51 protein-coding genes (1 of these 51 cut by a window edge) are annotated in these 57100 nt (G+C 60.6%); 23 read left to right on the plus strand and 28 right to left on the minus strand.

What is annotated here, in order from left to right; translation table 11 throughout:
* A protein-coding gene (locus tag MOP44_RS25850) for a phytanoyl-CoA dioxygenase family protein (RefSeq protein WP_260793460.1) crosses the window boundary here: on the minus strand, positions 1-864 show its 5' portion. 39 nt of this gene lie to the left of the window's left edge; the window shows 864 of its 903 coding nt (coding positions 1-864); it begins with the start codon at positions 862-864; its stop codon lies off the left edge, out of view.
* 173 nt (positions 865-1037) lie between these two features.
* Between MOP44_RS25850 and MOP44_RS25855 the strand changes: the two genes are divergently transcribed.
* A complete protein-coding gene (locus MOP44_RS25855) occupies positions 1038-1622 on the plus strand; it encodes a TetR/AcrR family transcriptional regulator (RefSeq protein WP_260793461.1) in 585 nt (194 codons plus the stop codon).
* Positions 1606-3087, plus strand: a complete 1482-nt coding sequence (locus MOP44_RS25860) for a nitrilase-related carbon-nitrogen hydrolase (RefSeq protein ID WP_260793462.1) — start codon at positions 1606-1608, stop codon at positions 3085-3087. The genes MOP44_RS25855 and MOP44_RS25860 overlap by 17 nt, the downstream gene beginning before the upstream one ends.
* 38 nt (positions 3088-3125) lie before the next feature.
* Here MOP44_RS25860 and MOP44_RS25865 read toward each other — a convergent pair whose 3' ends face one another.
* The 3 genes from MOP44_RS25865 to MOP44_RS25875 form a co-directional block, all read right to left on the minus strand.
* Positions 3126-4610 carry a serine hydrolase gene (locus MOP44_RS25865; RefSeq protein ID WP_260793463.1) on the minus strand — a complete coding sequence of 495 codons (1485 nt, stop codon included), beginning with the start codon at positions 4608-4610 and terminating at the stop codon, positions 3126-3128.
* A gap of 429 nt (positions 4611-5039) precedes the next feature.
* The gene (locus tag MOP44_RS25870; RefSeq protein ID WP_260793464.1) at positions 5040-6059 is read right to left on the minus strand and encodes a hypothetical protein; all 1020 of its coding nucleotides are present in this window, start codon (positions 6057-6059) and stop codon (positions 5040-5042) included.
* Between the two features lie 183 nt (positions 6060-6242).
* A complete protein-coding gene (locus MOP44_RS25875; protein ID WP_260793465.1) occupies positions 6243-6680 on the minus strand; it encodes a transposase in 438 nt (145 codons plus the stop codon).
* A 219-nt stretch (positions 6681-6899) separates the two neighbouring features.
* On the opposite strand from MOP44_RS25875, the gene MOP44_RS25880 reads away from it, so the two are divergent.
* From MOP44_RS25880 to MOP44_RS25915, 8 genes are all read left to right on the plus strand, one after another.
* Positions 6900-7412, plus strand: a complete 513-nt coding sequence (locus MOP44_RS25880; protein ID WP_260793466.1) for a hypothetical protein — start codon at positions 6900-6902, stop codon at positions 7410-7412.
* A gap of 249 nt (positions 7413-7661) precedes the next feature.
* Positions 7662-8642 carry an undecaprenyl-diphosphate phosphatase gene (locus MOP44_RS25885; RefSeq protein ID WP_260793467.1) on the plus strand — a complete coding sequence of 327 codons (981 nt, stop codon included), beginning with the start codon at positions 7662-7664 and terminating at the stop codon, positions 8640-8642.
* Between the two features lie 256 nt (positions 8643-8898).
* Positions 8899-11562: a DNA translocase FtsK gene (locus MOP44_RS25890; protein WP_260793468.1), complete on the plus strand. Its 2664-nt coding sequence runs from the start codon at positions 8899-8901 to the stop codon at positions 11560-11562.
* A 259-nt stretch (positions 11563-11821) separates the two neighbouring features.
* Entirely contained in the window at positions 11822-13156 is a 1335-nt protein-coding gene (locus tag MOP44_RS25895; protein WP_260793469.1) for a beta-propeller fold lactonase family protein, read from the plus strand.
* Between the two features lie 46 nt (positions 13157-13202).
* A complete protein-coding gene (locus tag MOP44_RS25900) occupies positions 13203-13997 on the plus strand; it encodes a response regulator (RefSeq protein WP_260793470.1) in 795 nt (264 codons plus the stop codon).
* 71 nt (positions 13998-14068) lie between these two features.
* Positions 14069-14731 carry a response regulator gene (locus MOP44_RS25905; protein WP_260793471.1) on the plus strand — a complete coding sequence of 221 codons (663 nt, stop codon included), beginning with the start codon at positions 14069-14071 and terminating at the stop codon, positions 14729-14731.
* 150 nt (positions 14732-14881) lie between these two features.
* Positions 14882-15415, plus strand: coding sequence for a sigma-70 family RNA polymerase sigma factor (locus MOP44_RS25910; RefSeq protein WP_260793472.1), 534 nt, complete (start codon positions 14882-14884; stop codon positions 15413-15415).
* Positions 15412-16146: an anti-sigma factor family protein gene (locus tag MOP44_RS25915; RefSeq protein ID WP_260793473.1), complete on the plus strand. Its 735-nt coding sequence runs from the start codon at positions 15412-15414 to the stop codon at positions 16144-16146. The genes MOP44_RS25910 and MOP44_RS25915 overlap by 4 nt, the downstream gene beginning before the upstream one ends.
* A gap of 15 nt (positions 16147-16161) precedes the next feature.
* Here the strand turns inward: MOP44_RS25915 and MOP44_RS25920 are convergent, their stop codons facing one another.
* From MOP44_RS25920 to soxR, 4 genes are all read right to left on the minus strand, one after another.
* Complete coding sequence (locus MOP44_RS25920) at positions 16162-16548, minus strand: DUF3037 domain-containing protein (RefSeq protein WP_260793474.1); 387 nt, start codon at positions 16546-16548, stop codon at positions 16162-16164.
* Complete coding sequence (locus tag MOP44_RS25925) at positions 16526-17308, minus strand: HipA family kinase (protein ID WP_260793475.1); 783 nt, start codon at positions 17306-17308, stop codon at positions 16526-16528. Before MOP44_RS25925 ends, MOP44_RS25920 begins: the two co-directional genes overlap by 23 nt.
* A 54-nt stretch (positions 17309-17362) precedes the next feature.
* Entirely contained in the window at positions 17363-17839 is a 477-nt protein-coding gene (locus MOP44_RS25930; protein WP_260793476.1) for a DNA topoisomerase subunit B, read from the minus strand.
* A gap of 206 nt (positions 17840-18045) precedes the next feature.
* A complete protein-coding gene (gene soxR / locus MOP44_RS25935) occupies positions 18046-18564 on the minus strand; it encodes a redox-sensitive transcriptional activator SoxR (RefSeq protein ID WP_313901035.1) in 519 nt (172 codons plus the stop codon).
* A gap of 79 nt (positions 18565-18643) precedes the next feature.
* On the opposite strand from soxR, the gene MOP44_RS25940 reads away from it, so the two are divergent.
* From MOP44_RS25940 to MOP44_RS25950, 3 genes are all read left to right on the plus strand, one after another.
* Complete coding sequence (locus MOP44_RS25940) at positions 18644-19204, plus strand: NADPH-dependent FMN reductase (protein WP_260793477.1); 561 nt, start codon at positions 18644-18646, stop codon at positions 19202-19204.
* Positions 19205-19281: 77 nt separating this feature from the next.
* Positions 19282-20172 (plus strand): NAD(P)-dependent oxidoreductase, encoded by an 891-nt coding sequence (locus MOP44_RS25945; RefSeq protein ID WP_260793478.1) that lies wholly within the window; start codon positions 19282-19284, stop codon positions 20170-20172.
* 60 nt (positions 20173-20232) lie between these two features.
* Positions 20233-21003, plus strand: a complete 771-nt coding sequence (locus MOP44_RS25950; RefSeq protein ID WP_260793479.1) for an SDR family NAD(P)-dependent oxidoreductase — start codon at positions 20233-20235, stop codon at positions 21001-21003.
* A gap of 36 nt (positions 21004-21039) precedes the next feature.
* Here the strand turns inward: MOP44_RS25950 and mqnE are convergent, their stop codons facing one another.
* From mqnE to MOP44_RS25975, 5 genes are all read right to left on the minus strand, one after another.
* Positions 21040-22188: an aminofutalosine synthase MqnE gene (gene mqnE / locus MOP44_RS25955; protein ID WP_260793480.1), complete on the minus strand. Its 1149-nt coding sequence runs from the start codon at positions 22186-22188 to the stop codon at positions 21040-21042.
* 448 nt (positions 22189-22636) lie between these two features.
* Entirely contained in the window at positions 22637-24643 is a 2007-nt protein-coding gene (locus MOP44_RS25960) for a VPS10 domain-containing protein (RefSeq protein WP_260793481.1), read from the minus strand.
* Positions 24644-24864: 221 nt separating this feature from the next.
* The gene (locus MOP44_RS25965; RefSeq protein WP_260793482.1) at positions 24865-26592 is read right to left on the minus strand and encodes a hypothetical protein; all 1728 of its coding nucleotides are present in this window, start codon (positions 26590-26592) and stop codon (positions 24865-24867) included.
* Positions 26593-26880: 288 nt separating this feature from the next.
* Positions 26881-27456 (minus strand): NADH-quinone oxidoreductase subunit B, encoded by a 576-nt coding sequence (locus tag MOP44_RS25970; protein WP_260793483.1) that lies wholly within the window; start codon positions 27454-27456, stop codon positions 26881-26883.
* A 60-nt stretch (positions 27457-27516) separates the two neighbouring features.
* Positions 27517-28248 (minus strand): hypothetical protein, encoded by a 732-nt coding sequence (locus MOP44_RS25975; protein ID WP_260793484.1) that lies wholly within the window; start codon positions 28246-28248, stop codon positions 27517-27519.
* Between the two features lie 430 nt (positions 28249-28678).
* Between MOP44_RS25975 and MOP44_RS25980 the strand changes: the two genes are divergently transcribed.
* From MOP44_RS25980 to MOP44_RS25990, 3 genes are all read left to right on the plus strand, one after another.
* Positions 28679-30028 carry an ammonium transporter gene (locus tag MOP44_RS25980; RefSeq protein WP_390905510.1) on the plus strand — a complete coding sequence of 450 codons (1350 nt, stop codon included), beginning with the start codon at positions 28679-28681 and terminating at the stop codon, positions 30026-30028.
* An 83-nt stretch (positions 30029-30111) separates the two neighbouring features.
* The gene (locus tag MOP44_RS25985; RefSeq protein WP_260793485.1) at positions 30112-30450 is read left to right on the plus strand and encodes a P-II family nitrogen regulator; all 339 of its coding nucleotides are present in this window, start codon (positions 30112-30114) and stop codon (positions 30448-30450) included.
* Positions 30451-30648: 198 nt separating this feature from the next.
* Positions 30649-33258, plus strand: a complete 2610-nt coding sequence (locus MOP44_RS25990) for a [protein-PII] uridylyltransferase family protein (RefSeq protein WP_260793486.1) — start codon at positions 30649-30651, stop codon at positions 33256-33258.
* A gap of 2 nt (positions 33259-33260) precedes the next feature.
* Here the strand turns inward: MOP44_RS25990 and MOP44_RS25995 are convergent, their stop codons facing one another.
* On the minus strand, positions 33261-34064 hold the full coding sequence (locus MOP44_RS25995) for a phytanoyl-CoA dioxygenase family protein (protein WP_260793487.1): 804 nt from the start codon (positions 34062-34064) through the stop codon (positions 33261-33263).
* Between the two features lie 231 nt (positions 34065-34295).
* Between MOP44_RS25995 and MOP44_RS26000 the strand changes: the two genes are divergently transcribed.
* On the plus strand, positions 34296-34808 hold the full coding sequence (locus tag MOP44_RS26000; RefSeq protein ID WP_260793488.1) for a YciE/YciF ferroxidase family protein: 513 nt from the start codon (positions 34296-34298) through the stop codon (positions 34806-34808).
* 48 nt (positions 34809-34856) lie between these two features.
* Here MOP44_RS26000 and MOP44_RS26005 read toward each other — a convergent pair whose 3' ends face one another.
* Together MOP44_RS26005 and MOP44_RS26010 are read right to left on the minus strand one after the other, a co-directional pair.
* Positions 34857-35147 (minus strand): hypothetical protein, encoded by a 291-nt coding sequence (locus MOP44_RS26005; RefSeq protein ID WP_260793489.1) that lies wholly within the window; start codon positions 35145-35147, stop codon positions 34857-34859.
* Positions 35148-35261: 114 nt separating this feature from the next.
* On the minus strand, positions 35262-35390 hold the full coding sequence (locus tag MOP44_RS26010; protein ID WP_260793490.1) for a hypothetical protein: 129 nt from the start codon (positions 35388-35390) through the stop codon (positions 35262-35264).
* Here MOP44_RS26010 and MOP44_RS26015 point away from each other — a divergent pair.
* The gene (locus MOP44_RS26015; protein WP_260793491.1) at positions 35377-36873 is read left to right on the plus strand and encodes a carbohydrate porin; all 1497 of its coding nucleotides are present in this window, start codon (positions 35377-35379) and stop codon (positions 36871-36873) included. The two genes, MOP44_RS26010 and MOP44_RS26015, sit on opposite strands and share 14 nt — an antisense overlap.
* 95 nt (positions 36874-36968) lie before the next feature.
* On the opposite strand, the gene MOP44_RS26020 is transcribed toward MOP44_RS26015, so the two are convergent.
* The 3 genes from MOP44_RS26020 to MOP44_RS26030 form a co-directional block, all read right to left on the minus strand.
* Complete coding sequence (locus tag MOP44_RS26020) at positions 36969-38942, minus strand: LTA synthase family protein (protein WP_260793492.1); 1974 nt, start codon at positions 38940-38942, stop codon at positions 36969-36971.
* Positions 38943-39026: 84 nt separating this feature from the next.
* Positions 39027-39440, minus strand: coding sequence for an FtsB family cell division protein (locus tag MOP44_RS26025; protein WP_260793493.1), 414 nt, complete (start codon positions 39438-39440; stop codon positions 39027-39029).
* 23 nt (positions 39441-39463) lie between these two features.
* The gene (locus MOP44_RS26030; RefSeq protein WP_260793494.1) at positions 39464-40873 is read right to left on the minus strand and encodes a phosphoglucomutase/phosphomannomutase family protein; all 1410 of its coding nucleotides are present in this window, start codon (positions 40871-40873) and stop codon (positions 39464-39466) included.
* A gap of 201 nt (positions 40874-41074) precedes the next feature.
* Here MOP44_RS26030 and cutA point away from each other — a divergent pair, with 201 nt between their 5' ends.
* From cutA to MOP44_RS26045, 3 genes are all read left to right on the plus strand, one after another.
* Complete coding sequence (gene cutA / locus MOP44_RS26035) at positions 41075-41425, plus strand: divalent-cation tolerance protein CutA (protein ID WP_260793495.1); 351 nt, start codon at positions 41075-41077, stop codon at positions 41423-41425.
* A 316-nt stretch (positions 41426-41741) separates the two neighbouring features.
* Complete coding sequence (locus MOP44_RS26040; protein ID WP_260793496.1) at positions 41742-42341, plus strand: biotin transporter BioY; 600 nt, start codon at positions 41742-41744, stop codon at positions 42339-42341.
* A 36-nt stretch (positions 42342-42377) separates the two neighbouring features.
* Positions 42378-43250, plus strand: coding sequence for a menaquinone biosynthesis family protein (locus MOP44_RS26045; RefSeq protein WP_260793497.1), 873 nt, complete (start codon positions 42378-42380; stop codon positions 43248-43250).
* Between the two features lie 45 nt (positions 43251-43295).
* On the opposite strand, the gene MOP44_RS26050 is transcribed toward MOP44_RS26045, so the two are convergent.
* From MOP44_RS26050 to MOP44_RS26075, 6 genes are all read right to left on the minus strand, one after another.
* Positions 43296-44045 (minus strand): tetratricopeptide repeat protein, encoded by a 750-nt coding sequence (locus tag MOP44_RS26050; protein ID WP_260793498.1) that lies wholly within the window; start codon positions 44043-44045, stop codon positions 43296-43298.
* A 23-nt stretch (positions 44046-44068) separates the two neighbouring features.
* On the minus strand, positions 44069-45082 hold the full coding sequence (locus tag MOP44_RS26055) for a TolB family protein (protein WP_260793499.1): 1014 nt from the start codon (positions 45080-45082) through the stop codon (positions 44069-44071).
* 89 nt (positions 45083-45171) lie between these two features.
* Entirely contained in the window at positions 45172-46272 is a 1101-nt protein-coding gene (locus MOP44_RS26060) for a 2-hydroxyacid dehydrogenase (protein ID WP_260793500.1), read from the minus strand.
* 146 nt (positions 46273-46418) lie between these two features.
* Positions 46419-48467 (minus strand): transketolase, encoded by a 2049-nt coding sequence (locus MOP44_RS26065; RefSeq protein ID WP_260793501.1) that lies wholly within the window; start codon positions 48465-48467, stop codon positions 46419-46421.
* A gap of 215 nt (positions 48468-48682) precedes the next feature.
* A complete protein-coding gene (locus tag MOP44_RS26070) occupies positions 48683-49906 on the minus strand; it encodes a pyridoxal phosphate-dependent aminotransferase (protein WP_260793502.1) in 1224 nt (407 codons plus the stop codon).
* A 192-nt stretch (positions 49907-50098) separates the two neighbouring features.
* Entirely contained in the window at positions 50099-52282 is a 2184-nt protein-coding gene (locus MOP44_RS26075) for a penicillin acylase family protein (RefSeq protein ID WP_260793503.1), read from the minus strand.
* A gap of 162 nt (positions 52283-52444) precedes the next feature.
* Between MOP44_RS26075 and MOP44_RS26080 the strand changes: the two genes are divergently transcribed.
* On the plus strand, positions 52445-52828 hold the full coding sequence (locus tag MOP44_RS26080; protein ID WP_260793504.1) for an EVE domain-containing protein: 384 nt from the start codon (positions 52445-52447) through the stop codon (positions 52826-52828).
* Between the two features lie 95 nt (positions 52829-52923).
* On the opposite strand, the gene MOP44_RS26085 is transcribed toward MOP44_RS26080, so the two are convergent.
* Both MOP44_RS26085 and MOP44_RS26090 read right to left on the minus strand, forming a co-directional pair.
* Positions 52924-53382: a DUF1569 domain-containing protein gene (locus tag MOP44_RS26085; protein WP_260793505.1), complete on the minus strand. Its 459-nt coding sequence runs from the start codon at positions 53380-53382 to the stop codon at positions 52924-52926.
* A gap of 43 nt (positions 53383-53425) precedes the next feature.
* On the minus strand, positions 53426-54478 hold the full coding sequence (locus MOP44_RS26090) for a 3'-5' exoribonuclease YhaM family protein (protein ID WP_260793506.1): 1053 nt from the start codon (positions 54476-54478) through the stop codon (positions 53426-53428).
* A 113-nt stretch (positions 54479-54591) separates the two neighbouring features.
* Here MOP44_RS26090 and MOP44_RS26095 point away from each other — a divergent pair, with 113 nt between their 5' ends.
* On the plus strand, positions 54592-55074 hold the full coding sequence (locus tag MOP44_RS26095; protein WP_260793507.1) for a GNAT family N-acetyltransferase: 483 nt from the start codon (positions 54592-54594) through the stop codon (positions 55072-55074).
* A 38-nt stretch (positions 55075-55112) separates the two neighbouring features.
* Here the strand turns inward: MOP44_RS26095 and MOP44_RS26100 are convergent, their stop codons facing one another.
* Entirely contained in the window at positions 55113-56921 is a 1809-nt protein-coding gene (locus tag MOP44_RS26100; RefSeq protein ID WP_260793508.1) for a peptidylprolyl isomerase, read from the minus strand.
* Positions 56922-57100: the final 179 nt, after the last annotated feature.

Consider the following 57100-nt stretch of genomic DNA (forward strand, 5'->3'; position numbering starts at 1 on the left):
CCGCCCGCCCAACTTCTCCCCCTTCGGAATCACCGGCACACCCTTCAGCAGCGGCTCATCCGCCGCTGATCGCACGCCATCCCGAAACGCATTCACCAGCGTCGCGCGCCGCGGCTTGTCGGAGCGGTTCTCATACGACCCATGCACCATCAGAGGATGATGGAATGTACACTGCCCGCGCTTCACCTCCGCCGCCACCGGCTTGAACCCCTCCAACTGCTCCGGCAATAACACGGTTCTGATCTCGTCCATGTTCCCGGCCAGCCCCGTAACCGGCAGCAGATTCCACCTGTGGCTTCCCGGCACATAATACAAACACCCGTTGTCGCGCGTGCTGTCGTCCAGCGCAATCCAGCACGTCAGGTGCTCCATCGGCTCCGTGCGCGTCCAGTACGAGTAGTCCTGATGCCAGGCCACCACACCGCCGTGATGCGCCGGCTTGCAGAACAACTGGTCGTGCCAGAACCGCACTGAACCCTGCAGCAGCTGCGACGCCGCCATCAAAAACGCCGGACTCCACAGCACATCGTGAAACGCCGGCCCCGTCCGCCACGCGCCCAGCGCATGAAACAGAACCGTATCCGGATTCGCCGACTCATTCGAGTGGTACTCATGAAACAGTGCATGCTTCGGACTCGACGGATCCATCAGTTCCGTCAACTCGTCGCATAGCAGATCGCACTGCCCTTCATCCAGCACCTGCACGCCCGCCAGGTATCCATCGCGATGAAACGCTGCCACCTGCTCATCCGTCAGCCGATATCTATCCCACTCTTCGCCACTCGCCGACATCCCACCCAGCGCCCCCATCGGCACATGCACTTCAGATAAATCGCGAACCGCTCCACCCGTCTCAATCGCCATTGCAGGCCGCCTCCCAACCCACTCAGCGTTCTACATCACCACCCGCCCCCCGCACAAACCGCCACAAATCCCACACCAACGGTACCTCCCCAGTCTCTCTACCTCACGCCTCTGCTCCCTGCTTTTCGGGATCTAAGCTATACACCGTATACCGCTTGCTATACACTGTACACATGGACGAGAAGACCGCAACCTCCAGGCGAATCTACGACTGTGCCCTCCGCATCCTCGAGGCCGAGGGTCCACAGGCCGTGAGCATGCGCCGCGTAGCCAAAGACGCCGGAATAACCGCCATGGCCATCTACCACCACTTCCCCAGTCGCGAAGCCCTGCTGGACGCGGTCGTTCAGTCCGAGTTCGAGCAGCTCGCCGTATTCTTCAGCCGCCCCAATGCAAAGCGGAGTCTCGAATCGGCCATGACGCACATCCTCGATGGCTACATCGATTACGCTCTGGCCCACCCCCGCATCTTCGACTATGTCTTCGCGTCGCCACGTGAGGGCGCTCGCCGCTTCCCTGATGATTTCCGCGCGCGTCAATCGCCCACGCTCAACCTCGTTTACGACGTCGTGTCTTCATGGATGAAACTCGGCAAGCTCAAGCGTGACGATGCCTGGGAAATCAGCATGGAGCTGTGGGCCCAGGTTCACGGATACCTCGCCCTTTGGCAAGGCGGACGCTTCCATTTGCCTGAAGATCAATTTCGCAAGCTCGTTCACCGTTCCCTTCGGAGGCTCCTCTATGGATTGGCAAGCTAACTCTCTGCGCCGCGCCATCATAATCTTGTCCGCAATCGCACTCACCGCGACCGCATACTTTGCGTCCTCCGGGCTTCACCGCGTCTGGTGGCTTGTGTGGCTCGCGCCACTTCCTGTCTTGTTGATCGCGCCTCGTTTGCGCGGCCCTCAGATCTTCCTCGTCGCACTCACCGCTCGCGCTCTGGCCGGTCTCAACGTCTGGCATTACCTCCGCGATGTTGTCCAATTCCCGTTGAGCCTCTTGTTGCTTTCCATCCTGATTCCAGCGACTTATTTCGGCTTCGCAGTGGTGGTCTATCGCGGCCTGTTGCGAAAGGGCAATCCATCCCTGGCTATGCTCGCATTCCCGGTCACCATGGTCGCGGCGGAGTATCTCATCAGCCTCTCGCAGGGCACATTCTTCAGCGCCGGCTACACCCAACTCGGCAACCTCCCCATCCTTCAGCTCGCCGCTCTCACCGGCCTTTGGGGCATCAGTTTCGTTGTCAATCTGCTTCCTGCCGCAGTGGCCGCGCTCGTGTCAGCTCCCGCCGCTCTCCGCATTCGAATGGCTGCCGCCCTCGCCCTCCTTTATATTTGCGTTCTGTCTTATGGCATGGTCCGCCTGCACTCCACGCCTAACGCCTCCTCTTCAGTGATCGTGGGACTCGTCGAAACGCACGCGGGCCAGAACATGCTTCCCACTGAGCCTCAGGCATCCATGGCGCTCATGCAGCAGTACGCCGCACAAGTGCCGCCGCTCGCCGCACGCGGCGCGCAGTTCGTTGTGTTTCCGGAAATGTCCGCACTCGTTCTCGACTCCGCCTCCGCTCAGGTCGACGAGCTATTTCAAAGAACAGCGCGCGAGGCGCATGTGCAGGTGCTCCTCGGCATCCTTCACGCCACCGCACACGGCACATACAACGAGGGACGCCTCTACTCCGCAACTGGAAACATCGAAACCATCTACCGCAAACACCATCTAGTCCCCACCTGGGAAAGCCGCAGCACGCCGGGCACCACGCTCTCTGTGCTCCCCCAGCCAGCCGGCACAATCGGCATTGAGATCTGCCGCGACATGGACTATCCGGAGCTCGCGCGCCGCTACGCCAACCAGCAGGCCGGGCTTCTCCTCGTCCCTGCCTGGGATCAGGGCATCGACGTCGACGCCGCTTTCCACGGACACCTCTCCATCATGCGCAGCGTCGAAGGCGGCTTCACCCAGGTGCGCGATGCCAAGAACGGCCTCCTCACCGTCGCCGATAGCCGCGGGCGCATCCTTGCGGAAACACCCACCCATTCCGACGGAGCTCTTGTCACCATGCTGGCTACGGTTCCAGTCCACCATGACCCAACGCTCTATCAGAAATGGGGAGACTGGTTCGCGTGGCTCGATCTTGCCGCGCTGCTTGCACTGCTCGCGTGCTGGCTAGTCGGCTTGAAACGTCACGTGCACCGCGAACATCCCCACGCAGCGATCGCATAGGTCAATCTAATGCGCCAATCATGTTCGTCCTCGCGGCACTACCGCTCCGGCGTCCTCTCCAGACGGTGGTGCCCCATGGGAACGATGAAATCCACTCCGGTAACATGCTTCTCTGAATCGAGAAAGAAAGACAACTCCTGCGGTCCATCAAGTACGAAAAACTGCGTGGCCGACTCGGGATACAGCCGCACCGCGGGTGAACCGGATGGAATCTCCGCCGTCAGATGCCCATCCTCCATAGCCACCTTGATGTATGCATAGGTTCCTGTATAAGCGCGCAGAGTTGCATCGGGCACGTCCACAACCGAGTGTTCAACCGGCTTGAAATCGGGAAGGTCATAAACCGTTCCTGCACTGCGAATCACTTCCTCGGCGAGCCCCGCTCCTCCGCCGCCGCTGGTCATCACCACAATGCCATTGCCGTGGAGATACTCCACCATGTCATCTTGAAAATACCCTGAGCCCTCATGGCGAATGTATGGATTATCCATGCTGCCGCCGACCTCCAGCCCGAGCCCCCATCGTCTGGGTGCGGCAACTTCTTTATCAGGCATAACCATCCTGCGCATGGTCTCCTGGCGAAGAACCTTGTGCGATCTCCCTTCGTATTCGCGCTGAATTTCGATAAGGAGCTTCGCCAAATCAGTCGGTGTAGACCACAGGCCGCCCGCACCCAGGTTCGGCTCCACGTATTTCGATGGAGGCACGGCCCACTTCCCGTCGGCTCCATACGCCGTCGCCGCACGCGCACGCCACTCCAACGGAAGCGGCGCATCGAACGTGCTGTGCGTCATCCCGATCGGATCCAGCACCGCTCGTCTCATGTAAGCGGCGAACGGCTGTCCTGTCACATCCTCGATCAGCAAAGTTAGTACGAGATAACCGCCGTTGGAATAAGCAAACTTCGTACCTGGCACGGCCTCGACGCGCACAGCGGGCGTCCTCGCAGGCTTCTCGCCCTCCAGCAGCTGAAGCAGCGTGGGAATCGGCGAAGCTGAATCATAGATCTCGCCATTGTGTGTTCCGATGCCCGACGTGTGGTTCAGAAGTTCTCGAACCGTGACCTTCCGATTCGCGGTGTATTCGTTGTCTGGAATCTTCCATCGCTTCAGATAGTGGTTGACGTTCGCATCCAGATCGATCTTCCCCTCTTCCACCAGCTTCAGAACCCCAAGCGCCGTAACGGCCTTCGAAATCGACGCCGCCCCGAACAACGTCCGCGTAGAGACAGGCCCGCCATCGAGAGAAGACACGCCATATGCACGCGCCCAGTCGATTGCGCCATTTCGGACGACAGCGATACTCACGGCAGGAACACGACGCGCCTTCATCTGCGACTCGAGTTGCATATCTCCGTTCGTATCGCCACGAATCGTGACATACCTCGAGAGATGGCTCTGCACCGCCTGCATTCGCTGTAGCGCAGACTGATTTCCCCGGCCGTAAATCCCCGATGCGAACAAACCACCCAGTAAAAGCGAGAAGCGCGCAACACCTGGATTCCTGCCCTGGAACATCTTCATCGTCGGCCCCATTCCCTCCCATCGCGCACTTCAATGGACTTATCCGCTCGCAACATCCTATGTAGCATTCTGCGTAGCGTCAAGCAACCAGAATTCAGCATTCCCCTCTCGTTGAACATTCATACATGGCCGGGACCGATTCCTTCCGATCCATGGGGCTAGGTCATCAGGCACAGACCCCGAAGCGACTTCTTTCCGTCGCGCGGCCTGGGCCTTCACCCTATCGCAGCCGAGTATGGCGGCGAAGCCGCGGTTGGCCCCACCGCAGGTGGCCGACCGAGAATGGCGGCGAAGCCGCAGTGGCCGCACCGCAGGTGGTGTGGAAATCTGGCAAGAATCGCGTTCACGCACATGTTGCGCCGACCCGGTTCTTTTAGCCGAAAATCCACGCGATTTCCAGAAAGCTAAAGGTGAGGGGTGGGGTGGAAATCAGTGCTTTTTGTGTTGATCGTCGGTGGCGTTGTGCGCGAGACAGGGATGAAACCCCGTGAGTCGTCTTCGAGCCTCAAAGCAGTACTGAGTCCAGTGGGGATTCCCTAAGATATCGTCGTACCAGACAGTCCCCATGATGGCATAGTTTTCAGCCCCCGCGCTTATAGTGGAAGCGACCAGCGAATCGGCTTTCCAAGGGATATTAAGGACCCCATTCGGGAAGATGTTTCCTTCTCTTTCGTCGGGGGGCGGATCGTCAGTTTTCGGAAGATTATCTATGGTTTGCCACGCAACTTTGTCGCGGACATTGAAGGCTGGCGTTTTCCCGGCATTCCTAAAAAAGACAACCGCCCCAATCGGTTGGGTCCCGGCGGGAGGTTCAGGACATTCACCATCGGCCGTACCGAGTTTCCATACCCCTGGGTAGAGGCCACATGCGTTGAAAGGAGCGAGCCACGCTCGCTGATCGACCCTCATTTGGTCTTGCGCAGCTTCAACGGACTTCTCAGCAGCGCCAGCCGACCTTTTCGTACTGGCAGTCTGGTCAATCAATGCCCCCATCGTGCGATCAAATTGACTCATGCTGGTGTCGAGCGCATTTTCGGCTACGGTCAATTGGCGAGAAGCGGCCTCATTTGCCATGCGCATTTCGATAATCGTTCTATTTGTAAGGTATCCCTGCCACAGAGCTACCGCTGCATAGGCGCACGCTGCGAGAAAGGCTCGCCTAGTCCATTTAACAAGCTTATTTTGAGAGGCTATAAGATCTTCTTGGTAGGCGTTTTCCTTCTTCTTTTGGGACTCAGCTGCTTTTCTATCGTCTGCCGTGCCGAGGACGCTGGAAGCGATGATCCCGGGGACCTCTCTCCATTTCTGCTCGGTTCCTTCTTGGGCATCGCGTCTGGCGTCTTCCTGATTCTGAAGAGTTTCACGAATAGCGCCAAGTTGAGTATGCAGCGTATCGATCAGCCGTCTAAATTGGCTCGGCAGCATGGCCCACTTGCCTTTCGGGAGCATAATGGGAGAGATGAAACACGAATATCACGAAGGCCCCCAAGCTGGGGAGAATTTCAAGAAATTAGCAACGGCGGTCCTTCAAAAGCCAAAGACAGTTGTGGCTCCGAAGAAACCGGCGAAGGCAGAACCGCACGGCAGCGAGCAGGGTTAGAACGGTTTCTCTTCCCCCGTCCCTGCCGTTTGTCAGTGGAGCGCATCTGTTTCCTTGCCGATAAGTTCGGAATAACTGAGCCGGTTGCCGGCCATCTGAGACATAACGAGAGCGAAGCGGTCCCCATCCGTGAGTTTGTTATCCCGCGTGGCACGGTTGTTGAACTGGAACGCTTGCGCATCGGCATACCGCGATAGGTGGAACGGTTCCACAGCCACGTAAGTGCCATTCAAAGTCCTCTTGAGCAGACTCCAGAAGTTCTCAATTCCCTGAGTGGCGGCCCCACCCAAGGTGCCTGTGAAAATCTTGTCAAGGGGTATTTCGAAAAATAGTTTGTAAGTAGCCGAATTATCAGCTACATACAAATCGAAAATAATTGCCGATTTACCTTCGCAATCTGAAACAATTGAATTAACCAGAAAAACAACGCCCGCCGGCGCCAAAACCGGCGGGCTTTTCTTTTGTCCCAACCCAACCTGTAGCGCCGGTCTCCTGACCGGCTGTAGCGCGGGTGTCCTCACCCGCGCTCGGGGAAATCGGAGCCATTCAACCCCTTCGACTTTGCTTTTTATTTCTGTCATCCCGCAGGTGCCGGGTGCCCCCGGTCCCTCGCTTTTGGGGACCGGGGAGGCACTCCCACTGCCGCACCAACCTCACCTCAACCGACAAAAACACAAAGGAACCAAACCATGACCACTCCAGAACAAGCCGTACAACACTGCCTCGACGCCTACAACAAAGCCTGCGCCGAAGACGACGCACGCAACGATCACAGTCCTGAATCCCTCGCCCGCGTCAACCGCGCCTACCGCCGAGCCATGCCCTTCCTCACCCCCGCCACCATCGACGCCTTCCTGGCCTGCGTCACCCACGGCCTGGTCCTCGAAATCTTCACCACCGCCGAGGCCGCAAAACTCCTCTACGCCACCCAGATCGCCGTAGGCTCCCGCCGCACCGCTCAACAGCAATCCAAAGCACCGCAGCCCCAACCGGTGCCCACCCCCACCCCCCTCCCCCCTGCGGCAACCCTCCGGCAGACGCCTGCAAAGGCCTCAAAGGACGACACAAACCACGTTCAGGCCATGCTCGAACAAATCCTCTCCGGCAAGAGCATCGAGACCCCCCTGGCTCCCTGGAGGAAGGCACCCCCTACCGCCTCCCCCCTCACCAAGAGCGGCCTGGGAGTTCCAACCGCCAGCTAACCGCCGAGTTGCTGACCGGCTGACGCGCTAACTAGCCAAAGGAGCCCTCTGACCCACCCATCCCTCTGTCGAGCCACCCCACGCCAAGACGCACCACAGGACATCCCTGCTCAAAAATGCCCAATGGCGCCGCAGGCGCAGTCAGCCGCACCCGCAGGTGCCACAGGATATCCCTGCCCAAAATTGCCTCGGGGCGGCGAAGCCGCAGTGGCCGCACCGCAGGTGCCTGTTCCACGCCTTTCAGCCTTTATGATCGAAAGAGACCGTATTCCAACCAGCGGCTCGCACCTGATCCCGGCCAATCCCGGAGGCTCTTTGAACGTCTACATTATTTCTGTCATTTTGGGCATCGTCGAAGGCCTGACCGAGTTCCTGCCAGTCAGTTCCACCGCCCACCTGCGTATTGCCGAAGCCTTGCTGAAGATCAATCTCGACGATCCGTACTGGAAGATGTACACCATCGTCATCCAGGCCGGAGCCATCCTCGCCCTGCTCCTGCTCTACCTCGGCCGGATCCTCGACTTCATGCGCACCTTCCCCCGGGGCGAACGGCGCGACCGCAATTTCTTCACCCACCCCATCTCCCTCACCATCCTGGCCTTCGTCTGCACCGCCGTCCCTGCCAAGCTGCTCAAGCACTGGAGCGACCGCAACCTGGCAAGCATCACCGTCATGGCCCTGGCGCTTCTGCTCGGCGGCATCATCATGTGGATCGTTGATGCATGGGCTAGCCGTTACGAGCCCCACACCACCCACACTGAGGAGATCGGATTCGGCCAAGCCATCTGGATTGGCCTCTGCCAGTCCCTCTCGGCGATCTTCCCCGGTACCTCGCGCTCCATGTCCACAATCGCAGCCGGCCAGCTGGTCGGCATGGACCGCCCCACAGCCCTCGAGTTCAGCTTCCTGCTCTCCATCCCCACCATGCTCGCCGCCACGGCCTACGACCTCTACTCCGAGGTCCTCCACAAGGGCAAAGCCGCCGCCGTCAGCGGCGCGGCAGCGAGCGATGCCGTGGCCAATACCATGCCGGCCGCCCACGTCGTCATGAACACCCAGAACTGGATCGTCCTCGCCATCGGGTTCGTCGTCTCGTTCATCGTGGCCTGGGGCGTCGTGGGATGGTTCCTCTCCTGGGTCCGTACCCGTGGATTCGTCCCCTTCGCCGTCTACCGAATAATTCTGGGCATCATCCTCCTCATCTGGGGCTCCAGAATCGTCGCCGGATAGTCCTCCATCTCCAGGGCCGGATTCAACCACTGAAGCCGGCCTGTCGCCCCTTTGTCCCTGCGTACCGGGTCCTGCCTTCTGTTCCCTGTTGCCTGGTCCCTGATCCCTACCTTTCTAGGTTCCCCCAGCCCCCTTTTGCCGGAACTTCGCCCCCTCCCCCACCGATAATGAAAGCTGCTCTGGGATTCTCACCTCCGCCCTGAAGCCGGTCGCCCAGTGCGGGTCGGCGTGCTCCCGGGCTGAGACGGCGTCCCCTATGATCAAGCCCATCCAGATTGCCCTCGCGCCCACGCGCAACCGCCCGCTCAATATGTTCCTGGGAGTGGTCCTGGCGCTCGTTTCCCTCCTGTTCCTGCTCTCGCTGGCCACCTATCACGCCACCGACCCATCGCTGAACACCTCTTCCGACCCGGCAATCCCGGCGACAATCCACAACTGGATCGGCCCCATCGGCGCCTACACCGGCGATCTCCTTCTTCAGATCTTCGGTTTCACCGCCTTCTTCCTTCCCATCTTGCTCGCCACCATCGCCTGGGGCTGGATGCGTTCCCGCTACGCGGGCGCGGCCTGGCTCCGCGGAACGGGCGCATTCCTTTCGTTCCTTTTCGTCCCCGCCGTCTTCGCGCTACTGCCCTGGCACTGGAACTGGCTCCATATAGTCCCCATCGAAGGCGTCATCGGCCGCCTCATCGCCGGACTGCTTGTGACGTGGCTGAATATTCAGGGCGCGTGGCTCGTCGCCGGTGTGCTCGCCGCGGCCGGAGTCTACTTCGCTCTCTCCATCAACTTTCGCGCCCTCTTCCAATCCGTGGAGGACCGCTGGATCGGTTTGCAGTCCCTTCACGACCGCTGGCGCAACTGGCGTGAAGACCGCGCAGAACGCCGCGCAGAAGCTCAGTGGGCAGAAGACGAGCAGAACAACCCCGGACCCTCGCAGCGCTTCTTCACTGGCGCGGCCGATCAGGCCGACGCCGAAGTACGGCAACCCAGCCGCCTCGCAGCCCTCTTCGGCCGCCGCGGAAAACAGGCAGAGATCGATCCGGTCGACGATATCCCGGCGTTCCGGCGCGTGGCGGAAGCGTCCGCTCCTCCAACCAGATCGGCTCCACAGGCCCCAGCGAGCCCGCAACGCGTTCCAGAGCCGCCCATCCCCATCGAATCCCGCCGCACCACTTGGGATCGCACCGCAGAAGCCGCGCCGGCCACAGCCGCTCACCCTGCAGCACCCGAGCCTGCGCCCATGCGCCCCATTCCCGTCGAGGCGCGCCCCGAAGCTTCGTCGGCACGCGCTGAAGCCTCTCTGCCAGCCTCTGCTCAGGCGCGCCTTGAAGTCCGTCCCGAGCCCGTCCGTACTCCTCCGCCTGCTCCCGCTCCCGCGCCCACGGCAGCCGAGATCGCCGTTCACGAACGCGCTGACGCCGAAATCAAGCACGCTACTGTCGCTCCGAAGAATGTCGCCGGCTTCAAGCTCCCGCCCAGCACTTTGCTTACCCCAGGAGGCGGCCCCAGCGCGGTCCGTGAAGATGAGCTCCGCGAAGAAGCCAAGGTCCTCGTCGAAAAATGCGGCGAGTTCGACGTCCGCGGCCAGGTCGTCCAGATCAATCCCGGCCCGATGGTGACAACCTACGAGTTCAAGCCTGAAGCCGGCGTGAAGTACTCGCGCGTTACGGGCCTCGCTGACGACCTCTGCTTGGCAATGCGGGCCGAATCCATCCTCATCGAGCGCATGGCGGGTAAATCCACCGTCGGCATCCAGGTGCCAAACCACGAGCGCGAGACCATCCATCTCCGCGACGTCCTTGAGTCCGAAACCTTCGCCAAAGCCAAGTCGCGCCTCACGCTCGCCATGGGCAAGGACATCAACGGCCGCATCGTCACCGCCGACCTCGCCTCGATGCCCCACGTCCTCATCGCCGGCTCCACCGGATCCGGCAAGTCCGTGGCCATCAACGCCATGATTATGAGCCTGCTGTTCCGCACCACTCCGCAGCAGGTTCGCCTGATCCTCGTCGATCCCAAGCGCGTCGAGCTCGGCATGTACGAGGGCATTCCGCACCTGTTTACGCCCATCATCACCGAGCCCAAGCTCGCCGCCAACGCCCTCCGCAACGCGGTCCGCGAAATGGAGCGCCGCCTTAAACTCCTCGCCAGCCGCAGCGTACGCAACATCGATCAGTACAACAAGCTATTCGAGGGCGTCACCGGCTCCCTGTTCGATGACGGTGAACCCGAGGAGCCTCTGCCCTACATCGTCGTCATCATCGACGAGCTCGCCGATCTCATGATGCTCGACCGCGCCAACGTGGAAGAATCCATCACGCGCCTCGCCCAGATGGCCCGCGCCGTCGGCATCCATCTCGTGCTGGCCACGCAACGTCCCTCGGTCGACGTGATCACCGGCCTCATCAAGGCCAACGTACCCACCCGTATCAGCTTCCGTCTCTCCACCAAGGTCGACTCCCGCACCATCCTTGACACCAACGGCGCCGAAGCTCTGCTGGGCCGCGGTGACATGCTCTTCCTTCCGCCTGGCACAAGCCGCCTCATGCGCCTGCATGCGCCTTACGTTTCGGAAAAGGAGACTGCCGCCATCGTCAAGTTCTGGAAAGACCAGGGCACAGCCGAGTACGCCGAAGGCTTCCTTGAGTCGCCCAAGGATGAACGCACCGCGGTCGAGGGCTCGAGCGGCGATGAGGACGAAAACGATCCCATGTTCGACGATGCCGTGCGGCTCGTCTTCGAATTCGGTAAGGCTTCAACTTCACTGCTGCAGCGGCGCCTCCGCATCGGCTATGGCCGCGCCGCGCATTTGATCGACTTGATGGAGCGCGACGGCCTGGTCGGCCCTGCAGATGGCTCGCGGCCGCGCGAATTGCTCAAAGCTCCAGGTTGGCTCCATGAAGTAACGAACAACGAATAACAAAACGAAAGGGTAAACAATGGATCAAACCACAATTATCCGCATCGTTGCCGGGGTGCTGGTCATCGTCATACTGATCGTGCTCATTCAGCGCCGTCGCACGCGCACCAAGTAAGGCGCTTCACGCCGTCGAAGCCTCTCCCGCATGGCGATCAGAACTCGCCCGCCAGGATCCGAGCGCTTCGCCGCGGGAATTCGTCTACTCTCTCAGTAGCGCTCGTCTTCTCCTGACCCATTCTGGTATAGGAGCGGTTCCCGCATGCGGCGTGTTCTCGCTTTTTTTCTCCTCAGCTATTTCCTGGCTGCGCAGGCCGCGGCCCAGCAGGCACCCATCCCGATGTCCGATGAGATCGGCGGACAACCGTTCGCCATTCGCGACAGATGGGTCATCGGCGGCGGTGGCAACTGGGATTACCTCACCCTCGATCCCGTCGCGCGCCAGCTCTTCATCGCTCATCAAGGCGTCGTCCAAGTCGTTGACATCGCCAGCGGCGAGATCACAGGGCAGATCACTGGCTTTGAGGAAGCCCGTTCGATCCTCCTCGATCCAGACGGCCAGTTCGGATATGTAAGCGATAGCCAGGCAGCTTCCGTCCGGATCTTCGACCGGCGCTCTCTTCAGGTCACTCGCGGAATCCAGCTCAGCTGTGCGCCCCGCTCCATGGCCCTCGCATCCGAACAGCAGATGCTCTTCGCCTTCTGCGGTGCGGCCACTGCACCTCAGGCGCGGCTCTCAAACCTCCGCCGCCCTCCGGCCCATAGATCCGGGTCAAATACCCAGCCGAATCGAGCTGCAACCACTTCCAGCGAGACCGCCAAAGGCCTGTCGCATATCATCGTCATCGATCTTCGTTCGCAGACCATACTGGTGAACATCGCGGTCTACGGCAACTTTCGAATCGCGCAGGCCGACAACGAAGGCCAGGTCTTTGTCACAGTCGGCGCAGCGGACTACAACCCTGACCCGCAGGCCTTCCTCGCGACCCACTCGCCGCCGCGCATCGCCCGCATCGACGTAGCCGCGCTCGAAGCCGAAGCAAGCGACCAGATCAGCGCCATGCACAAATCTCCGGCCGACCCAACATCTCCCGGGACAGCGAAGTTGAACTGGCAGATCGGTGAGTACTCCACGGATCCAGCCATCTCGTTCTTTCGTCTCGACGAATCCTGTCCCAGCCCGCAGGGGCTGGCCATAGACGGTCGCGACGCGCGCCTGTTCGTCGCCTGCGATAACCAGAACCTGCTAATAATGGACTCCGTCTATGGCCGCGTGCTGTCCACTCTCACCACCGGGCCCGGCACCGACGCCATCGCCTACGATGGAAACCACGGCCTCATTTTCACCGCCAACGGCGCTGGTTACGGAAGCCTCACCGTGGTGCGCAGGCATCAGACCGACGACTACGCCGTAATTCAGAACCTGCCCACCATGGAACGCGCGCGAACCCTCGCCGTCGACCAATCCACCGGGCAGGTATACCTGGTCACAGATCTGCACGGTGTGAACTTGCGCAGCACGCCTGCCAACGGCATTGGATCGCTCAAAGCCACCCCGGTTACCGGAAGCTTTCAGGTCCTCGTTGTCGGCAATTAAGATACCCTGCTTTGTCCGCTTGGCGTTGAGGTGGCATACTCAATCCGTGCCAGGCATCCACCCAAATCGGAGACTTCCAAGCGTACTCATCATCGATGACGACATGGTCAGCCGCGAGGTCATGGCGACAATCCTGACCATGAGCGGGTATCTAGTGCAAACGGCGTCCGGCGGCGATGAATCGCTCGCGGTGCTTGACGGCGAGAGCTTCTATCCCGACGTTATCCTGATGGACACGCAGATGCCCGGCCTGAGCGGAACCGAGCTCATCAACCAGCTCCGCGCGCACACCACTGCCACAATCTATGCCATCAGCGGCAGTCATGCACCCGATTCCGTCATTCGTGGCGTCGATGGCTTTCTGATGAAGCCCATAGGACCCGAAGCGTTGCAGCGCCTGCTTGAAAGCCACGCCACGATTCCGAGATCCGCGGGCGCTTCCACGGGCCCGCACATAGTGCCCGATAGTCTGCCGCCCGTGTTTGACCCCAAGGTTGTCGCGCAGCTCCGCGACATGATGAAGGAATCGGCGGTCCGCGAGATCTACGCAGCCGTAGTTGCAGATCTCAGCAGACGCCGGGCTCCCCTGGAAGAGGCCCTGAACATCGGCGATCTCGCCACGGTGAGGCGCATTGGGCATTCCATCAAGGGCGGCTGCAGCATGGCCGGCGCCCTTGAGGCTGCTCGGATCGGCGAACTGATCGAGTTCGGGGTTGACGATCTAGAGTACATTCGATCGCTTCTTCCGCTTTTAGAAACCGCTACTTGCAACCTGCAGCGTATGCTGGATGCGGAGTTCTCCCCCCAGGGAAGCGCCCCTGCTATGAATCCGAACGAGTAACCTGCAAAGCGAAGCGCACGGTAGTTGCAGCGAAGCTGGCGCCCAGCAGACCTTGGAGGAACATCCCACCCGTGGAACGACCGATTCGCATCATTTTGGCAGATGATCATCCCGTAGTCCGGATCGGCGTGCGCAACATGCTTACGGAAGACGAGGGCTTCGAAGTCGTCGGTGAAGCTGGCGACGGTGACGAGGCCATCACGCAGACCCTCGAGTTGCAGCCCGACATCCTTCTGCTTGATCTGTTGATGCCGCGCCTGCCAGGGCTTGAGGCCATGCGCGCCATCATGAATGGCAGTCCTACCGTTAAGATCATCCTGCTCACGTCTACCATCACTACCCAACAAATCATTGAGGCCCTGCACATCGGCGCGCGCGGCATCGTCTTAAAAGACGCGCTCGTCGGGCATCTGCAGACCGCCATCAAAACCGTCTCCGCAGGCGACTACTGGATCGGCGGCAAGCGCGTCGTCAATCTCGTCTCCGCCCTGCATGACCTCATGCAGCAAGCGCAGGTTCCCCAGCGCAAGACCTTCGGCCTTACGCCGCGTGAACTGGAGGTAGTGGGCTCCATCGTGGAGGGCTGCAGTAACCGCGATATTGCCAAGCAGTTCGGCCTCAGTGAAGAGACCGTGAAGCGCCACCTCTCCAACATCTTCGATAAGACAGGTGTCTCGACTCGCCTTGAGCTGGCCCTGTTCGCCATCGCTCACCAGCTCGTAGCTCCGCAATAGCGAAAGTCGACCAGAGACAATTTTGTCGAAAATCTCATGACGGCGGGAATATTTCCCGCCGTTTTCTGTTTTCTTCAGTGAAGGAGAATCCGGCTTTTTCGACGCCGGCCAAACTTCAATGTCAACGCTCTGAGGTACACTGTCGGCGCCGTGTTCCAATCCGCTCCCGTCAACGGCTCGTTCGAAGAGCTGGCCATGCCTTTATTCGGCCGGCTCTATAACCTCGCGTATTGGCTTGCCCGCGACCGTGCCTCTGCCGAAGACTTGGTGCAGGAAACCTACATGAAAGCGCTACGCGGCTTCGCGTCCTTCCAGCCCGGAACCAACTTTCGGGCCTGGATTTACCGGATCCTGCGCAACACTTTTCTAACCTCGCAAGCAGGACTCAATGTGTCGCTCTCGTTCGACGATGCCGATGAGACGCCACCTGAGCCCGCGGAGTTGCACACACCCGAATCGATACTGCTGGTGCGCGCTGAGCAGGACCTGGTGCGCCGCGCCCTGGAGATGCTGCCAGTCCCCGCGCGAGAGATCATCCTGCTCTGCGACTTTGAAGAGATGAGCTACAGCGAAATCAGCCAGGCGCTCGGCATCCCGATGGGCACCGTGATGTCGCGCCTTTCGCGCGCCCGCAAAGCTATGCGCAACCTCCTGGCGGCTCAGTTGGAAGGAACGAAACCATGACCTGCCCGACCAATCAACTCGATGCCTTCGTCGATGGTGAGCTCTCGCCGGCTGCGCTCGCCGCTGTCGAAGCTCATCTGCAGACCTGCCCAGCTTGCAGCGCCCATGCCTTGGCTCAAATGCAGCTCAAGAACTCCGTTCGCGCCGCGGCAGATGCTTATCAACCTTCGCCCGAATTCCGCGCACGCATCGCCGCACAGGTCGCTACGAAGCAGCGGCGACCGCTGCACTTCTGGCTCAGCCCCGCCCTCGCTCTCGTTGCGGCAGTCGTTCTGGTCGCGATATCGGTTCCGCTGATTGCTCGGCATTACGCCCATGAGCGTGCGCTGTCCGAGTTGCTGGATCTCCACGTCTCCACTCTTGCCAGCGCCAACCCTGTCGACGTTGTGTCGACCGACCGCCACACCGTGAAGCCGTGGTTTCAGGGCAAGTTGCCGTTCACCTTCAACCTGCCTGACCTCACCTACTCCCCTTACACACTCCTCGGCGGCAAGCTGATTTTCTTCAATCATGCTCCCGAAGCACAGCTTCTCTTCTCCTTCCGGCAGCATCGGATTTCAGTATTCGTGCTGAAGAGCGCGACCTCTTCACGGGATGGCGTTCAAACGGAAGATGGCTTCACCACGGAATCGTGGACAGCCGGCGGGCTGCATTGCATCGTGGTCAGCGACGCATCTGCGGCTGATGTGCACGCCCTCGCCGACCTCATGCGCAGCGCGCAAGCGAAATAGCTCGCTCGATGTAACTCACGCGCTCAGGAACCGCTTCTCCAACCGATCCAGCAGTCCATCCGTTCCATCGCACACGCCCGTATGCACCGGTGAGGGCTGAATGATGGTCGACCGCGGCGAGGTGAGCCAGTGAAACCGCTCTCGCTGCGATAGCTTCGCGATCGGCCCGGCCGCTCCGTCGCCTTCGCATATCCGCTCCACAGCTTGCAGGTGTTTTTCCACTAGCGACAGATCCGCCTCCGGCCAAAGCGCCTTCAATCGGGTAGAGTCGAGACGGACTCGCGCCGCCAAGTATCGCTTCTCGGGGCAGTACACCACCACGCCAGCATTGATGAACTCCTGCCGCTCGACGCGCGGCACAACACGCAGGAGGGCGTAATCAAATGATGCGGGTGCGTGCATCCATCGCCTCCTGTTCGAAGATGTGCGCGGCCTCGAGCCGCCGCTTAAAGAAATCCACATACCCCGCGCGCCGCTCCGCCGCACTGAGGTTCCCCGGTATCGCGTTGAGCCACGCATCGGGCACTGCACCCGCAATCCGTTCGAAAACTCCATCGCTCAGCTTTTCGCGTGCTGCTGCACCCGCTTGCGGAATCTCTTTTGCCCAGGGCAGCAGCACATGCTGCTCAATCTGCTTGAACGGCGACGCAATCTTCGCCTCCATCGTCGCCCAGTCGTGATGAAAGAACAGCGCCGCGCCGTGATCGATGGGATACAGCTTGCGATGCCACACCAGCAGGTTCGCATTCCGCGGCGTGCGGTCCACGTTCTGCGCGAACGCATCGAACCACACCAGCATTGAGGCCTCATCGGCCGCCGCCGCATCTCGCGCCGCAGGGTCGAACATCACCGAGCCAGGCAGATAATCGAGCGCCAGGTTCAATCCGGCGCTCGCCTTCAGCAGGTGCCGAATCTCCGCATCGGGCTCGTTCCGCCCCAGCGCCGCATCAATCTCCGCAAACACGATTTCCGGCACGCGTAGTCCCAGCGCTCGCCCGATCTCGCCTGCAATCAATTCCGCTATCAGCGCCAGAATCCCCTGTCCTGCTCCGCGAAACTTCACCACGTACAAGCCCAGGTCATCGCCCTCCACAATCGCAGGCAGAGATCCGCCCTCGCGCAAAGGCACCACATATCGCGTCGCATTGATGGTTCGGAGCATCGCTCTCCAGTGTATCCGCCCCTCGAAATGCACCCACGCCAGACGGTGAATTCTTCAGTCAGTGGTGCGCTCATCGGTGAGCTTGATAGTCAGATTTGCATGCTTTGACGCCAACGTGCGGAGATCCCGACTCAGCGAGTCAAAGTCGAATTCGGTGGTCGAAAATATTCCAGGATCTAGCAGAAAGTGTATTTGTGTCCCGTGCCGGCTGCTGGTACCTGCCCTCATCAATTCGTTTGTGGGATTTCCTGCGCGATACTCCTGCTGCCATACGTTGCCGTCGCGAAAGATTTTGAGGTTAAGCTGTTGACTCAAGGCGTTTGCGATTGCCAGACCGTTCATCGCAGGCGCATACAGTGACGTCAAAATCTTCTCCGCCCGGGACTTATGGGGTTCAATTCCGTCTCGGTCAACTGGCAGGCCTCTACCATCATTGAAAACTGTTACGGATCCGTCGGAGTGCAGGACAACTTCGACCCGGACCGCAGCAATTTGCGCTTGCTCTTCAAGGTGAAGTGCAACCCCGTCCACAGCCTCCAAGACCAGGAGGCTTACAAGCCGACAGAGACCATCTTGGTCAGTAGAACCCACATACATTTTGGGTCGCGTACGTATCGCTTCTGCGGTCGTTATAACCCTTATCGGATTGATGTCGTGCGGGTCAGAACTCGTCGCAGTCATTGGAATCACCCATCAGAAGGTTTTCGGAGATCGAGACTCGATTGTACCGGCATCTCTTATCCCTCTGGGTCCAGCAACCGCGCTCCAGGCCCTTGCCTGCCCAGTTCATCCCATGGATTGCGAAGCGGGCACACCCCCATCGACAAACACCCGCATCCGATGCACCCATCGAGCTGATCGCGCAATCCCGTCAGGCGCTGGATCCGCTGATCAAGGTCTGCCCGCCATCGCGCCGAGAGCTTGCTCCAGTCTTCCGCGGTCGGCGTACGCTCGTTCGGGAGTGCCTTCAACGCATCGCGAATCACGGCCAGCGAAATCCCGGCGCGCTGCGCCACGCGAATCACTGCTACCCTGCGCAGCACCTCGCGCGCATAGCGCCGCTGGTTACCCTGATTGCGCCAGCTCGTGATCAGCCCCTCGGCCTCATAAAAATGCAGCGTCGAAACTGCAACGCCCGCGCGCTGCGCCATCTCGCCGACCGAGAGATCCGTCTTGCACTTCCCGCGCATCGCCTGCGCATTCATAGGCTCGCAGCAGTCCCTCCGCTCAACGGCCTTTTTCGCGGACTTTTTCATGCGGCCCTCTTGACCTCAAGTTTACTTGAGGTTGCACGATGGATTCAGACGCATTCAAGGAGAGGAGATTCCCCTACCTATGACCGACACCATCCACATCGGACTCATCTACGGCAGCACCCGCAAAGGCCGCTTTTGCGACACCGTCGCCCGTTGGGCCGTCGACGAGATTCGCGCGCAAGGCCACTACATCGTGCACATCATCGACCCTGCCGAAAGCAGCCCCGGCAGTGATGAGCCCTCCAAATCCCCCACGCTTTGGGAGCGCATGGCCCAGTGCGACGCCTTCGTTGTTGTCACACCCGAGTACAACCACGGCTACCCCGCCGCGCTAAAAATGCTCATCGACTCCGTCGGTCCCGAGTGGCACGCCAAGCCTGTCGCCTTCGTCTCTTACGGCGGCATCTCCGGCGGCCTCCGCGCAGTCGAGCAGCTTCGGCTGGTGTTCGCCGAGCTGCACGCCGTCACTATCCGCGACTCCGTCAGCTTCGCCAGCGCCTGGGAGCTGTTCGACGCGACCGGCAAGCTCAAGCAGCCCGAGCGGGCGCAGCGAAGCATGGCCACGATGCTCGGACGTCTTCGCTGGTGGGCCGTTGCGCTCCGCGATGCCCGCGCCGCCGTCCCCTACACCAACGCATAAGGGCGATTATGCTTTGAACAGAGCTAGCAGGCGCCGAAAGCGCAGTTGGCCCCACCGCAGGTGGAGAGGTACACGCTTTGCGCATTGGATTTCTGGGAACAGGCGCCATGGGAACTCCCATGGCGCATCGATTGATTGCAGCCGGACACGAGCTCGCCGTCTGGAACCGCAGTGAAGGCAAAACCGAATCGCTGTTACGCGAAGGGGCTATCGCCGCCGGCACTCCGGCCGAAGCCGAGCTCGGAGCAGACGCCGTGATTACGATGCTCTTCGACGATCACGCGAACGAAGAGGTGCTCTTTGGGCCCAATGGCCTGATGGACGCGCTCACGCCGTCCACGCTCCATATCGCTTGCAGCACCATCAGCGTCGCGTTCTCTGAGCGCCTCACGCGCGAGCACGAACGCCGCGGCATCCCCTTCATCGCCGCGCCTGTCTTCGGGCGCCCCAACGTCGCTGAAGCCGGCAAGCTGTGGATCGCTATCGCCGGCCCTGACGATCTCATCGAGCGCGCCCGCCCTATCCTCCAACCGATGTCGCGCGGCATCTCCGTCGTTGGCAAGCATCCACCGCAGGCGCATGCACTCAAACTCGGCGGCAACTTCCTGATCAGCGCGATGATTCACTCTCTCGGCGAGTCCTTCGTCTACGCGCAGGCGCAGGGCATCGAGCCGGAAGTCTTCTTCGAGACCGTGAATAGCGCGCTCTTCCAGTCTCCGTTCTACGCCGCCTATGCCAACGTAATGCTGCATCCGCCGGAGCACGTGGGCGCTACCATCAGCCTCGGGGCAAAAGACCTCCGTCTGCTCCGCGAAGCTGCAGCAGCGGCCGGCGTGCGCCTCAGCCTGGCTGATAATCTCGCCGAAATCTTCGACGAAGCCAGAAGGACCGGCCTCGCCAATGAAGACTGGGCCGTTGGCCAGTACAAGATGGCGCAACGCCGGGGCAAGCTGAAAGCTGACGGCTGATGGCTGTCTTCGGTATTCCCCGTCACGCATGAGGCCTCCGCGCTTCTTTACAATGGCCCCATGAGTTTTCGCGGAAAGATCGTCTTCATCAGCGGAGCCAGCTCCGGCATTGGCGCTGCCACCGCGCGCGCGTTTGCTGCGGAGGGCGCACGGCTTCTGCTGGCCGCCCGCCGCGCTGCCAAGCTTGCTGAAGTTGCCTCAGAGGCGCTCGCTTCGGGCGCCGAATCTGTCCACTCCATCGATCTCGACGTGCGCGACCATCGCGCCGTGCAGAACGCCATCGACACCCTGCCGGAAGAGTGGGCCGCGATCGACATCCTGGTCAACAACGCGGGCCTCAGCCGCGGACTCGACAAACTCTACATGGGCCGCATCGAGGACTGGGAAGAGATGATCGACACCAACGTGAAGGGCCTGCTCTATGTCACGCGCTCCGTTGTGCCTGGCATGGTGGTGCGCGGCCGCGGCCACGTGATCAATCTCGGCTCCACCGCCGGCGAACTCACTTATCCCAATGGAGCCGTTTACTGCGCCAGCAAGGCGGCGGAACGCTCCATCAATGATGGCCTGCGCCAAGACCTGCTGGGCACGCCCGTGCGCGTCACTACGGTTGATCCCGGCATGGTGGAAACCGAGTTCAGCATGGTGCGTTTTCACGGAGACAAGGAGCGCGCCGCTAAGGTCTACAAAGGCGTGAAGCCGCTCACTCCGGAAGATGTCGCAGATGTCATCGTGTGGGCGGCCGGGAGACCCGCGCATGTCAACATCGCGCGCGTGCTGCTTACGCCTGTGCAGCAGGCCAACTCACTTCTCTTCCATCGCGAGGAATAGCAGAGCGGCTTCGAGTTTGAGTTTTCGGCGGCCTGTCTAGACCGCTACGACGAAGCTGTCTTCGGTGCGCGTCACCGGGTGGTAGAGTGTGTCGCGCTCGACGGGAACGCGGCCGGCCTCGGTGATGAGGCGGCAGAGTTCCTTGCGCGTCATGCCCTGCGGCGTGGTGGCGCCGGCGTCGTGGTAGATCTTCTCTTCGATGACGGTGCCGTCAAGGTCGTCGGCTCCGAAGCGAAGGGCGATCTGGGCGATTTTCGGCGTAAGCATCTGCCAGTAAGCCTTGATATGCGCGAAGTTGTCGAGCAGCAGCCGGCTGACGGCGATCTGGCGGATGTCGGTAAGCCCCGTGGTGACGGGGAGATGGTCGAGCGGGGTGTTTTCCGGGTGGAAGGCCAGGGGTATGAACGTCTGGAAACCGCCGGTCTCGTCCTGGACTTCGCGGAGCTTGAGCAGGTGGTCGACGCGGTCCTCGTTGTTCTCGATGTGGCCGTAGAGCATGGTGGCATTCGACCGGAAACCCATCTTGTGAGCCAGACGGGCGGTCTCGAGCCACTCGCTGCCGTCGATCTTGTGATCACAGATGATGGAGCGGACTCGGGCGGAGAAAATTTCAGCACCGCCGCCGGGCATCGAGTCGACCCCGCACTCGCGGAGTTTGACCAGTGTTTCTTCGATCGTGAGCTTGGCGCGGCGAGCGAGGAAGGCCACTTCAACCATGGTGAAGGCTTTGATGTGGACCTTGGGAAAGCGCTGCTTGAGGCCGCGGACCAGATCTGTGAAGTACTCGAGGGGCAGGTCAGGGTGCAGGCCGCCGACGATGTGGAACTCGGTAACGGCTTCAGAGTAGCCGGAGGCGGCGGTCTCCCAGGCCTCTTCGAGGGCCATGGTGTAGCCGGCGGGGTCGCCCTTCTTGCGGCCGAAGGCGCAGAGCTTGCAAGCCGCGACGCAGACGTTGGTCGGGTTGATGTGGCGATTCACGTTGAAGTAGGTGATGTCGCCATGCAGGCGCTCGCGGACGGAGTTGGCGAGCCAGCCTACGGCGAGGACATCCGAGGTTCCGTAGAGCGTGAGGCCGTCTTGAAAGTCGAGCCGCTGGCCGGCGAGGACCTTCTCTGCGATGGGTGCTAAGCGGGGGTCGTTGGCTCGGAAGGGATGAGTGCCGGAGGTCTGGGCTGCAGCCTGCATAGATAGATGATACAGAACGAAAGGTTTAGGCTTCAGGGAATTGGAGTCTGTTTTGGGGATTAGGTTTTAGGGATTAGGCTTGCGAGGTCAAGTTTGGGTTTGCAGCCAGACGCGAGCCAAGATCATGTTGATCATTTGGTAACTGAAGGGGTTTAATTTTTAGAACACCGGCGGAGACGATATTGTTTTTAATATCGACGTAAGCCTCGCTTTATTAGCTGGTTATCAAAAATTTGGCGAATAAACGGAGAAGTAAAAACAGGGGGAGGGGTAGCTAATTTTCTAGTAAACACCCTCTGATCTTTCGCGACGGGCTGTAGACAGGCCTTCGAAAAAACACACCGCTGCCCACGTCAGCAGGTTAGTCGAAGATAGCAGACGGGTCTGTGATGGGGATCACGGGTGATGTCTTCCCTGCAGCGCGGTCAGCAGACCGCGCTGAGGAGCGTTAGCGCTGGCCAGCCTGGGCTTGCGAAGGCTTGGGCTCGGCCAGGACCCCATCATCAAGCGAGGCCGCAAGCATTCGGTCGCCAGCGGTACGCACCATGTAGAGGTGGTAGCCGGTCTGGTACCACTTCCAATCAAGGCTTTGCGTATCGATGGCGTAGATGAAGTCACTGCCGTGCGAGCTGACCAGGAGTTTGTTCGTCTGCGCGTCGTAGTAGAGGTCGGTGACGTCTTTCATAGGCAGGCGATGGACCCACATCCAGGCCTTGCCTTTGTCGCGGGTGAAGTAGACGCCTTCGCGCGATCCCAGCCAGAGGGTTCCGTCTGCCGCGAAGATGATGCGGTGGATGTGGGTGACGGCGGTGGGAATGCCCATAGGCCACCAGGTCTTCCCCGAGTCGTTGGAGAGGACGATGCCGGCGGGTTTGGCGGCGGCCATGGTTTCGCCATGCACAGCGATAGAAGTGAAATCGGCTCCCTGGCCGGGGCCCCCCTGCCACGTGACGCCTTTGTCTTTGCTGGTGTAGAGGCCTCCGCTGGTAGCGGCAGCCCAGACATCGCCGGAAGCGTCGAGGCCGTAGACCCGGCCGTCGAACTGGCGGGTGGGTTCCTTCACGCTCTTCTCGACGATGACGCGCTTGCCCTTGACGACGGTTGGGGTGGGCTTCGCGATGGTGTTGGCGATGGTGTTACGGGGCTGCCACTCTTCCTTTTCAAGGAGGAAGATGCCGCTGCTGGTGCCGGCGAGGACGACTCCGTCGGGTGATTCCGAAAGAGCGAACACATCGCGGCCCTCGAGGCCGTCGGCAACCTGCTTCCAGCGCTCTCCTCCGTCAGAGGAGAAGAAAACTCCGCCGTAGGTCTTGTCGTTGACGACTCCGGCGTAGACGCGAGAGGGGTCCTTGGGATCGATGGTGAGAGCCTGCACCTTGCGGGCGGAGAAGCCGCGATTGGTCTGCGTGAATGAGACGGCAGAGTTATCGCTGGTGAGGACGCCGCCACGATCGGTGGAGAGGATGACGCGATCAGGATTGGTGGGGTTGATGTGGACGTCGTTGACGATGACTTCAGGACCGGTCATACGCTGGAAAGTCTTGCCGGCGTTGGTGGTCTTGTAGAGGCCCTCGGTGGTTCCGGCGTACACGGTGTCGCGGTGGACGGGGTCCTGCCGGAGGACGCGGGTGCGGCGGGCGGTGGCCGGGATTCCCTGGATCTTCTTGAACTGGGCTCCGCCGCTCTCGCTCTTGTAGATGCCACTGCACGCGCTCAGATAAATGACATTGGGTTGCTGGGGATCGATGATGATGGAGAACACGTCAGAGTCATCGATCAGTCCCTCTTTGACGTTGTTCCAGTGCGCGCCGCCATCGGTGGTCTTCCAGGGCAGGTGCCAGGTACCGGCATAAATGATGTTGGGATCTCGCGGATCGATGGCGAGGGACTCGATCTCGTGGAGTTCCGTGCTGCCGGCGGGAGTGATCTGGCTCCAGGTTTCACCGGCGTCCTGCGAGCGGAAGACGCCCTGGAGCGTTCCTGCGAAGAGGATGCGGTGGTTGGAGGGGGCCTGCGTGAAGGCGCGGATGGACTGGCCTTTGAGACCCTTCACTTCACTCCAGGTTTTGCCGGCGTCGCGGCTCACCCAGAGGCCACCCTCGGGATGATCGAACTTCCAGGCAGCGGCAAAGATCAGAGAGGGATTGGATTCCTCGACGAGGATGTGATCGACCACCAGGTCATCGGACGCGTCGAGCTTGACCATGCGGCGCCAGGAGGCGCCTTCGTCGGTGGACTCGTAGATGAGACTGTTGGTGGTGCCGAGATAGAGGTGACGGGGGTCGCCGGGAACTGCGGTAACGACGCGGGCATCGCCGCCGTCGGGGCCGATGGGGCTCCAGGCTGCCTGCGCCGAAAGGGCGGCGGCCGACGCAACTGCGAGAAGCGGCAAGGCAAAAGGCGCAACACGATGGAGCGCCCGGAAGAATTTCATGAAGGGGTGCAAGGAGTCCATCCAAGTATATGAGTGTTCATCACTACTGCGCGTCGCGCAAATCGACCGGGAGATGGTTCTCGCCTAAGAGGGGGGCGAGGAAGCGAAGAGGCTGACCGGTGCTGCGCGTTGCGCAGACTCCGGTCAACCTCGAGACTTGCAGGAGGATGGTTTGAACTTGAGCCGGCCTGAACTCCGTGGTGGAGTTCAGGCCGGGCAAGCAGTTCCATGTCAGCCGAGGCTTACTTCTTTGCCTTCTTGGCTGCTGCGTGGTGACGCTCAGGGAGCGCGACGCGCTTCTGGGCCTTCACCGTGGACTCATCGACCGGGGACGTACCAGTGACATCGGTGTTGAAGTCAGCACCGGACGGCACGAGGTAGTTCTCGACCTTTTGGTCATCCGCGGAGCTTGTGGCAACCGAGATGCGGGAAGGATCGATGCCCTTCTCCGTGACCAGGTAGTCCTTGGTATTGACGGCACGCTGGGCGGCCAGGTTCTCGACCGGCTTGGCGTGCTTCTTCATCTTGGCGGCCTTGGCTTCAGCCTTCTCCTGGGCAGTCTTCTCGGCGCTGTTGGACTCGCCGACTACAACGGCCTTGGCATCGGACTGACGCTGCAGGGTGAGGGCAACTTCGTCAAGGCAAGCCTTGGCTTCGTTGTCGACACGGCCCGGACGCTTCTTGTCACGCGAGAAGGTGACGGAGCAGAGCGAGGAGGTCTTCGGCTTCTGCACTACCGGCGCTTCGATGGTGACGGAGGTGTTGCCCGAGGCGGTCTGGCCCTTGTCGTCGGTGACGGTGCAAGTGATAGAGACCGGACCGGTGGGCGCGCCCGTGGACGAGAAGGTCGCGCTGTTGCCGGTACCGTTCACGGTGCCGCCGCTGGCCGAGTAGGTGTAGGTGAGCGGACGGTTCTGCGGGCTCATGCCGGTGGCGGTGATGGTGGAGCTGTCACCCGGCTTGATGGTGGACGGATTGGCCGAGCAGCTCACTGTCGGCGGCTCGAACTGCTTCACCGTGAAGCTGGCCGTGCTGGCGGTTGCCGTCTGCCAGGGCTTCAGGCCTTCCTTGCCAGGCTTGCCTTCCTTGGCGTTGCAGGTGACGGTGTGTTGGCCAGGCTGCAGTGCCTTGGTGTCCACCGGAGCGGTGTTGCCGCTGTTGGCCCCGACGCCGTCACCACTAATGGTGGTGATGACATTCAGCTTGGGATCAGCGGAGCCGGGCGTAGCAGTGGCCGTAACCGGATCACCCGGGAAGACCGTGGTGGGGTTGACGGCGCAAGCTACAGTCAACTGCGCAGGCGGCTCAATGCTGCCAACGTGGAAGACCAGTCCGCCGCTGAGACGGGCGGCATTGATGTTGGCGCGGCCACCGTAAACGCCCGGGCCCCAGTTGAGGTGCATGTACTGGTAATCAGCCTGGAAAAGGCGGATGGCGAGGTGGTGGTTGAAGGCCGGCGTTTCGATATCCATACCGCCGCCAGCAGTCAATCCCGGGCCCCAGGTGTAGGGCTGATGGTCAGGACCGCCGCCACGAACACCGTTCACAAGGCCGTGAATAAAGGGGGTAACCTCATTGGTCGGGAAGCGGAAGATCAGGCCGCCACCCGGGGTGAGGAAACCGGAGTTACTGCTCTTGCTATTCACCCACATGTCGTGGGCGCCCATTTCCGCCTGGAGACCGACGTACTTATTGAAGTAGTACGCGCCACTGCCGAGGAGGCCCCAGGTGTTGGCCTTGTACTGGAACGGCAGGGTGGTGACGCCGTCTGGCTGAAGAGTGTTGACCGTGTCGTGAGGGGCAAGATAGCTATAGCCCAGGAAGATGTCCGCGCGCGACGGCGAATCGCCGTAGGAGGCTGCGGGTTTAGGTGCACTAGGCGTGTTCTGAGCGGTCAGGGCAACCGGCACTGCGGCCAAGGCTGCGAGAGCGATCGCCCGGCACACAGGTTTCAGAAGATGGGATTGCATGCTGTATCCTCCGCAAATCAAGCTGAAAAACAATCAGTAAATCGTAAGCACCCGTGCGGCTCCGAAATTGAAGACTCTAATGCACATGGTGCTGCAGGAACGAATAACGGCACTAATAACCGTACCATAGCTTTGAGGTCAAAGAGCACATTTGTTCAATGACATGGCCCCAAGTTATGCACTGTTTACCATAAGGAATCGACCTAGAGAACTGTCTATTTTTCCATACTTTGTCGTATAAGGCCGGAGCGAGGCATGGCGGGCCTCAACTGGACCTTGAAAATCCGATTACCCTACGTTGAGGGTCTTGAGGAGACTCCGAGGCTCGCGCTGGATCTTTTCCTGCAAGAGGGTGATGGCATAGATCAGTTGCTCAGGCCTGGGCGGGCAGCCCGGGACATAGATGTCGACCGGGATGATCTGGTTAACTCCCTGCACCAAGGCGTAGTTCTGAAATACGCCGCCTGATGTGGCGCATGCTCCCATGGAGATGACCCACTTGGGCTCGGGCATCTGGTCGTAGAGTCGGCGAATGACTGGAGCCATCTTCTGCGAGACGCGGCCGGCGATGACCATCAGGTCCGACTGGCGGGGCGAGGGGCGGAAGACTTCAGCTCCGAAGCGCGCAATGTCAAAGCGCGATGCACCCATGGACATCATTTCGATAGCGCAGCAGGCCAGGCCGAAGGTCATGGGCCATACAGAACTTTTGCGAATCCAGTTAACGGCGAAATCGAGGGTGGTCAGGAACACGCCCTCAGGTTGCTCGTAGCCGTAGTTAGCTTCCCGGACTTTGGCGCGATTGATCGCGCTGCTCTCCAAGTTTCCGAATAGGTAACGATCGCGCTCCGCCGTTTCTGCCATGGTTCCATGATAGCGCGTGAAAGTAGTTGCTGGATTGAGTTGTCGGGTGGGAGCGGGTCGCTACTGTCCACAGGGGGAGGGGGTAGGGTGTGCGCCCGGCGGAAAGGCCCACTTTGCGGGGAGCCAGAGGGTGAGACGGAAGCGGAGGGAGCGGAGCTCGCCGCGGGAAGAACCCTGGCTGTTTGCGGATGACTCGATCTGATGGGGGGTGCGGGAGGCAGCAAGTGCCCACTGCTGCGCGAAAGGGGCGGGATCGGCGGTACCGGGGACTAGATGTGCGTGGAGGATGCGGAACTCACCGGAGGCGGCGTTCTTCTGCAGCTCGAGAAGGCGATTCATCGCCTTGGGATCGACTGAAGATGCGGAGGGGTACGCCTGCTGGGCTTCGTGGAAGGATTTGGGATCGATGAGGAAGTGGAAGGTGCGGGGGTTCCAGCCGATGGCGTCTTGCGCGCGGAGGCCGAAGGTGGTGGCAATTTCTCGCTCGTTGATGGAGCCAAAAGGCGGAGTGGCGAGATAGAGGGCGTCGGGAAAGCCGGCGGGGTCAGAGCGATCGACCGCAAGGTCCCAGCCGGAGTAGCCGGCCTGAATGGGTGGAACAGGCACGATGCGGAAGAGCCATCCCTGGCCGAGCGGCGCTTTCCATTCATGGCCGGCGGTAACTTCGCCTTCGAGAACGAGCTTGCTGCAGGAGTTGGACGGCGCCGCGGCATAGGCGGGTGCGCAAACGCACTGCAGGAGAGCCGCTGCGAAGAGCGCGCTGACGACGCGGAGAAGAGGGTTCAGATTCATCCTTGATTCGTCATTCTGGGGTTTGTCATTCTGGGGTTTGTCAGCCTGGTTGCGTCAGCCAGGGGTTCGCTCCGCTTTTATTTATCATCGCCGACCGGCTGGAGGCGAATGCAATGCATATTTGGTATGAGTTTTCCAGTGGGCATGAGGGGATTCCTCATGCCGTCTTTATGGGTTCCGTGACATTCTTCGGTTATCGATAATGTTCAGCGGCAGCCGCAGGTCCAGAGCTTGCAGTCGTCTGAGTTTTCGGGATTGCTCGGCGCGGGGCCGGACAGCTTGTCGGCGCGAACCCGCAAATTGAATGTAACGGCGGCGGGCCACAACCACGCTCCTCAAACCTATTGGATTTCTGCCCAGGAGGTATATGGGTCGCAAAGCAGTGCGTTTGTTTCTTCTTGCCGCAATGGTTTTTCTTCCGTTTGTCGCAATGGGGCAGTCCGCTGGTTCGAGCGCCGCGCCCGCTACGCAGGCGCAGATTGATGCGCTGAAGAGTGCCGTGGACAGCGCGCAGATGTCTGGCGACAACGCGTGGATGCTGGTTTCAGCCGCGCTGGTGCTGATGATGACGGGGCCGGGGCTAGCGCTGTTCTACGGCGGGCTGGTACGGCGCAAGAACATTCTGGGCACCATGATGCAGAGCTTCGCAATGATGGGGCTGGTGACGATTCTGTGGGCGCTGATTGGATACTCGCTGGCCTTCGGACACGGAAACGCATTCATCGGCGGATTCGAGCACGTGTTTTTGCGCGGCGTGAGCCTGGCGCCGGATGCGGACTACGCGAAGACGATTCCCGAGCAGACCTACATGGTCTATCAGCTGATGTTCGCGATCATTACGCCGGCGCTGATTACGGGCGCATTTGCGGAGCGGATGAAGTTCAGCGCGATGGCGCTGTTTCTGTCGCTGTGGTCGCTGATTATCTACAGCCCGATGGCGCACATGGTGTGGGGCGTGGGCGGACTGCTGAACGCGAGCGGCGGACATATCCCCTCGCTGGATTTCGCAGGCGGAACAGTGGTTCACGTGACATCGGGCGTGTCGGCACTGGTGACGGCGCTTTACCTGGGCAAGCGCATGGGGTATCCCAAGACCGCCATGCCGCCGCACTCGATGGTGCTGAGCTTCGTTGGCGCGTGCCTGCTGTGGGTTGGGTGGTTCGGATTCAACGCGGGCAGCGCGCTGAATGCGGGATCGCTGGCGACGAGCGCGTTTATCAACACGCATTTTGCAGCAGCGGCAGCGGCGCTGGGGTGGACGATCGCCGAGTGGATCCACAACGGCAAGCCGACGGCGCTGGGCGCGATCTCGGGCGCGGTGGCGGGGCTGGTGGCGATTACACCGGCATCGGGATTTGTGCAGCCCATGGCGGCGTTGCTCATCGGGCTGATCGCGGGGTTCTTCTGCTTCTTCATGGTGTTCATGGTGAAGGCGAAGTTCGGGTACGATGACTCGCTCGATGCCTTCGGCGTGCACGGAGCAGGCGGCACGCTGGGGGCGATTCTGACCGGCATCTTCGCGGTGAGCGTGATCAACCCAGCATTCGGGACGGATGCATCCGGCAAGGCGTTGCCGACCGGCGTGCTGGACGGCCACTGGGGGCAGTTGCTGAACCAGGGGGCCGGAGTGGCGATCGCGTGGGTGATGTCTGCAGTAGGAACACTGGTGCTGCTGTTCGTGGTGGACAAGGTGATCGGGCTGCGGGTTTCGGCCGAAGACGAAAACGAGGGTTTGGACCTGTCGCAGCACGGCGAAGAAGGTTACGATTTCAATTCCTGACAGTTCTTTATGCGAATCTGATGGACCATTGTGGGCAGTGGTCGCGTATGGTTTGTTAGGCTATCAATCCGAGGCAATTTGCAATGGTGAAGATCGAGGCAGTGATCCAGCCCTCGAAGCTGGATGCGGTGAAAGATGCGCTGCTTGAAGCGGGCATCGAGGGCATGACAATTCTGGAAGCGCGCGGCCATGGGCGCCAGAAGGGCCACACGGAGTTCTATCGGGGCCGCGAGTACACGGTCGACCTTCTGCCGAAGGTGAAGATCGAGATGGTGGTGCAGGACGAGCGCAAGGAGAAGGCGATCCAGGCCATTATCGGCGCGGCTCGGACGGGACGGATCGGCGACGGCAAGATCTTCGTGAGTCCGATCGCGGATGCGATCAGGATCCGCAACGATGAGCGGGGCGAGACGGCGCTGTAGGCCGTTTCACCAGACGAAAGAATCCAAGGCCCGCGGTTTGCAGAACCAAAAAGATCGCGGGCCCCGTTGTATTTGGAGGGGTAGCGGGTGTCTCATCATACGGCCTTCCTTATATCCGCCTGATTTCGCCAAACCGCTCTATCGCTTATTCTGAATGAACATTCCGTTTCAGACCGGAAACAAGCTCAAAACAAACCCATGGACCCAGTCGCAATCGCGGTTGACGATTTACGGGAGCAGTATCACCGGGAGATGGCGCTTGTGCGCCAGACATTCGAGCGCACCGGCGACGGGACGGCCGCGATCCGCAGGCGTTCGGCGGTAGTCGACCGGATTCTGATCGAAATGTGGCGGCGGGCGTTCACCGGGAACCCGGGGTTCAACGTTTCGCTGCTGGCGCTGGGCGGGTATGGGCGCAAGGACCTGTTTCCCTTCTCCGACATTGACGTGCTGTTTGCGTTTGCAGATGACAAGACCGAGGAGCAGGCGCGCGAACACGTGCGGGCGATCGTGCAGGGCATGTGGGATATCGGGCTGCGGGCCAGCCCTGCTTCGCGCACGGTGAAGGAAGCGGGCAAGTTCGATCCAGACAACCTGGAGTTCACGCTGGCAACGCTCGACCGGCGATTCCTGGCGGGACAGTTTCCGCTGTATCAGCAGCTTCACCAGACGGTTCTGCCGGGACTGGTGCTGAGCGAGTGGAACACGATTACGCAGAAGCTGGGCGAGATTGCGCGGGCGCGGCACGCCAAATTCGGCAACACGATCTTCCATCTCGAGCCGAACCTCAAAGACTGCCCGGGCGGGCTGCGCGATTATCACCTTGCGGTGTGGTTTGCGTTGCTCTTCCACCTGAAAGAGACGCGGGAGTGGCCGCGGCAGCGAGGGGGAGTGTTTCAGAGCGCGCGCGGGGATGCGGAGGCGGCGTTCGATTTTCTTGCTGCGGCCCGATGTTTTCTGCACTTCCGGCACAATCGCGACGACAATACACTGGACTGGCAATCGCAGGATGAAGCTGCAGCGAACTCGATTGGGCTGGAGACGCGGGGAACGGCCGATCCGGCGTATTGGATGCGAACTTATTATCGGCACGCGCGCGTTGTCTATCGCCGGGCCGTGCTGCTGATGGAGAACCTGCCCGCGCCGGTCAGCTTTTACAAGCAGTTCCGCCGGCGGCGAACTCCGATTGCAGGAACCGACTTCGTTCTCGATCAAGGCCGCATCGACATCCTTCCCGGCGCACAATTCTCCGACACATCTGCAATTCTCAGGATCTTCTCGCTGATGGCGACGCATGGCTACACGCTGTCACAGGGGGCAGAAGACCGCATTACCGACGCACTGCCGGCGCTGGCGATTCATGTGCCTGAAGGGCCGTTCCTTTGGAATGCGCTTCGGGAGGTGCTGCTGGGGCCGCACGCTGCGCATGCGTTGCGCACCATGCATGCGCTGGGCGCGCTGGAGATGCTGCTGCCGGAGTTTCACGGCATTGACGCACTGGTGATTCGCGACAGCTACCACCGCTATACGGTGGATGAGCACACGTTTCTGACGATCGACAACGTGCACGCGCTGCGCACTCCGCATCACGATTACGAGCAGCGGCTTGGGCAATTGCTTCCCGAGATCGACCGGCTGGACCTGTTTCTGCTGGCGCTGCTGTTGCACGACACGGGCAAGGCCAGGCGCGATACGGAGCACACCGGAGGATCTGTGGAGCTGGCCGACAGCTTTATGGCGCGGCTGGATTTTGATGCGGAAGAGCGCGAGATTGTTCTGCGCCTGATTAAGCAGCACCTGGAAATGTCGAATGCGCTGCGGCGCGACATCTTCGACCCGGAGAACGTGCGCAGCTTTGCCGACAAGATTGGCAGCCCTACGCTGTTGAAGATGCTGACTCTGCTGACCTATGCGGATATCAAGGCGGTCAATCCAGATGCGCTGACGCCGTGGAAGGCGGAGAATCTTTGGCAGCTTTACATGGCAACGGCGAACTTCATGGATCGCAGTGTCGACGAGATTCGTTATCACGCGGCCATCGATCCCACGCTGCTGAACCGGCTGCGCGCGATGGTAACTCCGGCGCAGTATGACGGGCTGGGACAGTTCCTGGAAGGATTGCCGCAGCGCTATTTGCAGACGCGGCTGCCGGAGCATATCCGCAATCACTTTCAGCTCGCGGCGAATCTCGAAAAGGATCCGGTGCAGTTGGATCTCCGGCCCATGCGGCAGCTGTTCGACCTGACGGTGATTGCGCAGGATCGCACACGGTTGTTCGCCGACGTGGCAGGTGCGCTGGCCGCGTGGGGCATGAACATCGTGAAGGCCGGCGCATTCTCAAACGACAACGGAGTGATTGTGGACAGCTTCCAGTTCTCTGACGTGTTCAGAACGCTGGAGCTGAATCCGAGTGAGAAGGGCCGGTTCCTTAAGTATCTGCACGATGTGGTTGCGCAGAGGGTGCCGGTGGAACAACTGCTGGAAGCACGGCGGCACTCGAATCACAGCGCGAATGTGAAGGTGGAGGTTGCGACGCGGCTCGAGTTCGATTCGCTGTCGTCGACGCAATCAACGCTGCTGCAGGTCATCGCGCAGGATGGGCCGGGGCTGCTGCGGCAGATCGCGCTGGTGCTGAGCACGCATGGGTGCAACATCGAAGTGGCGCTGATCGATACCGAAGGCGAGACCGCGATCGACGTGTTTTACCTGACGCGCGAGGGCACCAAGCTGAACGACAAGGTGCAGGCTTCGCTGGCCGCGGATCTGACCGCCGCGCTGGAAGAATTGCGGGCGCCCGCGCGGGCGTAATACTACTCAAGTCCCAGAAGAACGGCTCGCTCCACGGGCGAATAGTCCCGGTCCGTTCTCTTTAGATTGAGTTCACCGTTTGGATAGAGCGGGGGCTGCGCCATGAAGCGTGCGTGCTTGCCGCGAACGGGCTGCGCCGCGTGCACCAGAAACGGATGACACAGATAGACGGTGCCGGCTGGACCCGATGCCAGGGCCCCAGGCAGATCGCTGGTGATTTGCTCCGCTGCTGCCGAGATCTGCAGGAACGGCAGCCCCTCGTTGCCCGCCTGCTGCAACAACTTGGAAACCCTGAGATGTGAGCCGACACGAATGCGTGTGGGGCCGTCCTGCTCGCCTACATCGGTGAACAGAAACAGCATCAGAAGAGCGCGGCCGCGCGATGTGAGATTGACGCGCCACTCCATGTAATTGGCTTCTGCGCCCTCGAGCGGAAAGCTGGCATCGATGTGCCATCCCGTATCGCCGGGATCATCTGAGTGCGGAAACCGCAGTGGGAATCCGCCGAGGCTCTGCCTGGGCACCCATCGGCTTAGCCCGACGAGTTGATCAAAAGCGGCGTGCAGTGCAGGCGTATTCGCGGCTTCACGGAACGGTTCTTCCGAGCGGTCTCCGATGCGGATGACTGGACGGGTCCAGGTGGAAGAGTCGTTAGCGCTGCAGCCGGATTCGCGCCAGAGGATCTCGCGGCACTCTGCGGCCGTGGACTGTGAAAACGCGTTCTCCACTTTGACGAAACCGTCGCGGACAAACTGCTCTTCCTGCGCCGGGGTGAGGGCACGCGAATCTGAATCTGCTGAGTTCATGAGGATCTCCGTTGGGTTTTCTGTGCGCACGTGAGTACCGTCTGGCCGCGGGTGCGGCCACCTTGGAGTACCGGAAGGCGGCGCCGGCCGTCAGAGGCGGGGCAAAAATAGGGAGGAGAGCTGAATCATCTTCACGCGACGAATTGTAATTGCCGAGCACCGTGCAACGGAAAGCATGGTGGGCCCTTCCAAACCATCGGCACGACGAATGCAAATCCAACGAGGTATCTCATGGGACTAATCACTCCCAACGATTTTCCGAACTTGCGCGAGCTATATACGGCACAGCTGCGCTATCTATTGTCCACTGAGAATCAGATTGTGAAGGGTCTGCCGGCAATGATCGAGCACGCCGAAGACACGCAACTGAAGCAGGCATTCCAGTCACACCTTCAGGAGACCCAGGTTCACGTCCAGCGAATCGAGGGCTTGCTGCAGGAGCTGATGGGAGAGATCGACGACAAGAAGGACCCGATTCTCACCGCGATTGTGGGGTCGGGCGAAAACATCACGAAGGAAACAGAATCAGGACCGGTGCGCGATGCGGGACTGATTGCCACAGCGCAGAAGGTGGAGCACTACGAGATCGCGTCGTATGGCAGCGCGCGCGACTGGGCCAAGCACCTGGGCCTGACGAATCACGTGTCGCTGCTGCAGAAGACTCTGGACGAAGAGAAGCACGCGGATCAACTGCTGACGGAGATTTCGCAGCGAACCAACTCGTCCGCGTCTATCGCAGCTTAGAAAGATGCGGCTGGCCCGAATCGCGATGATTCGGGTCAGCTTGCATGCTTATAGCTGGCCCTCTTCGTCCGAGGCGGAGCTTGTCTGGCGCGAAGGCGCGCCACCGTCGGTTTGGGCTCCAGACTGCTGGCTTGCATCGCCCTGGCCACCGGAGCGATTGCCACGCTCGTCGGGACGGCCGCTCTCGATTCCCTCCCCTGCGCCGCCGCGCGTCTTCTCGCCGCTTCTGGATTGTGTGCTGTTGAGGCCGCTGGAGCCGTGGCTTTTGGAGCTCTGGCTTGTGCTGGATCCCGTATTGCCTCCGCGATTCTGTTCGCGCGATTCCGCTTTGTTTTCCATGGATGACTCCTGCTTGCGTCGCCTATAGGCGAACAACGTGAGATGCCGAGTACAGTACGGTACGTTGTTTGGGACCGATTTAACCATAATTAATAAACTTCATTAATCGTGAATTCACCGAAGATGATATAACCATAGATAGAGCGCCATTCCCCAGATTCCTCCCATGATCTCTTTCTTTGCTGCGAGGCCTTCGATGTTCCGTCCCTGGTCGATGCCGAGGTTTGTTTTGCTGACTGCCATTGCAGCGAGCCTCTGCGCGCAGGCATGGGGCGGCCAGGCGCGAGACACAGGATTGCTTCCAGCGGCGCCGCAGCCGCAAGCTTCGGCGGTGGCGAAGAACAATGTCGGCGAGGGATTTCAGCAAAGGCCTGACGACACGACGGGCACGGTTCCACCGGATCCGAAGCCGAACAAGAAGGGCGCAGCTGCTGATCCGGTGGTCACGATGTTCCCTCACCCCGAGGGGCGGCGCTGGTGGATTTCAGGTCAGGCGAACGTCATCTTCCAGGGCCGGCTGCCGTTTCACTCGCCGTATGAGGGGCCGAACAGCTTTCGCAACTCGGCGGAATACAAGACGTCGCTGGTGGGCACGTTCTACTCAGCGGTGCGGCCAACGACCTCGGTGCGCTACAACACGGATCTGGTGCTCGATATCGAGTCGGCGGGCGGACGCGGGCTGAGCCAGGCGCTGGGGTTGGCGGGCTTTGCGAATCTCGATGTGGTGCGCAATCCGAGTCTCGGCAGCACGCCGTATCTGGCGCGCTACGAGATTCACCAAGTGTTCGGGCTGACGGGCAAGACCGTGAGCCAGGCGCCGAACTTCTTTGCGCTGGCGACGGAAGTGCCGGAGCGGCGTATTGAGTTTCGTGTGGGCAAGATGACGCTGCCGGATTTCTTCGATGTGAACGACATTGGGTCGGACTCGCACCTGCAGTTCATGAACTGGACCGTGGACAACAACGGTGCGTGGGACTATGCGGCCGACACGCGCGGCTACACGGTGGGCGGGATGGCAGAGTATGACGACCGGGCCTGGAGCCTGCGCTACGGCATCTTCGCCATGCCAGTGGTCGCGAACGGCATCGACATGGACTGGGCCTTCAGCCGCGCGCACGGACAGAACGGCGAGTTCGAGCTGCGGAAGTCGCTGGTGCCGAATCGCAAGGGCACGACGCGGATTCTGTTCTTTGGGAACACGGCGCACATGGGCGTATATCGCGAGGCGGTGCAGGCCTATCTTGCCGGTGTGGACTCGACGCCGACCATCACGGCACACGCGCAGTTCGGGGCGCTGAAGTACGGGGTCGACTACAACATGCAGCAGGAAGTCACGGACAATCTGCGGCTGTTCGGGCGGTTCGGATGGAATGAGGGTCAACACGAGTCCTATGCGTACACGGAGGTGGATCAGACTGTACAGGCGGGCGGCGATTACTCGATGCGGAGATTCGGACGGGGCGAGGACAAGTTCGGCGCAGTGGTCGTTTCAAATGCAATCAAGCGCGATCACCAGGAGTATCTGCGGCTGGGCGGCCTGGGCTTTCTGTTGGGCGACGGCAACTTGAATTATGGCCGCGAGAACATCGTAGAGAGCTATTACACGTGGCACGCCTGGCGGGGCATGTTCTACTCCGTCGATGTGCAGCACTTCAATAATCCGGGCTACAACCGGGACCGCGGACCGGTGTGGGTGGGCGCGGTGCGTGGGCACGTGGATTTTTGAGGGGAATCTGGTATGCGCCCAGAATTCTCGACGGGACATGCCCGATCCGCGACGATCGCCGCTTCATTCCTTGAGTATCGAAATCGTGGACGCAATCAGTAATGAACATTTAGCAGATTGCTCAGCAGAGCGGCCTGCGTCGCCTCGTGTTCGCTCTCGATGTGGCGCGCTTCGCTCCCTTCAGCACTGCCGTATGGGAGTATGTCGCGTTCACTGAACCGCATGGTGGAATTCTTGTAAACACGACCGTCGGAAGTGATCATGAAGTACGCCCCGTTTTCGTAGAAGCCCGAGGCACCATATGTTCCCATAGGCAAATAAATCCGGCGGTTAGCCAGGCGCTGTTCCGTGACGGGGGACCCTTGCGCGTGGAGTGGAGCGCCGCTCAAGCCCAGCAAATCAAGAAGCGTAGGCGAGAGATCGATGTGACTCGTTGGATAGTTGATGCGAACCGCACTCTTCAGCGCCTGCGGAGCATAGATAAGCATGGGAACCCGCATGACGCGGTCGTCCAGCTTTCTATCGGCGGTGAGGGGGTGCGATCCGTCTGGAAGTGTGGCGGAGAAGCGCATCCCGTGGTCACCAGTCACGACGATGATTGTCTTTTTGAGTACTCCGTCGTCACGAAGCTGTTGGACGATTTGTCCCAGCCAACCATCTTCCAGCTTTGCAAGAGCGCGCCCCCGCCGCAAGGCGGAAGCTTCAGTGCCAGCATCGGCTCCGCGATAGGGATCGTGGCTTACCTCGGGGAAGTACATGGCTGCGAAGTGTTGGTGATTCGATGACCATTCGTGGATGTCGTGGCAAAGGTAGTTCAAAGACTGGAGATCATGCCCTGCCGTATAGTCGGCTGGGCCGTAGAAGGTGGTGAGACCAGCGCGATCTTTTTCGGGATCAATCGCGGGCGGGCGCAATTCGCTGAAACCCAGGCTCGCAAGCATCAAGTCGTCGCGCTGCGAGGGGATCTGCCATACAAAACCGTAGAAGGCGGTTCGATATCCGGCTGCATCAAGAGTGCGCATAAGTGTCGGCAGCCTCGGTCCGCGCGTCTGAGTCAATTCGCTTGGGTTGCACTGGATGACGCATTGTGCATAGAGGGAGGTAAGCATGGAAAAGGTGGCATAGTCAGTCTGAGGGAAACTGGTGTAGTGCCGCGCCAAGACAAAGGAGTGCTCGCGAAGCTGGCGCAGATTCGGCATGTCGGCCAGATCATCACTCGCGGGATCAACAACCTCAGCCGACATCGATTCCATGGTGAAAATGACGATGTTCGCGTCGGCAGCTTTTCCGAAATAGCTAGATGGTTGCGTTGGAGGAGCCAGGGCGCTTGAGCGATACATTTCCATTAACCGATCAGTGCCATAAGCCTGCAGTTGCCGGATGCGCGATGACCTGGCCATGTCTTCGAAGAAGAACGAATACACTGCATTTCCGAGGAGGGGCGAGGTCCACGGACCAGGCGGGATTCGGGGAATCCATGCAATGAGTCCTAAGGGGATCGCCGCCGCAATGCAAGCGAGAGCAGCACATTCGCCAAATACCACATGACGGCTGGTAAGCGCGTTAGCAATTAGTTGGTGCACGATGAAGGCGAATATCGCAGTAAGAAAAAGTAAGGTCCCAAAAGCTACCCACACCTGAGTATGGATAGCGAGAAATGACGCATCGCGGCTTGCCATCTCCCATGCCAGAAGCCCGTACGTGAGTCGGAAAGTGGTGAAGGACCCCGTCAGCTTCCAAACATGGGCCTGCAAAGCAGTCAGTAGCGCCAGGGCGGCTGAAAAAGAAGCACTCAGATAGAAAGCCGACCGGCGCGCCATTCGCACGGTGAGCAGAAGAATGATTAGTGGCACCACGAAGAAGAGCAACAGGAGATCGCTTCGAAAGAGCGCGAATGTATCGAAGACGGAGATTAGCCCTGTGCCTCCGAGAAAGGGAGCGGCCTCGTGAAATCCCGCGCCTCGCATCAAGGAAAACTTAGTGGCAAGGATGGCCCCTGCGCTCGCGATCCAAGGCAGGAGAATGACGCCCCAGCGCAGTTCCATGGGGACCCGATAAAAGTTGCGCATGGCTTTTTAGAATTAACCAGCGAATTTTACAACTGGAATTGCCGTCGCGCAAGATACCCCTGTCACCCCGGAAGCGAATCCAATCTATTTTGACGGAGAGGCTGCGGCGGGCTTGACTTCATTTGACAGGTCGACGATGACTTCGCCCTGGCGGGCGTAGCGGAGTTTCTCGCGGGCTTCGTGCTCAATCTCGTCGGGATCGGTCTTGAGCTTGTCGACGCGGACACGCAGGCGGGAGTTCTCCTGCTGGAGCTGGTCGATCTCCTTTTGCAACTGCTTGTCTTCGACGCGTTTCTGCTCCCAGAACGAGAGGCCGTGCTTGCCGTTGACCACGTGCCAGCCCAGCAGCAAGGCAAGGCCGACGGCAACCGCGCTTGCAGCCGAACGCCAGCCGTTTGTCGCCCAACGGACAACGCGGTGCGACAAAGGCTGCGCCTGAACCGGCGGCTTCTGCACCGGTTCAGGCGCAAACATCTCGACTGTTGATTGATCCTGCATTTTCCCCGATCTGAAGGTGACGGTCAGGAAGTAACGAACTTCTCTGCCGCGGCCTTCAGCGCTTCCATATCGTGCTCACTGCGAGCTTCAGTATATGCACGCACCACCGGTTCCGTCCCGGACAACCGGTAGCACACCCAGGAGCCGTCGTCGAGAATGAGCTTGAGCCCGTCAGTGCGCACAACCTGCTTGACCTTGCGCCCGCTCAGTTCCGTCGGATCGGCCTTCAACTTCTCAGTGAACCGGGCTTTTACCTCCGGGGTCAAGCGGAAGTTCTCACGAACGGGGTAGTAGGAACCAACCTTGCCAAACAATTCCCGAAGCTGCACTCCGAGGCTCTTGCCGCGGACAGCGACCATTTCCGTGACGAGAAGGCCGGCGATGATGCCGTCTTTCTCTGGAACGTGGCCGCGAATGGTGAGGCCTGCGGACTCTTCGCCGCCGATGGCGATTTTGTCTTCAATGATGAGCTCGCCGATGTACTTGAATCCGACCGGGGTTTCATAGAGCGGGACTTTGTGGTGCTCTGCGAGGGCGTTGACCAGGTTGGTGGTGGCGACGCTCTTGGCCACGCCGTTGCGCCAGCCACGGGTTTCGACGAGGTAGTCGAACAGAAGCGCGATGACGTAGTTGGGCTGGATGAAGGTGCCGTCCTCGTCGACGATGCCGAATCGGTCGGCGTCGCCGTCGGTGGCAATGACGATCTTGGCGCCGATTTCGCGCATCTTGCGTTTCGCGGCATCGAGCAGGTGATCGTCGGGCTCGGGGGCGTGACCGCCGAAGAGAACGTCGCGGTAGTCGTGGACGGTTTCGACGGGGACGCCGGCCTGGCGCAGGATGCGGCAGCTATAGCCACGGCCGGCACCCCAGAAGGGATCGTAGACCACCTTGATGCCCGACTTGGTGATGGCCTTGAGATCGACGAGCTCGCCGAGGCGCTTGAGGAACGAGTCCTTCACGTCAACGGTTTCGAATCCACCGTCGGGAGGGTTGGCCTGCGGAATCTTCGCGCCGCTGTCGGCAATGCGGTTCACGGCCGCTTCGATCTGACTTGTGACTTCAGGCAGGGCAGGCGCGCCGTCAGGGCTCGAGTACTTGATGCCGTTGTATTCCGGCGGATTATGCGATGCGGTGAAGTTGAGGGCGCCCACGGTTTTGAAGGTGCGTACGGCATGCGCGATGGCGGGGGTGGGTGCGGCATCGGGAATGACGACGGGGGTTACGCCTGCGCCGGCGAGGACGCGCGCGGCGGTGTCGACGAAGCTCTCGCCCAGGAATCGGGGATCACGCCCGACGAGTACGCGATGCGGACCGGGTTGAGTCTTTACATATTCCGCGATACCCGCAACGGCCAGACGGATGTTGGCGACGGTAAACTCATCGGCCACGATGGCGCGCCAGCCAGAGGTGCCAAACTTGATCGCACTTGCCATGTCTCAAGCTCCCTTCTTGCAACTCCATACTGCCTTTCGAGGCTGCGATTGGGCAAGCACAGGCCGGGCATATGGTGTGCCGGGTCACCAAGCCATGTGATCGCCGCAGCATTCGATTACCCGGTTGGATGCCATACTTGTGGGCATTGGGTCAGTCTTGTTGGAGGCTGACCCAATGCGTAGTGTTGCCGGAGGACAGTTATGGTTGAGTCCAACTCCCTTCATTCAAATCCCGAAGTGCGCATCGTGTTGACGACGGCGGGCAGCCGCGAAGAGGCGGAGCGAATCGGGCGGACGCTGGTTGAGGAGCGGCTTGCCGGGTGCGCGACGCTGTTGCCCGGTGTGGAGTCGATTTACCACTGGCGCGGCGGGATCGAAACGGACTCCGAGACCCTGCTTCTGCTGAAGACAGAGGTTGATCAGCTTGATGCGCTTTACGCGCGGCTGAAGGCTCTGCACAGCTATGAAACCCCGGAGTTTCTGGTGCTCTCAGTGGAGGCGGCGAGCCAGGGATATCGCGAATGGCTCAAGGCGAGCCTGGCGGGCGTTTGAGCGGGTGAGAGGTCAGCGGCGGGTCTGGTATTCTTGCCGTTAGCGGATCTTCCCGTCTGCCTGAAACTGTCGCGCTCCAGGACTTTGCATGAATCCGAGTAGCGGGTGCGTGCAGTAGCGAAAAGAGACGATTGTGCCGGCCATGGGATCCGAACAGGACCATGCGCTGGCTGATGATCGTACTTCTCGTTTCGCTTGCTGCGTTGTTGGTTGCGTCGGCGGGCGTTGCGTACCACGTGTGGCAGGAGCATAAGCGACGGAAGTCGGCTCCCGCGCAAGTGGAACGGGCAGAGAATCCGGATACGGAGGAGGCACCATGAACATTCCATCGCGCCCAATGAGCGCAAACGTAGCCGGTGCATCGGCAGCGGAATGGCTGCGGCCCGCAGGAATTGTGCTGGCCGGGAGCCTGCTGGTGGCTTTGTGCGCGCGCGTGGCTCTGCCTCTGCCGTTCACTCCGGTGCCGCTGACGCTGCAGCCGTTTGCCGTGCTGGCGCTGGGAATGCTTCTGGCTCCGCGGCTGGCCGCGACCACGCTGGCAGCGTATTTGGTCGAGGGCGCGGCGGGACTGCCGGTCTTTGCGCCGGGAGTAGCGGGTGCAGCGGGATTCGCGCACCTCTTTGGGCCGACTGGCGGATACCTGCTGTCCTATCCCCTTGCGGCGTTTGCTGTGGCTGCATTGTGGCGGATGAGCGTGCGCAGCTTCGGGTGGGCACTGATCAGCGCGACGGTGGGCAACGTCATCATTCTGGGCGTGGGCGCGCTCTGGCTCGGTATTTTCACGCACGCTTCGGCCGGCGCGGTATTCACGCAGGCGGTGATGCCCTTCCTCCCCGGCGATGCTCTTAAAGTGGCAACGGCTGCAGGCATTGGATTTCAGTGGAATCGCATGAATAAGAGCCGCAGCCAGCAATAACCCAACTGTTCAGCTTTGAAAGGACCTCAGCATTCTGTGAGTAATCAGCAATCAGGACCTGCCACCGCGGCCGGCGTCCGCGAAATTTCCATTGCGCACAGCCCCGACTCCGATGACGCATTCATGTTTTATGGGCTGGCCACGAATAAGGTTCGCGTCCCCGGCTATCGCTTCACGCACACTCTCACCGATATCGAAACGCTGAATCGGCGCGCGCAGAATGAAGCGTTCTACGACGTCTCGGCGATCAGCTTCCATGCCTACCCTTACGTGCAGGACAACTACACGCTGATGGGCTGCGGCGGCAGCGTGGGCGAGGGCTACGGGCCCATGGTGGTTTCTGCGAAGAAACTGACACCTGAAGACCTGGGCAAAATCAAGGTGGCGGTTCCGGGCACGCTAACGACTGCCTATCTTTCGCTGAAGGTATTCAATCCGAATATCGAAACGGAAGTGGTTCCGTTCGACCAGATCATTCCGGCGATTCTGGCTGGCAAGTATGAGGCGGGACTGATCATCCACGAGGGGCAGCTCACCTACGCTTCGAGCGGGTTGAGCAAGGTGATCGACCTGGGCGTGTGGTGGCGCGAGACGACGGGCCTGGTGCTGCCCCTGGGCGGCAACGCGATTCGCCGCTCGCTGGGTGCCGAAGAGCACAAGATCATTTCGAAGGCGCTGCGCGACTCGATTCAGCACGCGCTGGATCATCGCGAGCAGGCGCTGGAGTACGCAATGCAGTTCGCGCGCGATCTGGATACCTCGCTAGCGAACCGGTTCGTGAGCATGTATGTGAACGAGCGGACGCTTGATTACGGCAAGGATGGCCGCGAGGCGATCCGCAAACTGCTGGATTTGGGCTACGAGCGCGGGATCATTCCGATTCAGCCGAAGGTGGACTTCGTCGACTGATCGGTTGATTGCTAAATGGAAGGCGCGGCTTTGACCGCGCCTTTTTCATTGAGGTTCTGAGCTCTGGTTCTGCACGATCATCGCCAGGCAAGCCTTCGCGATCTGCTCGATATCGGCCGGCGAGCTCGGGTCGAGAGCCAACTCTCCCAACGTTAGGATTGCGCGGTCATGATCTCCCTGCCTGTCGAAAAGCAGCGCCCTATTGATGAGTAACATGCCCTCGGTTTCGGCGTCCGGATCGGCTGCCAGTCCGCTTTCAAGAGCCGCGAGTCTTTCGCCGTCATCCTCAGCGAGAGCTGCAAGTTCTTTCCACCCAGGCGCGAACTGAGGACACCGCTTCACCAACTCGCGCACTGAGCGCGCTTTCTCCGTTGGATCCTGAAGCCACTCTAAAGACAGGTACGCCAGGTAAATTCCGGGCGGCAGTTCGCCTCTTTCTTCCTTCTCCAGTGTGTGAGCAGCGGTAATCGCAGTAAAGAAGCCGCGCGGGGACAACTTCAACGTTTTGCGGTAACAGTCTCTCGCGCGATCGAAATCCTTCATTAGCAGAAAGGTGTAGGCACTGTCGTAAACGGGATATGGCCACTCCGGCGCTAGAAGAGACGCCTGCTCGAGAAGTGCGAGAGCCTTGCTGTAGTCACCCTGCTCGCCTGCCTCGCGAGCAAATTGGTGCAGTTGCCGCGCCTCAGCGGGGACATCCCTGCTCCCAACCAATTCATATTGAAACCTGCCGGTCGCGCCGCGAAGATCCTCCACGGTGAGTGTCCGACCGTCTTTGCCGCGAAAGATGATCACGGATTCACTCGCTTTCGATCGCCTTACTTTGCAGATGGCGAGAGCTTCTCGTACTCGGTCCAGGCGAACCTCTTGGAGTCCATCGACCAGCCGCCGGTGTTGCCTGCACCCTGCCCGCCGAAGAAGGTCCTCACCGTCGTCAGGTCGGCGCCTTTCGCAGCCACTCCGTCTTTCAGGCGCAGCAGCTTGATCTGCATCCCGTCTCCGATGTAATTGTGGTCCGGATGATCCTTCGGATAGGAGATGGTGTAAAGCCACTTGCCATCGGGAGAGATGTGCGGGAACCAGTCCTGCGTATCCGTGCCGGTGGTGACTTTCTCGGCCAGCTTGTCATCAGGTCCCGCGCCAGCAGCCGGCATGCGCCATGCATTCCACTTGCCTGAGCGATTGGAGCAGAAGTACACCCACTTGCCGTCGGCTGAATACTCGGGGCCGTCATCGGACCCTTTGGCGGTGGTCAAGCGCATTTCGCCGCTGCCGTCGGCGTTGATGCGGTAGAGGCTGGCGCTGTCCTGAAGGGTGCCGGTGTAGACGAGGTATTTGGCGTCGGGCGACCAGCCATGCAGCCACCCCATGTGAACCTGGTGGGCTGCGCTCCCGTCGAGATTCATGACGAGAATCGGATTGGGGATGTCCGCCGCGCCTCGAATCTTCGCCGGCATGGGCAGTTTGATCACGGTGTCTGCGACCTGCTTGCCGTCCCACGAGACCGCATGATCATTGGTGGCGATCATGTCGGGGCTGGAGTAGATCTTCTCCGGCTTCCCCTTGTCGGCGCCGCTCACCGGGATTCGGTAGAGTGCGTTGCCCATGTCGGAGACGAGGTACTTGCCGTCCGCGGTCCAGTTGGGCGCGTGCCACTCGCCGTCGATGGTGAACAGAGTGGAGGTGGTCTTCTTCGCTACGTCGTAGACCACGAAATTGGTACGGTATTTTGGCTCGGGCGCAGATGAGTTCTGCGCGGCTGCAGCGACGTAGAAAACAAGCACCAGCGAGAGGCACGATAGCAGGATGAAACGCAACGATGATGATTTCACTTTGGGCCCTCCGGGACACGAGGCGATCTGCGAGCCGATACGGCCGTTCTTGTAATCGCGCAGAGATGTCCGCCCAATTCTACTGCTCCCTAGAAGGCCTCTTTGTTCACGACGTACGGCATCTTCGTGAAGTCGCCGCCGTAATTGGCTTCGAGCACGTCGCGCAGCGCCTGTACGCAGCGGCCGGCCATGCCGATGTCGGGGTCGACATCGAGACGCGTCTCTTTCGTTCCGCTGGCGAAGTGATGAAAGATGCGGCAGCGGTCTTCAATGGCCGGATCGCGCAGGGGCGAGTCCGTCGGGAGCGGCTCTTGTTCGAAGACGTCGAGCGCGGCGCCGGCGATCCAGCGCTCGCGGAGCGCGAGGGCCAGAGCAGTCTCGTCAACTACGGGTCCGCGCGATGTGTTGATCAGGTAAGCGGTGGGCTTCATCTGCCGCAGGGTGGTTTCGTTGAAGAGGTGATACGTCGGCGTAGGCGATTCGCCTTCGCGCAGCAGCGGCACATGCACGCTGACGAAGTCGGCTGCGGCGAGGACCTCAGCAAGTACACCGTAGCGAATCGTTGTCGCGCGCTTCTGGATGCCGTGGCGGTGGCGCAGGTCCATGACTTCCTGAATGCCCTCGATGTACTGCGTGTTCTGAAACGCGGGATCGAAGCACAGGATGTTCATGTCGAGGCCGGCACATTTTTTGATCATCGCGAGGCCGATGCGGCCGGTGCCGATGATGGCGACGGTCTTGCCTGTAACCTCATCGCCCAGCATGGGCAGGTACGGATGCCAGGCGCCCCAGCGGTTCTCACGGACCAGACGCTCACTGGGCCACAGCTTGCGGGCCGCGGCACCCATGATGAAGAAGGCGAACTCCGCGGTGGCTTCGGTAAGGACATCGGCGGTGTTGGTGAACGGAATGCCGTAGCGATTGGCGTCGGCGCGACTGATATTGTCGAAGCCGACCGCCAGTTGCGCGACGACTTTGAGGGTCCCCTTCCCCGCTTCGAAGACTTCAGCGTCGATGGGATCGCGGAGCGTGGTGATGAGGCCATCGATCCCGGTGCGCACCTTTTCGAGGATCAACGTCTTCGGCGGCGGGTCCGACTGCGGGTAGACTTCAACCTCGTATCCATGGGCGCGCAGGACTTCGAATGCTCCATCGCCGATGTGGCAGGTGGCGTAAACACGTGATGGCATGATGCGGGTTGACCTCGTTGAGGGGAAACTCGATCGTTCGCGACCTATCGAATATACCCTCTCGCACCAATGGCGCACACGCGAACAAAGACCCGTCCGAATCTGATCCGGACGGGCCTGACTAATGCCTGCGAGAGGTCTGCAGCTTACGCGCGCTCGGCGTGCGATGCCGCTCCGACTGGCTCTCGTTTGTGCGCCATCAGCTCCGCCGCCTTCACGGCGATGTGTTCGGCGCTGACTTCCAGTTCCTTCACCAGTTCCCAGGGAGCTCCTGAATCCCCAAAGCGGTCCTTGATGCCAATCGCGGCGGTGATGATCGGATGGCCGTACATGCGTGGAGTCTCGGTCAACACTAAACTCACCTGTCCAGCCAGCGCGCCGATCTGATGTTCTTCGGCGGTAACGATGGCGCCGGTTTCCAGAGCCGCTCGGACGATCGCTTCCCTGTCGATAGGCTTCAGGGTGTGCATGTTGAGAATGCGCGTGGCGTAGCCGTACTCCTGGCGCAGAATCCACGCAGCCCGCATCGCCTCTGGAACCTCAGGACCGCAGGCGATGATGGTCAGATCCTCGCCTTCATCGCGGCAGTCCTCGTCCAGCCGGGTTTCGAATGCCTCTGCAAAGTTGGCTGCCTGGTGCCGCAGCCGGATGCGGTTGGCTTTGCCGAAGACAAACGGCGTGGCGTCTGCGGTCACGATCGGGGTAGCTTCGCGCGCAAAGCGAATGTATTTCGGTCCGACCTGTTCGAGAAGCAGATGCGTTGTGGCCTTACGCGCTTCCACTACGTCGCAGGGAACAACCACCGACATATTCGGCAGTCCCATCATGGCGAATAGATCTTCGAGAGCCTGGTGGGTGGCTCCGTCCGGCCCTACCGACACTCCCGCGTGCGCCCCGACGATTAACACGTTGAGATTCGAGTAGCAGACCGACACGCGGATCTGGTCGAGATTGCGTGCCGCGGAGAAAGTTGCATAGGAGCCGACGACAGGCAGCTTGCCTTCACGCGCCAGGCCTGCCGCGGCCGACGTAGCAGACTGCTCGGCGATGCCCATGCTGAGCCATCGGGAGGCGCGTTCCGGTTTTCCCGCATAAAAATCGCTGATGGTGATGGAGCCGGAGATATCGAGGCCCAGGCAGACGACGCGCTCGTCGCCGCCATTCGCAGCCAGCGACTGGCCGAGCCCCTTGCGCGTGGGCTCCATCGCCACCTTCATCGAATCACTCGCATTCCACCAGTAATTACGGCTGACGTGCGGCATCCGCGCTTCCAGCTTCTGCTCGGCCTCTGCCTGGTATGCCTTCGCCCGTTCCAGCAGGCGCTCCACGGGAATCTCATCCGCGACGCGCAGGCCGCGGAGGGCCAACGTGAGTTCCTCGCGATTCGGCACCTTGCCGTGCCAGCCGGCCTGGTTCTCCATGAAGCTCACGCCCTTGCCTTTCACCGTATCGGCCAGGATGACTACCGGTTTGCCCTCGCTCTGGCGAGCGTCCTCAAAGACGGCAACGAGGGCCTCCATATTGTGGCCGTCGACGCTGATTACGTTCCAGCCAAAGCTCTCGTACTTGTCGGCGAGGGGCTCGACCTCCATGACGTCTTTGACCCATCCATCGATCTGCAGGCGGTTGCAGTCGATCACGGCGATGAGGTTGTCGAGGTTGTAGTGACCGGCTTCCATGGCCGCCTCCCACACCTGGCCTTCCTGCTGCTCGCCGTCGCCCATGAGGCAGAAGATCTTGTGGTTCCGGCCATCCAGGCGCGCAGCCAGAGCCATGCCTACGGAGATGCTGAGGCCCTGCCCTAGCGAACCCGTGGACACTTCAACGCCGGAAAGCTTGAGGCAGTGGGGATGGCCTTGGAAGGGCGAGCCGAGTTTGCGGAGTGTGACGACATCTTCAAGCGCGCAGAAGCCCGCGAATGCGAGCCCGAGGTAAAGGCTGGGCGCCTTGTGTCCCGCCGACCAGACGATGCGATCGCGATCCGGCCACGCGGGATTGGAAGGATCATGATGGGCTGCGTGCAGATAGAGCGCCGCGGTGATGTCCATGATCGAGAGCGTGCCCCCGGCATGTCCCGATCCGGCAGCGCACAGCGCAACCATGTCATAGCCGCGCATCAGCCTGGCGGCATCGCGCAGTTGTTCAACCGTATATCCGCGAATCACGTTTCCCGTGGACGAATCAATCAGAGGCATCGACTTCTCCTGCCAAACGGAGAGAGATTCTAGGCTTCTCTAAAATGCGCGGTATGTGACAGGGAACACCGGAGGTCAGTGGTCAGTGGTCGGTGGTCAGTGGTCAGTGATCAGTGATCGACCATCCGCGGCGGTTTCAGTTGGCAGCAGTTTGGGCGCGCGGGAGCGGCAGCGGCAGCCACCCCCCGCGAAGAGATTCTTTGATTCGTTGTTACTTATACGTGTGTATTGACCCACTGCTCGATGCGGTCGAGCGCCTTCTGAATGTTCTCAGGCGAGTTGGCCACGCTGAATCGAATGTATCCCTCGCCATAGCTGCCGAAGGCAGTGCCAGACAGGCATGCTACTCCAGCCTCGTCGAGCAGCGCATTGGCCAGCTTCTGCGATGTCCAGCCGGTGCCCTGGATGTTCGGGAACACGTAGAACGCGCCTTTGGGCCGCAGGCAACGGAAGCCCTTGATGCGGTTGAGCCCGTCGACCATCAAGTCGCGCCGTTCGCGGAACGCCTCGCACATGCGCGTGACAGAAGACTGGTCTCCAGTGAGCGCCTCAACCCCGGCCATCTGCGTAAAGCTGGCGGTGCAGGAGTTCGAATTCGTCATGAGGCGTGCGATGTGCGCGGCCAGGTCGGGGCGCATGACGCCGAAGCCAAGCCGCCAGCCGGTCATGGCGTACGTCTTGGAGAATCCATCGAGCAATATAGTGCGCTCGCGGAACTCGGGAATCGATAGCGGCGAGAAGTGCTGCCCCTCGAAGATGAGGCGGCTATAGATCTCGTCAGAAAGCACCATGATGTTGCGGTCGCCAATGACGGAGATGATGTCGTGGATATCCTGCTCGTCGAGCACGCCGCCGGTTGGATTCGCTGGCGAGTTGAGAATGATGACTCGGGTGCGCGGCGTGATGAGGCTGGCGAGTTCATTCACGTCGAGCCGGAACTGGCGCTCTTCGCGCAGCGGGATGGGCACGGCACGCGCGCCGGAGAAGTTGATCATCGACTCATAAATAGGAAAGCCGGGATTGGGATAAATCACTTCATCGCCTTCGTTGGCGAGAGCCAGCATGCAATAGAAGATGATGGGCTTGCCGCCGGGGACCACAACTACCTCGTCGGGGCTGACCTGGATATTGCGGAAGCGGCCTACATCGTTGGCGATGGCTTCGCGCAGTTTGGGCAGGCCGGCGGACGGGCCGTAGTGTGTGAAGCCGCCGCGAAGTGCGCCGACTGCTGCATCGATTACGTTGCCGGGAGTGTCGAAGTCGGGCTCACCGATTTCGAGATGCACGACATCGCGGCCCTTAGCCTCAAGCGCGCGCGCGCGGACGAGGACTTCAAAGGCGGTCTCGGTGCCCAGGCGCTGCATGCGCTCGGCAAGGTGAAGCGGAAAAGGCTGGTGTGCGATTTCGGAGTGTTCGAGTGAAATTGCGGTTGCGGTCATATAAGTCCTCAGCCCCTCAAAGAAGAAATCGGCCTGTGGCCGGAGCCGTCCGGCGCAAAGAGGCCGTAGGGCCATTCCCGTGGCCATTGGAACTCTAGTCCCACTGGTGAGAGGCTGGAATAGACGCAATGCGGTTGTGAGAGGCCCAGGCTTAATGCCGTTAAGCGGAAACGCTGACGCAGTTAATGGCGTTCAGTCGCCCGGATGATAGGTGCGCTTTGTATGGCCTTTGAGCTGGTCGGGGTAGAAGTAAACGTCGCGCAGATTGCCTGAGGCGTAGCGCTCGGCCTCGTCATTAAAGTTGCGTGATTGCGTATTGCCGCTCTCCCCGCCGGCGGTAACCGCGCGGGCGCTCACCTTGTCGCCAAATTCGACAACGGCGACGAAGCTGTTGCCGTAATTTCCATACCAGCGCTTAGTGCCGGGATAGGCGCGCCCCACAAACGCCGCCAGCGAGCCATAACCTCCCGGAACAAACGGAATGGGAATGCTGGCACCCGCGTCGGTGAATTTCGGTGCGAGATCGTCCGTGAGGCGCTGGAAACGATTGATCTGCCCCCATGGTGTGCGCCAGGTTCCAAAGTCGGAAATGAGCTGGTTCGATGCGGTGACCAGGGCGTTGAGCAGGTCGTCAGGGGCGACGCGCGTGACGATCCATTCCTCGCTGGGGACCTTGGATTCGTGGGCCGGACGTGCGACGGTCTTCAGCAGTTCAGTTCCCCAGAACATGCCAAGCGCGGTCTCTACGGAATCGACGCCCCAGCGGGCATCCCATTTGCGCAGGAGCTTCACCTGTTCGGCGAGGGTGGCCTTGCGCTGATCGGCAGGCGGCAAATCGTCGTACGCCTTAACCAGCGCAGGAACGGTGCGCGCGAACCAGGGGATGTAGGAGTCGTATGCGGCTGCACGGAGCGTCTCGAGAGTCCAGTCTCGGCGCGGCTTGCCGTCGGGTGCGAGCAGGAGCATGGCATGCACACCACGCGGCGTCTCGATTCCCTCTTCTACATAAGCTGGAAAATCAGCCTTGTGCAGCGAGTCGGGCCCTGCGCCGTTCCACGGCGAATCATTCACGTTGAAGAGATAGCCAACCTTCGGATTGAGTAGATGCGGGAGTTCGTCGACGCTCATGAGGCCCTGCCAGTTGGTGGCGGGATTGCTGCCGTCCACCGGCTTGGTGTAGTCGAAGCGCGTATCGCGTTTGGGAATGAAGTTGCCCTGCCAGTAGGCAATGTCGCCGTCGGCGTCGGCGAAGACGGTGTTGTTGGAGGAGTTGGCCTGCAATTCCATCGTCTTCTTGTATTCGGCGTAGTTGCGCGCTTTGGTGCGCAGATAGCTCTGCTCAAGCGCGGGGATGGGGATGTTCATGAGCTGAATGGTCACGAAGCGGTCCGCTTCCTGCGCGACCACCGGGCCATGCAGTGAATACATGGCCGTGAATGTGCGCGACTTCATTCCTTCCGGGGTCTTGTAGCGGATCGTGATTTGCTTGTTCGTGAAAGGCTTTGTCTCGGAGCCGTAGCGATAGCGGAGGGTTCCTTTGTCGCGGACGATGGATTCAAGATACTCATCCACAGCGTCAACGTTGCTGGAAGTGTGCATCCAGCCCACGCGATCGTTGAATCCCTGGTAGACGAAGAACTGGCCCCACGTGACCGCGCCGTAGGCGTTCAGGCCTTCGTCGCTCGAAACCTGCAATTCGCTGCGAAAAAAGAACCAGGTATGCGGGTTGATGAGCAGAAGCGCATGATGATTCGCGGTGTTTGACGGAGCGATGGCGATGCCGTTGGAACTGCTCGGCTTGGGTTCCATCCAGGGCAGCGCGGCGTGAGGGCGGGATTCCCAGTTCGACGCGGCAGCGCCGGTGGCATGCGTTCCCTGTGTGTCATAGAAGGCCTGGAGGCGCTTGAGATCGACGCGCTCGATGTCGCCGCCGATGCTGCCCTCAGTAAATGAGAGAGCCATCCACGGCTCGAAGCGGGTGAGCACTTTCGGTTTGGTCTCGGGGTGGCGCGCAAGGTAGTAGTTGATGCCGTCGGCCCAGGCATCCATCAGCTTCCTGAGCCAGTCAGGGCTCGATGCGTAATCGCGCTTCAGATCTTCGGGATCGATGAAGAGGCGCTGGCGCAGATCCTGCCAGATAGCCGGCTCGCCTTCAGCCTCCGCGCGACGCCCCAGTGAGGTGAGGTAATTGGTCTCGACGCGATTGAAGTCGTCTTCGCACTGCGCGTAGATCATCCCGAAGACGGCATCTGCATCGGTCTTGCCGTGGATGTGGGCGATTCCCCAGTCGTCGCGAACGATGGTGACGCGGGAGGCTTCAGCCTTCCATCGCGTCGCATCCGTTGCCTGCGCTCCCGACGCGCATATGCCTGCCATCACCAAACCCGCCAAGACCAAAACCCTGCGCACGTTCGCTACCCCCGCGACTCTCTTTATCGATTCCAGCTTTTCAATCTACCATCGGCGCCCAGCCGGGTTCCCATGTCGGGCCCCCATTTTCCCCATGCGATCGGCGCGCGCGTGCCTTAGGATGAGCGCATGAGCGACTACTTCCTCTTCAAGACTGAACCTACGGTTTATTCCTTCGATGATTTCCTGCGTGACAAGGAGACGGTGTGGGATGGCGTGACCAATCCCACGGCCGTGAAGCACCTCCGCGAACTGAAGAAGGGTACGAAGTGGATTTTCTATCACACGGGCGATGAGCGCACCGCGGTTGGGACTGGGTCTGTAGTGAGTGTCGACGCGTCGGATCCCAAGGTGCCGATTGTGAAGGTGAAAGTCGGGCAGAAGCTGAAATCGCCGAAGAGCCTTGACGCGATCAAGGCCGCATCCGTTTTCCACGATTCGCCACTGGTGAAGATCGGGAGGCTTTCAGTAGTGCCGTTGACGGAAGCGCAGTGGGACTGGTTCCTGGGATAAAGACAGGCAGTAGGGAATAGGGAGCAGGAGTAGAAAACAGGCAGGAGGCCCGCTTTGCTTTCGTTCTTCCTATTCCTGATTCCCTATTCCCTGGTTTACGCTCCGAACTGGCGCAGGTGGTGGTCGGTGTGCAGATAGCCCCAGCGCATCCAGTCCTTCTCGCTCATCACTCGGAACATGGGATGCGGCCGGAACTGGAAGGTGCGGGGCTGCGCCGTGAACTTGTCGATGGCGGCGAGGAGGGTGCGCATGTCGCAATCGAACTGCGTCGGCGGAGTTCCGCCGATCTGCTGATCCATCTCGGGGCGCGTGGGGACACCTTGCGGCCACTTGAACGGTGCATAGAGGACGAAGCTCTTCATCAGCGGCCACAGGTTGAAACCGCGCGGGGTTTCAATCGGCTTCTCGCCCATGACGCTGAGAAAGGCGTCGGTGACGTGGCAGATCATTTGCGACGCATTCATCTTGCCCCATTGACGCGGAGTGTCTGGGCGGATTGCAGCCAGACGAGCGAGGATCTCCTGTTTGCCTGCCGCATCGCTGAGATATTTCATCTACCCCTCACAAATCAATTTCGCTGGACGCTTCCCTGCTGCCCTACTTCAGGCCGAAGAACAATTCCGTTTGTGACTGATCCTCAGGTTCAGTCTTTCCTGGCTCTGCGGGACCCAGCCATCCACGGGTATTGAGCAATTGCCGCTGGTCGAGCGCCCACACCTTGCCGGTGAGCTCATCAGGGGCTTTGCCTTCGCGCGCACACTTGTCGAACTCGCCCTGCACGGCCTGCATCTTGGCGTCGAGGTCATCAAGGAAGTTCAGTACCAGCGCCTCGGGAATCATGGGAAGCTTGGGCGATCCAAATTCCAGCTTGCCATGATGCGAGAGGATCACGTGCAGCACCAGCGTCTTGAGGCGCGGCGGGAAATCGGGAATCGCATCCATGGTCTTCTCCGCAAGCGATGCGCCCATCTGGATGTGGCCGAGGAGGATGCCTTCGGTGGTGTACTCGAAGCCAACGTCCCAGGAGAGTTCCTGGATCTTTCCGATGTCGTGCAGCATGACGCCGGTGAGCAGCAGGTCACGGTGCAGAATCGGATAGTGCGGCGCGACGCGGTCAGCCAGCGTGAGCAGACTGATGACATGCTCGAGCAGGCCGCCGAGATATGCGTGATGCAGTTGCTTGGCGGCGGGCGCTTCGCGGAAGGCGGAGGCGATTTGCAGATTGTTGAAGATGTTGCCGACGAGCAGCTTGAGATGCGGATCGGTGAAGGAGTCGATGAAGCCGAGAAGCTTCTGCCAGAGCTCCTGCACGTCGTAAGTGGTGGCCGGCATCAGGTCGGCCTTTTCTACTTCTTCTGTGGAAAGCGCCTTGCGCAGCTGCTCCACCTTCATCTGCAGGCGGTCGTTGAAGCGCGACACGCAGCCGCGAACCTTGACGACATCGCCACGCTCGAAGTCCTTTGCGATGCGCGAGTCGTTTACGTCCCACACGCGGCCTTCAAGTTGGCCGGTCTTATCGCAGAACACGATGTTGAGGTAAGGCTTGTTGGTCTGGGTAGTTCTGAGCTGGCGATGCAGAACAAGAAAGTAGGTATCGAAGACCCGTGTCTCTTCAAACGAATTGAGCTGCGAGATAAAGATTTCCTTCATGCTGCGGGAAGAATAACAGGGCCGAAGGCCAGTTCGCAGTTCACAGTTCGTAGTTCACAGCAGGTGCGAGCGAATGAAGGAATTAAGTTAGGCGGGACGATATCCTGAATACCGTGACAGATACGCGGGAATCGATCGACGACGCAGTGACGATGCGCGAGATGCGGTACGAAGATACGGAGACCATTGCACAGCTCACAACACAACTGGGCTACCGGCGCAGCGCTGACGAAATTGCCGCCTGGATCGCGCGCCTCGATCGCGGAAACCCTGAACAGATTGCGTTCGTGGCGTGCGTGCGGGGAGAAGTAGTCGCCTGGATCGAAGTATCGATCGAGCGCCGGCTGCAGTCGGAGCCTTTCGGCTTCATCGGCGGACTTGTGGTGAGCGAGCGCGTGCGCGGCCGCGGAATCGGCCGGCGCCTGTGCGAACGCGCCGAAGAGTGGACCCGCGAGCAGGGCCTGGAAATCCTCCGCGTCACCTCCCGCAGCACCCGAGAAGGTGCGCATCGTTTTTATATTCGCGACGGATATCATGAGGTGAAGACGTCACTCGTGTTCGAAAAGCGCGTCGGTCCGAAAACAGAACGGCCCTGAACTTCGCGCTCAGGGCCATTCGCTGTTGATCGTCGACTTTACTGCTGCGGCTGGGTAGGTGCGGTTGATGGCGCCGGAGCGGGAGGCTGCGCAGGCTGACCTGGTGCAGGCGCGCCTTGTACCGGCCCAATCGGAGTCGGCTGGACCGGTGCGGTCTGCTGTTGCGGCTGGTCGCTCTTCTTCTTGTCCTGCAGGCGAGTCTTCTCGCTCGTAGTTGTTGCTTGCTTCTTCTTTTTCTTGGTGGTGTCGCCCTTCAGACCGAGCGCGGCCGACTGCGTCTGGCGGTCAGCGACCTCAGCAGCGTCCGGCGCCGCTGCCGGATTCTGCGCAGGATAGCTGGCCTTCTCCGGGTGGGCTGCCTGCTGCTTCTTGTCCTTGGGGACGCGGGCGCGATCGCTGTAGCGCGTCTTCTTCTGCTCGGGAGCCTCGGGTTCTACGGGCGCATCAGCCTGTGCCACCTGAGCGCCCTGGCCGACACTCTGCCCGGTCGCGCCTGCGTCCTCGGTCTGAGTCGGAGCGGCGCTGGGAAGCGTCTTGGTGGGCGCCTGGCCGTAGCGGATCTTTTCCTTCTTGCCGGGCTTCTGGGTGGCCGGCTGGGCGGAGGCCGTATGCGTCGCTGCAGAAGCCGTCTGCGTGCCGGCGGCAGCGCCAGAGGCAGCAGGAGCTTCAGCCCCGGCAGCAGCGGCATCAGTGCCGGGCATCGAGGTCTTCGAGCGGAAGTGCGTGTTCTCGCGGAAACGGGTGCGCTCAACCTTCTTCTTCTTCTTCGGCTGAGGCGGCGTGTACTGCGAGTAGGCGATGGGGTTCACGCGCTTGTTGCTGCTTGCGCCTGAGTCAGTGAAACCGGGCGCGATGTCGATATAGGCGTCCTCGCGCATCTTGGTCAGATACTCGCGAATCGCCGGTTCCATCTTCGAGCCGTAGTAGTCCTGCTCGACCTGCTGCTCCACATCCTTATATTCCTGAACGCCGCCGGAGTTATGCTGCACCACCTTGAAGATCACAAAACCCTGCTTCGTGCGGATGGGGTCGGTGATTGTTCCGGTGGGCTGGCTGAAGGTAGCGTCTTCAAAGATCTTGTTGAGCTGGCCGCGCTTGTAGGTACCAAGATCGCCGCCCTGCCCGGCCGTCTGGCCTTCGCTGACCGATTTCGCCACCTGCGTGAAGTCGGCCCCACCGCGGAGCTTCGCGACCGCATCGTCGGCCTTGGTCTTTGCCGCGGCAACCTGGGCATCTGTGGCATCGGCAGGAGTGCCCACCAATATCTCGCTCAGCTTGACGCTTTCGGGCTGAACGTACTCCTGCTTGTGCTGCTCGTAATAGCGCTGCACCTCGCCGGGCGTAAAGGAGATGTGCCGGCCCACCTCGTCGCGCATCACCTGCTGGGTGATGATCTGGTTGCGGATGTTGGCCTTGAAATCCTCGTAGCTGACGCCCTGCTCCTGCGCCGCCTTCTCCAGATCTTCGAGGCTGGAGAGGTTGTACTGCTTGCGGATCTCGTTGAGGCGGTTGATCAGCTCGGTTTCGCCGGTGATGCCCAGTTCCTTGCCCTTGGAGATCCAGAGCTGCTGATCGATAAGGTTGCGGAGCAGGTCGCGATGCGCTTCAGAGATCTGCTGCATGCTGGCGCCGGCCTTGCGGGCCTCGTCATCCAGCTCCTTCTGGGAGCGATCGTAGTCGGACCGGGTGATGATCTGGTCGTTGACGCGGGCGATGATGTCTTCAACCGTGACGCCGCCGTAAGGGCTAGCCGGCTCAGCGGGACGTGACTGGGCCAGGGCAGGGGTCGCAAGCAGCGCCGCGCTCAGCACAGTCACCGCGGGGATACGAAGAAAATTCAAGGTCATAGGTCGGCACACGGCAGGGGGCCAGCGATCTCCACCTGAGGTATAGACGTCATTGTAAATGTTGGGAGAGCGGAGGAGACAGGGGCTGCTCGGCCCGAGTAACTGGTTCACAAGTGGCAGAGTGACAAAGTGGCAGAGTGACAGAGTTTCGGACAACGATTCGTTGCTATACGAGCGAG

The sequence above is a fragment of the Occallatibacter riparius genome (assembly GCF_025264625.1).
Lineage (GTDB): Bacteria > Acidobacteriota > Terriglobia > Terriglobales > Acidobacteriaceae > Telmatobacter > Telmatobacter riparius.

What these genes read in the sequence shown, in the direction of transcription:
- MOP44_RS25855 (WP_260793461.1), top strand. Translation starts at nt 1,038, where the DNA reads ATGGACGAGAAGACCGCAACCTCCAGGCGAATCTACGACTGTGCCCTC.
- MOP44_RS25860 (WP_260793462.1), top strand. Translation starts at nt 1,606, where the DNA reads ATGGATTGGCAAGCTAACTCTCTGCGCCGCGCCATCATAATCTTGTCC.
- MOP44_RS25865 (WP_260793463.1), bottom strand. Translation starts at nt 4,610, where the DNA reads ATGAAGATGTTCCAGGGCAGGAATCCAGGTGTTGCGCGCTTCTCGCTT.
- MOP44_RS25870 (WP_260793464.1), bottom strand. Translation starts at nt 6,059, where the DNA reads ATGCTCCCGAAAGGCAAGTGGGCCATGCTGCCGAGCCAATTTAGACGG.
- MOP44_RS25880 (WP_260793466.1), top strand. Translation starts at nt 6,900, where the DNA reads ATGACCACTCCAGAACAAGCCGTACAACACTGCCTCGACGCCTACAAC.
- MOP44_RS25885 (WP_260793467.1), top strand. Translation starts at nt 7,662, where the DNA reads ATGATCGAAAGAGACCGTATTCCAACCAGCGGCTCGCACCTGATCCCG.
- MOP44_RS25890 (WP_260793468.1), top strand. Translation starts at nt 8,899, where the DNA reads ATGATCAAGCCCATCCAGATTGCCCTCGCGCCCACGCGCAACCGCCCG.
- MOP44_RS25895 (WP_260793469.1), top strand. Translation starts at nt 11,822, where the DNA reads ATGCGGCGTGTTCTCGCTTTTTTTCTCCTCAGCTATTTCCTGGCTGCG.
- MOP44_RS25915 (WP_260793473.1), top strand. Translation starts at nt 15,412, where the DNA reads ATGACCTGCCCGACCAATCAACTCGATGCCTTCGTCGATGGTGAGCTC.
- MOP44_RS25920 (WP_260793474.1), bottom strand. Translation starts at nt 16,548, where the DNA reads ATGCACGCACCCGCATCATTTGATTACGCCCTCCTGCGTGTTGTGCCG.
- MOP44_RS25925 (WP_260793475.1), bottom strand. Translation starts at nt 17,308, where the DNA reads ATGCTCCGAACCATCAATGCGACGCGATATGTGGTGCCTTTGCGCGAG.
- soxR (WP_313901035.1), bottom strand. Translation starts at nt 18,564, where the DNA reads ATGAAAAAGTCCGCGAAAAAGGCCGTTGAGCGGAGGGACTGCTGCGAG.
- MOP44_RS25940 (WP_260793477.1), top strand. Translation starts at nt 18,644, where the DNA reads ATGACCGACACCATCCACATCGGACTCATCTACGGCAGCACCCGCAAA.
- MOP44_RS25950 (WP_260793479.1), top strand. Translation starts at nt 20,233, where the DNA reads ATGAGTTTTCGCGGAAAGATCGTCTTCATCAGCGGAGCCAGCTCCGGC.
- mqnE (WP_260793480.1), bottom strand. Translation starts at nt 22,188, where the DNA reads ATGCAGGCTGCAGCCCAGACCTCCGGCACTCATCCCTTCCGAGCCAAC.
- MOP44_RS25960 (WP_260793481.1), bottom strand. Translation starts at nt 24,643, where the DNA reads ATGGACTCCTTGCACCCCTTCATGAAATTCTTCCGGGCGCTCCATCGT.
- MOP44_RS25965 (WP_260793482.1), bottom strand. Translation starts at nt 26,592, where the DNA reads ATGCAATCCCATCTTCTGAAACCTGTGTGCCGGGCGATCGCTCTCGCA.
- MOP44_RS25970 (WP_260793483.1), bottom strand. Translation starts at nt 27,456, where the DNA reads ATGGCAGAAACGGCGGAGCGCGATCGTTACCTATTCGGAAACTTGGAG.
- MOP44_RS25975 (WP_260793484.1), bottom strand. Translation starts at nt 28,248, where the DNA reads ATGAATCTGAACCCTCTTCTCCGCGTCGTCAGCGCGCTCTTCGCAGCG.
- MOP44_RS25980 (WP_390905510.1), top strand. Translation starts at nt 28,679, where the DNA reads ATGGGGCAGTCCGCTGGTTCGAGCGCCGCGCCCGCTACGCAGGCGCAG.
- MOP44_RS25985 (WP_260793485.1), top strand. Translation starts at nt 30,112, where the DNA reads ATGGTGAAGATCGAGGCAGTGATCCAGCCCTCGAAGCTGGATGCGGTG.
- MOP44_RS25990 (WP_260793486.1), top strand. Translation starts at nt 30,649, where the DNA reads ATGGACCCAGTCGCAATCGCGGTTGACGATTTACGGGAGCAGTATCAC.
- MOP44_RS25995 (WP_260793487.1), bottom strand. Translation starts at nt 34,064, where the DNA reads ATGAACTCAGCAGATTCAGATTCGCGTGCCCTCACCCCGGCGCAGGAA.
- MOP44_RS26000 (WP_260793488.1), top strand. Translation starts at nt 34,296, where the DNA reads ATGGGACTAATCACTCCCAACGATTTTCCGAACTTGCGCGAGCTATAT.
- MOP44_RS26005 (WP_260793489.1), bottom strand. Translation starts at nt 35,147, where the DNA reads ATGGAAAACAAAGCGGAATCGCGCGAACAGAATCGCGGAGGCAATACG.
- MOP44_RS26010 (WP_260793490.1), bottom strand. Translation starts at nt 35,390, where the DNA reads ATGGCAGTCAGCAAAACAAACCTCGGCATCGACCAGGGACGGAACATC.
- MOP44_RS26020 (WP_260793492.1), bottom strand. Translation starts at nt 38,942, where the DNA reads ATGCGCAACTTTTATCGGGTCCCCATGGAACTGCGCTGGGGCGTCATT.
- MOP44_RS26025 (WP_260793493.1), bottom strand. Translation starts at nt 39,440, where the DNA reads ATGCAGGATCAATCAACAGTCGAGATGTTTGCGCCTGAACCGGTGCAG.
- MOP44_RS26030 (WP_260793494.1), bottom strand. Translation starts at nt 40,873, where the DNA reads ATGGCAAGTGCGATCAAGTTTGGCACCTCTGGCTGGCGCGCCATCGTG.
- cutA (WP_260793495.1), top strand. Translation starts at nt 41,075, where the DNA reads ATGGTTGAGTCCAACTCCCTTCATTCAAATCCCGAAGTGCGCATCGTG.
- MOP44_RS26040 (WP_260793496.1), top strand. Translation starts at nt 41,742, where the DNA reads ATGAACATTCCATCGCGCCCAATGAGCGCAAACGTAGCCGGTGCATCG.
- MOP44_RS26060 (WP_260793500.1), bottom strand. Translation starts at nt 46,272, where the DNA reads ATGCCATCACGTGTTTACGCCACCTGCCACATCGGCGATGGAGCATTC.
- MOP44_RS26065 (WP_260793501.1), bottom strand. Translation starts at nt 48,467, where the DNA reads ATGCCTCTGATTGATTCGTCCACGGGAAACGTGATTCGCGGATATACG.
- MOP44_RS26070 (WP_260793502.1), bottom strand. Translation starts at nt 49,906, where the DNA reads ATGACCGCAACCGCAATTTCACTCGAACACTCCGAAATCGCACACCAG.
- MOP44_RS26075 (WP_260793503.1), bottom strand. Translation starts at nt 52,282, where the DNA reads ATGGCAGGCATATGCGCGTCGGGAGCGCAGGCAACGGATGCGACGCGA.
- MOP44_RS26080 (WP_260793504.1), top strand. Translation starts at nt 52,445, where the DNA reads ATGAGCGACTACTTCCTCTTCAAGACTGAACCTACGGTTTATTCCTTC.
- MOP44_RS26085 (WP_260793505.1), bottom strand. Translation starts at nt 53,382, where the DNA reads ATGAAATATCTCAGCGATGCGGCAGGCAAACAGGAGATCCTCGCTCGT.
- MOP44_RS26090 (WP_260793506.1), bottom strand. Translation starts at nt 54,478, where the DNA reads ATGAAGGAAATCTTTATCTCGCAGCTCAATTCGTTTGAAGAGACACGG.
- MOP44_RS26100 (WP_260793508.1), bottom strand. Translation starts at nt 56,921, where the DNA reads ATGACCTTGAATTTTCTTCGTATCCCCGCGGTGACTGTGCTGAGCGCG.